At 69.1% G+C, this 55,871-nt stretch carries 55 protein-coding genes, 1 tRNA gene and 1 riboswitch (1 of these 57 running past the window's edge); of the genes, 20 read left to right on the top strand and 36 right to left on the bottom strand.

Annotated features, from left to right (window positions below):
* The 4 genes from G5S38_RS06160 to G5S38_RS06145 form a co-directional block, all read right to left on the bottom strand.
* Nucleotides 1–823, bottom strand: partial view of an FUSC family protein gene (locus G5S38_RS06160; protein WP_165065904.1) — the 5' portion only. Its footprint begins 260 nt before the window's first position; 823 of the gene's 1,083 nt are visible here — the first part of the coding sequence; it begins with the start codon at nucleotides 821–823; its stop codon lies off the left edge, out of view.
* Between the two features lie 5 nt (nucleotides 824–828).
* Nucleotides 829–1,920, bottom strand: coding sequence for a CAF17-like 4Fe-4S cluster assembly/insertion protein YgfZ (gene ygfZ, locus G5S38_RS06155; protein ID WP_165065900.1), 1,092 nt, complete (start codon nucleotides 1,918–1,920; stop codon nucleotides 829–831).
* Entirely contained in the window at nucleotides 1,910–2,512 is a 603-nt protein-coding gene (locus tag G5S38_RS06150; RefSeq protein WP_165065897.1) for an FABP family protein, read from the bottom strand. Before G5S38_RS06150 ends, ygfZ begins: the two co-directional genes overlap by 11 nt.
* Nucleotides 2,513–2,711: 199 nt before the next feature.
* On the bottom strand, nucleotides 2,712–2,975 hold the full coding sequence (locus tag G5S38_RS06145; RefSeq protein ID WP_165065894.1) for a hypothetical protein: 264 nt from the start codon (nucleotides 2,973–2,975) through the stop codon (nucleotides 2,712–2,714).
* Nucleotides 2,976–3,075: 100 nt separating this feature from the next.
* Here G5S38_RS06145 and G5S38_RS06140 point away from each other — a divergent pair, with 100 nt between their 5' ends.
* From G5S38_RS06140 to pstB, 8 genes are all read left to right on the top strand, one after another.
* Entirely contained in the window at nucleotides 3,076–3,768 is a 693-nt protein-coding gene (locus G5S38_RS06140) for a response regulator transcription factor (RefSeq protein ID WP_235928933.1), read from the top strand.
* Nucleotides 3,746–4,672, top strand: coding sequence for a mycothiol synthase (gene mshD, locus G5S38_RS06135; protein ID WP_201276604.1), 927 nt, complete (start codon nucleotides 3,746–3,748; stop codon nucleotides 4,670–4,672). Before G5S38_RS06140 ends, mshD begins: the two co-directional genes overlap by 23 nt.
* A 66-nt stretch (nucleotides 4,673–4,738) precedes the next feature.
* On the top strand, nucleotides 4,739–6,922 hold the full coding sequence (locus G5S38_RS06130; RefSeq protein WP_165065891.1) for an RNA degradosome polyphosphate kinase: 2,184 nt from the start codon (nucleotides 4,739–4,741) through the stop codon (nucleotides 6,920–6,922).
* Complete coding sequence (locus G5S38_RS06125; protein WP_165065888.1) at nucleotides 6,919–7,869, top strand: NUDIX hydrolase; 951 nt, start codon at nucleotides 6,919–6,921, stop codon at nucleotides 7,867–7,869. Before G5S38_RS06130 ends, G5S38_RS06125 begins: the two co-directional genes overlap by 4 nt.
* 159 nt (nucleotides 7,870–8,028) lie before the next feature.
* Nucleotides 8,029–9,123, top strand: coding sequence for a phosphate ABC transporter substrate-binding protein PstS (locus G5S38_RS06120; protein ID WP_165065885.1), 1,095 nt, complete (start codon nucleotides 8,029–8,031; stop codon nucleotides 9,121–9,123).
* 120 nt (nucleotides 9,124–9,243) lie between these two features.
* Nucleotides 9,244–10,200 (top strand): phosphate ABC transporter permease subunit PstC, encoded by a 957-nt coding sequence (gene pstC / locus G5S38_RS06115; protein ID WP_165065882.1) that lies wholly within the window; start codon nucleotides 9,244–9,246, stop codon nucleotides 10,198–10,200.
* Entirely contained in the window at nucleotides 10,200–11,303 is a 1,104-nt protein-coding gene (gene pstA / locus G5S38_RS06110; RefSeq protein WP_165065879.1) for a phosphate ABC transporter permease PstA, read from the top strand. The genes pstC and pstA overlap by 1 nt, the downstream gene beginning before the upstream one ends.
* A gap of 8 nt (nucleotides 11,304–11,311) precedes the next feature.
* Complete coding sequence (gene pstB / locus G5S38_RS06105) at nucleotides 11,312–12,091, top strand: phosphate ABC transporter ATP-binding protein PstB (RefSeq protein ID WP_165065876.1); 780 nt, start codon at nucleotides 11,312–11,314, stop codon at nucleotides 12,089–12,091.
* A gap of 110 nt (nucleotides 12,092–12,201) precedes the next feature.
* Here the strand turns inward: pstB and G5S38_RS06100 are convergent, their stop codons facing one another.
* From G5S38_RS06100 to G5S38_RS06090, 3 genes are all read right to left on the bottom strand, one after another.
* Nucleotides 12,202–13,080, bottom strand: a complete 879-nt coding sequence (locus G5S38_RS06100; protein ID WP_165065873.1) for an anti-sigma factor — start codon at nucleotides 13,078–13,080, stop codon at nucleotides 12,202–12,204.
* Entirely contained in the window at nucleotides 13,077–13,682 is a 606-nt protein-coding gene (locus G5S38_RS06095) for a sigma-70 family RNA polymerase sigma factor (RefSeq protein WP_165065870.1), read from the bottom strand. Before G5S38_RS06095 ends, G5S38_RS06100 begins: the two co-directional genes overlap by 4 nt.
* A 436-nt stretch (nucleotides 13,683–14,118) precedes the next feature.
* Complete coding sequence (locus tag G5S38_RS06090; protein ID WP_165065867.1) at nucleotides 14,119–14,748, bottom strand: DNA-directed RNA polymerase subunit beta; 630 nt, start codon at nucleotides 14,746–14,748, stop codon at nucleotides 14,119–14,121.
* 59 nt (nucleotides 14,749–14,807) lie between these two features.
* Here G5S38_RS06090 and G5S38_RS06085 point away from each other — a divergent pair.
* Nucleotides 14,808–14,880 (top strand) — tRNA-Lys (locus G5S38_RS06085).
* A gap of 11 nt (nucleotides 14,881–14,891) precedes the next feature.
* On the opposite strand, the gene G5S38_RS06080 is transcribed toward G5S38_RS06085, so the two are convergent.
* The 17 genes from G5S38_RS06080 to G5S38_RS06005 all read right to left on the bottom strand — a co-directional run bounded on the left by G5S38_RS06080 (nucleotide 14,892) and on the right by G5S38_RS06005 (nucleotide 30,742).
* The gene (locus tag G5S38_RS06080; protein WP_165065864.1) at nucleotides 14,892–16,322 is read right to left on the bottom strand and encodes an AMP-binding protein; all 1,431 of its coding nucleotides are present in this window, start codon (nucleotides 16,320–16,322) and stop codon (nucleotides 14,892–14,894) included.
* The gene (locus tag G5S38_RS06075; RefSeq protein ID WP_165065861.1) at nucleotides 16,319–17,398 is read right to left on the bottom strand and encodes an MSMEG_0565 family glycosyltransferase; all 1,080 of its coding nucleotides are present in this window, start codon (nucleotides 17,396–17,398) and stop codon (nucleotides 16,319–16,321) included. Before G5S38_RS06075 ends, G5S38_RS06080 begins: the two co-directional genes overlap by 4 nt.
* Nucleotides 17,398–18,237, bottom strand: a complete 840-nt coding sequence (locus tag G5S38_RS06070; RefSeq protein ID WP_165065858.1) for a carbon-nitrogen hydrolase family protein — start codon at nucleotides 18,235–18,237, stop codon at nucleotides 17,398–17,400. The genes G5S38_RS06075 and G5S38_RS06070 overlap by 1 nt, the downstream gene beginning before the upstream one ends.
* Before the next feature lie 27 nt (nucleotides 18,238–18,264).
* Nucleotides 18,265–19,527 carry an MSMEG_0569 family flavin-dependent oxidoreductase gene (locus G5S38_RS06065; RefSeq protein WP_201276603.1) on the bottom strand — a complete coding sequence of 421 codons (1,263 nt, stop codon included), beginning with the start codon at nucleotides 19,525–19,527 and terminating at the stop codon, nucleotides 18,265–18,267.
* Nucleotides 19,524–19,826, bottom strand: a complete 303-nt coding sequence (locus G5S38_RS15510) for an MSMEG_0570 family nitrogen starvation response protein (RefSeq protein ID WP_201276602.1) — start codon at nucleotides 19,824–19,826, stop codon at nucleotides 19,524–19,526. Before G5S38_RS15510 ends, G5S38_RS06065 begins: the two co-directional genes overlap by 4 nt.
* Nucleotides 19,819–20,685, bottom strand: a complete 867-nt coding sequence (locus G5S38_RS06060; protein WP_165065852.1) for a carbon-nitrogen hydrolase family protein — start codon at nucleotides 20,683–20,685, stop codon at nucleotides 19,819–19,821. Before G5S38_RS06060 ends, G5S38_RS15510 begins: the two co-directional genes overlap by 8 nt.
* Nucleotides 20,686–20,687: 2 nt before the next feature.
* A complete protein-coding gene (locus G5S38_RS06055; protein WP_165065849.1) occupies nucleotides 20,688–22,100 on the bottom strand; it encodes an MSMEG_0567/sll0787 family protein in 1,413 nt (470 codons plus the stop codon).
* On the bottom strand, nucleotides 22,100–23,161 hold the full coding sequence (locus tag G5S38_RS06050) for an MSMEG_0568 family radical SAM protein (RefSeq protein ID WP_165065846.1): 1,062 nt from the start codon (nucleotides 23,159–23,161) through the stop codon (nucleotides 22,100–22,102). The genes G5S38_RS06055 and G5S38_RS06050 overlap by 1 nt, the downstream gene beginning before the upstream one ends.
* Nucleotides 23,162–23,170: 9 nt before the next feature.
* The gene (locus G5S38_RS06045; protein ID WP_165065843.1) at nucleotides 23,171–23,695 is read right to left on the bottom strand and encodes an MSMEG_0572/Sll0783 family nitrogen starvation response protein; all 525 of its coding nucleotides are present in this window, start codon (nucleotides 23,693–23,695) and stop codon (nucleotides 23,171–23,173) included.
* Between the two features lie 48 nt (nucleotides 23,696–23,743).
* Entirely contained in the window at nucleotides 23,744–24,565 is an 822-nt protein-coding gene (locus G5S38_RS06040; RefSeq protein ID WP_165065840.1) for an amidohydrolase family protein, read from the bottom strand.
* Nucleotides 24,566–24,673: 108 nt separating this feature from the next.
* Complete coding sequence (locus G5S38_RS06035) at nucleotides 24,674–25,120, bottom strand: hypothetical protein (protein ID WP_165065837.1); 447 nt, start codon at nucleotides 25,118–25,120, stop codon at nucleotides 24,674–24,676.
* A 33-nt stretch (nucleotides 25,121–25,153) separates the two neighbouring features.
* Nucleotides 25,154–26,149, bottom strand: coding sequence for an ATP-grasp domain-containing protein (locus G5S38_RS06030; protein WP_165065834.1), 996 nt, complete (start codon nucleotides 26,147–26,149; stop codon nucleotides 25,154–25,156).
* 189 nt (nucleotides 26,150–26,338) lie between these two features.
* On the bottom strand, nucleotides 26,339–27,514 hold the full coding sequence (locus G5S38_RS06025; RefSeq protein ID WP_165065832.1) for an alcohol dehydrogenase catalytic domain-containing protein: 1,176 nt from the start codon (nucleotides 27,512–27,514) through the stop codon (nucleotides 26,339–26,341).
* A 138-nt stretch (nucleotides 27,515–27,652) separates the two neighbouring features.
* Complete coding sequence (locus tag G5S38_RS06020) at nucleotides 27,653–28,807, bottom strand: YihY/virulence factor BrkB family protein (protein ID WP_201276601.1); 1,155 nt, start codon at nucleotides 28,805–28,807, stop codon at nucleotides 27,653–27,655.
* Nucleotides 28,808–28,959: 152 nt separating this feature from the next.
* On the bottom strand, nucleotides 28,960–29,541 hold the full coding sequence (locus G5S38_RS06015; protein WP_165065829.1) for a DUF3618 domain-containing protein: 582 nt from the start codon (nucleotides 29,539–29,541) through the stop codon (nucleotides 28,960–28,962).
* The gene (locus tag G5S38_RS06010; RefSeq protein ID WP_165065826.1) at nucleotides 29,538–29,960 is read right to left on the bottom strand and encodes a phage holin family protein; all 423 of its coding nucleotides are present in this window, start codon (nucleotides 29,958–29,960) and stop codon (nucleotides 29,538–29,540) included. The genes G5S38_RS06015 and G5S38_RS06010 overlap by 4 nt, the downstream gene beginning before the upstream one ends.
* Nucleotides 29,957–30,742: a hypothetical protein gene (locus G5S38_RS06005; RefSeq protein ID WP_165065823.1), complete on the bottom strand. Its 786-nt coding sequence runs from the start codon at nucleotides 30,740–30,742 to the stop codon at nucleotides 29,957–29,959. The genes G5S38_RS06010 and G5S38_RS06005 overlap by 4 nt, the downstream gene beginning before the upstream one ends.
* Nucleotides 30,743–31,139: 397 nt before the next feature.
* On the opposite strand from G5S38_RS06005, the gene G5S38_RS06000 reads away from it, so the two are divergent.
* A complete protein-coding gene (locus tag G5S38_RS06000) occupies nucleotides 31,140–32,771 on the top strand; it encodes a cell wall-binding repeat-containing protein (protein WP_165065820.1) in 1,632 nt (543 codons plus the stop codon).
* An 89-nt stretch (nucleotides 32,772–32,860) separates the two neighbouring features.
* The gene (locus tag G5S38_RS05995) at nucleotides 32,861–33,031 is read left to right on the top strand and encodes a CsbD family protein (RefSeq protein ID WP_165065817.1); all 171 of its coding nucleotides are present in this window, start codon (nucleotides 32,861–32,863) and stop codon (nucleotides 33,029–33,031) included.
* A 73-nt stretch (nucleotides 33,032–33,104) separates the two neighbouring features.
* On the opposite strand, the gene G5S38_RS05990 is transcribed toward G5S38_RS05995, so the two are convergent.
* From G5S38_RS05990 to G5S38_RS05975, 4 genes are all read right to left on the bottom strand, one after another.
* Nucleotides 33,105–33,350, bottom strand: coding sequence for a hypothetical protein (locus G5S38_RS05990; RefSeq protein WP_165065814.1), 246 nt, complete (start codon nucleotides 33,348–33,350; stop codon nucleotides 33,105–33,107).
* 9 nt (nucleotides 33,351–33,359) lie between these two features.
* Nucleotides 33,360–33,794 (bottom strand): pilus assembly protein CpaE, encoded by a 435-nt coding sequence (locus G5S38_RS05985; protein ID WP_165065811.1) that lies wholly within the window; start codon nucleotides 33,792–33,794, stop codon nucleotides 33,360–33,362.
* A gap of 76 nt (nucleotides 33,795–33,870) precedes the next feature.
* Nucleotides 33,871–34,959 carry a VIT1/CCC1 transporter family protein gene (locus G5S38_RS05980; protein ID WP_165065808.1) on the bottom strand — a complete coding sequence of 363 codons (1,089 nt, stop codon included), beginning with the start codon at nucleotides 34,957–34,959 and terminating at the stop codon, nucleotides 33,871–33,873.
* Entirely contained in the window at nucleotides 34,959–35,888 is a 930-nt protein-coding gene (locus tag G5S38_RS05975; protein ID WP_165065805.1) for an aldose 1-epimerase family protein, read from the bottom strand. The genes G5S38_RS05980 and G5S38_RS05975 overlap by 1 nt, the downstream gene beginning before the upstream one ends.
* A 49-nt stretch (nucleotides 35,889–35,937) precedes the next feature.
* Between G5S38_RS05975 and galT the strand changes: the two genes are divergently transcribed.
* Both galT and galK read left to right on the top strand, forming a co-directional pair.
* Entirely contained in the window at nucleotides 35,938–37,023 is a 1,086-nt protein-coding gene (gene galT / locus G5S38_RS05970) for a galactose-1-phosphate uridylyltransferase (protein ID WP_165065802.1), read from the top strand.
* The gene (gene galK / locus G5S38_RS05965; protein ID WP_165065800.1) at nucleotides 37,020–38,180 is read left to right on the top strand and encodes a galactokinase; all 1,161 of its coding nucleotides are present in this window, start codon (nucleotides 37,020–37,022) and stop codon (nucleotides 38,178–38,180) included. Before galT ends, galK begins: the two co-directional genes overlap by 4 nt.
* Before the next feature lie 91 nt (nucleotides 38,181–38,271).
* Here the strand turns inward: galK and G5S38_RS05960 are convergent, their stop codons facing one another.
* Both G5S38_RS05960 and glyA read right to left on the bottom strand, forming a co-directional pair.
* Nucleotides 38,272–39,147, bottom strand: coding sequence for a bifunctional methylenetetrahydrofolate dehydrogenase/methenyltetrahydrofolate cyclohydrolase (locus G5S38_RS05960; RefSeq protein ID WP_165065797.1), 876 nt, complete (start codon nucleotides 39,145–39,147; stop codon nucleotides 38,272–38,274).
* Entirely contained in the window at nucleotides 39,141–40,445 is a 1,305-nt protein-coding gene (gene glyA, locus G5S38_RS05955) for a serine hydroxymethyltransferase (RefSeq protein ID WP_165065794.1), read from the bottom strand. Before glyA ends, G5S38_RS05960 begins: the two co-directional genes overlap by 7 nt.
* Before the next feature lie 32 nt (nucleotides 40,446–40,477).
* A riboswitch (ZMP/ZTP riboswitch) is annotated at nucleotides 40,478–40,561 on the bottom strand.
* Between the two features lie 36 nt (nucleotides 40,562–40,597).
* On the opposite strand from glyA, the gene G5S38_RS05950 reads away from it, so the two are divergent.
* On the top strand, nucleotides 40,598–41,821 hold the full coding sequence (locus G5S38_RS05950; protein WP_165065791.1) for a low temperature requirement protein A: 1,224 nt from the start codon (nucleotides 40,598–40,600) through the stop codon (nucleotides 41,819–41,821).
* Between the two features lie 31 nt (nucleotides 41,822–41,852).
* Here G5S38_RS05950 and G5S38_RS05945 read toward each other — a convergent pair whose 3' ends face one another.
* Nucleotides 41,853–43,094 (bottom strand): MFS transporter, encoded by a 1,242-nt coding sequence (locus tag G5S38_RS05945; RefSeq protein WP_165065788.1) that lies wholly within the window; start codon nucleotides 43,092–43,094, stop codon nucleotides 41,853–41,855.
* Between the two features lie 49 nt (nucleotides 43,095–43,143).
* On the opposite strand from G5S38_RS05945, the gene purU reads away from it, so the two are divergent.
* From purU to G5S38_RS05925, 4 genes are all read left to right on the top strand, one after another.
* Nucleotides 43,144–44,061, top strand: coding sequence for a formyltetrahydrofolate deformylase (gene purU, locus G5S38_RS05940; RefSeq protein ID WP_165065933.1), 918 nt, complete (start codon nucleotides 43,144–43,146; stop codon nucleotides 44,059–44,061).
* Nucleotides 44,062–44,306: 245 nt separating this feature from the next.
* Nucleotides 44,307–44,747: an FMN-binding protein gene (locus tag G5S38_RS05935; RefSeq protein ID WP_235928930.1), complete on the top strand. Its 441-nt coding sequence runs from the start codon at nucleotides 44,307–44,309 to the stop codon at nucleotides 44,745–44,747.
* Between the two features lie 16 nt (nucleotides 44,748–44,763).
* The gene (locus G5S38_RS05930) at nucleotides 44,764–45,597 is read left to right on the top strand and encodes an FAD:protein FMN transferase (RefSeq protein WP_165065927.1); all 834 of its coding nucleotides are present in this window, start codon (nucleotides 44,764–44,766) and stop codon (nucleotides 45,595–45,597) included.
* Entirely contained in the window at nucleotides 45,594–47,156 is a 1,563-nt protein-coding gene (locus tag G5S38_RS05925; RefSeq protein WP_165065786.1) for an FAD-dependent oxidoreductase, read from the top strand. The genes G5S38_RS05930 and G5S38_RS05925 overlap by 4 nt, the downstream gene beginning before the upstream one ends.
* Nucleotides 47,157–47,248: 92 nt before the next feature.
* Here the strand turns inward: G5S38_RS05925 and G5S38_RS05920 are convergent, their stop codons facing one another.
* Nucleotides 47,249–48,463, bottom strand: coding sequence for an NADP-dependent isocitrate dehydrogenase (locus G5S38_RS05920; protein WP_165065783.1), 1,215 nt, complete (start codon nucleotides 48,461–48,463; stop codon nucleotides 47,249–47,251).
* Between the two features lie 135 nt (nucleotides 48,464–48,598).
* Between G5S38_RS05920 and G5S38_RS05915 the strand changes: the two genes are divergently transcribed.
* Entirely contained in the window at nucleotides 48,599–49,054 is a 456-nt protein-coding gene (locus G5S38_RS05915; protein WP_165065780.1) for a GNAT family N-acetyltransferase, read from the top strand.
* A 23-nt stretch (nucleotides 49,055–49,077) separates the two neighbouring features.
* Nucleotides 49,078–49,389: an MGMT family protein gene (locus G5S38_RS05910; RefSeq protein WP_235928929.1), complete on the top strand. Its 312-nt coding sequence runs from the start codon at nucleotides 49,078–49,080 to the stop codon at nucleotides 49,387–49,389.
* A 240-nt stretch (nucleotides 49,390–49,629) separates the two neighbouring features.
* Here G5S38_RS05910 and G5S38_RS05905 read toward each other — a convergent pair whose 3' ends face one another.
* The 4 genes from G5S38_RS05905 to purN all read right to left on the bottom strand — a co-directional run bounded on the left by G5S38_RS05905 (nucleotide 49,630) and on the right by purN (nucleotide 55,692).
* Complete coding sequence (locus tag G5S38_RS05905; RefSeq protein WP_165065777.1) at nucleotides 49,630–51,435, bottom strand: ABC transporter ATP-binding protein; 1,806 nt, start codon at nucleotides 51,433–51,435, stop codon at nucleotides 49,630–49,632.
* A complete protein-coding gene (locus G5S38_RS05900; protein WP_165065922.1) occupies nucleotides 51,432–53,129 on the bottom strand; it encodes an ABC transporter ATP-binding protein in 1,698 nt (565 codons plus the stop codon). Before G5S38_RS05900 ends, G5S38_RS05905 begins: the two co-directional genes overlap by 4 nt.
* Nucleotides 53,130–53,449: 320 nt before the next feature.
* Nucleotides 53,450–55,102 (bottom strand): bifunctional phosphoribosylaminoimidazolecarboxamide formyltransferase/IMP cyclohydrolase, encoded by a 1,653-nt coding sequence (gene purH / locus G5S38_RS05895; protein ID WP_165065775.1) that lies wholly within the window; start codon nucleotides 55,100–55,102, stop codon nucleotides 53,450–53,452.
* Nucleotides 55,099–55,692 (bottom strand): phosphoribosylglycinamide formyltransferase, encoded by a 594-nt coding sequence (gene purN / locus G5S38_RS05890; protein ID WP_165065772.1) that lies wholly within the window; start codon nucleotides 55,690–55,692, stop codon nucleotides 55,099–55,101. The genes purH and purN overlap by 4 nt, the downstream gene beginning before the upstream one ends.
* Nucleotides 55,693–55,871 lie beyond the last annotated feature (179 nt).

The raw sequence follows: 55,871 nt of genomic DNA, 5'->3' as shown, positions 1-55,871 counted from the left end.
GGCGGTGCCGGCCATCGCGCACCAGGAAGTCGATGCGACGGCTGATGACCCGCAGGTTGCGCGTCGCGAGGTCCATTCCGCGAAGCACGCGGGCATGGCCTTCGAGCTCGGGAACGCGGCGGCGGTGGAACGGCGAGATGCGCGCGATCGCGGTCGCGGAGTCGAGCGCCGATTCCCACGCGTCGATCGTGGGCTGCGTCGCCCGCAGCTTCTCGAGCGCGCGGTCGGCCGCGGGTTCGTCTGCCGTGTCGAGGGCGACCTGCACCGAGTCGAGCGCGTTGATGAACGCCTCGAACAGGCGCTTCGCGTCGCGGCGCACGAGCCGGCGCGGGTCGCGCGGGATCACCGCGGTCACGATGAGCGCGAGGGTGCCGCCGATGAGGCCGTCGACGCTGCGCAGGAACGGGCCGCCATCGGGTGCGGGCAGCACCATCACGAGCATCGACTGAACGCCGGCGGCCACGGCGAACGCGTTGCTCGCCGAGAGGAACCGGGCGACGACCAGGGTGATGAACAGCACCACGCCGATCTGCCAGAGGCCCTGGCCGACGATCACCAGCAGCAGCTCGCTGAGGACGATGCCGATGACGATGCCGATCGCCGACTCGAGCACCCTGACCGGGCGCGCGTCGCGCACGAAGCCGAGGCTCGAGATGGTGACGGTCACCGCGATGAGGGGGATCTCGTGCCCGAGCAGGTATCGCGCGATGGCGTACGCCGCGGTGGCCGCGACCACAATCTGCAGGGCGGGGATGATCGACGTTCCCGCCCGGTCGACCGATCCGCGCACGTCGAAGTGGCGGAGCAGACCCCGCGGCGGCATGCCCGCTACCGCTGTACGGCGCCGAGCCGCGGCAGGCGCGGAACGGACGCGGACGCGCCGGCGTCGGTCGGCACGATGACTTCCTGTGCCGCCGCGATCAGCGACTCGCCCGCGGCGACGATGAGCGGGGCCGACGGGTCGACGCTGCGCTTGACCACGGCGAGCGCGATCGGGCCGAGTTCGTGGTGCCGGGCGACCGAGGTGATGCGACCGACGACCGTGTCGCCGAGCAGCACCTCGCTGCCGTGGTCGGGAAGCACGTCGTCGGATCCGTCGAGGTGCAGCATGACGAGGCGACGCGGCGGGTGGCCGAGGTTGTGCACCTTGGCCACGGTCTCCTGGCCGCGGTAGCAGCCCTTGTTGAGGTGCACGGCGGAGCGCAGCCAGTCGAGTTCGTGCGGGATGGTGCGTTCGTCGGCATCGAGGGCGAGGCGCGGACGCCATGCCTCGACCCGCAGCGCCTCGGCGGCGAGGATGCCCGCGACGGGGTGCGCGGCGGCGACCTCCGCGAGTGCGGTGCGCGGCACCAGCGACTCGCTCCAGGTCCACCCCGCGGCGGGGTGCCCGGCCTGCGCGGCGTACTGGTGCCCACCCGCGGTGACGGCCACCCACGGGTCGCGCCAGGCCAGGGGAACCCCGGCCGGTGCGACCACCGGCAGATCGGGTGCGCCGAGCGACCCGATGGTCGCGAATTCGGCGGTGCGGTCGGCGATCTCGACGCGGAGCATGAACCGCATGCGGGTGAGCCAGGCGAGCAGGGGTTCGGCCTCTGCCGCTTCGAGCAGCAGCCAGACCGTCTCGCCGTCGTCGATGAGCTTGACCGCGTACTCGAGGCGGCCCTGCGGGTCGAGCAGCAGCGTCTCGCTGGACTCACCCGGCGCGAGGTTCTTGACCGACTGGCTGGTGAGCGAGTCGAGCCAGCTGAGGCGGTCGGGCCCGCTGATGCTGAGTACGGCGTGGTGCGACAGGTCGACCACGGCCTCCCCCGCCGCGAGCGAGCGCTGTTCGACGAACGGGTTGCCGTAGTGGGCGGCGACGCCGGCATCGATGTCGGTGCCTTCGACGGCGCCGGGCAGCGCGAGGAACTCACTCGACACGGGCGAGCCTTCCGGATGCGTGGGTGCGGAGTTCGTTGCCGAGCGCGGCGATGTCCCACGCCCACAGGAGGTGCTTCTCGACGAGCCCGTATAGCCGGGTCGATGCCGCGTGCTGCTTGGAGTTGACGGAGCGCAGCACGGCGTCGGTGGCGAGGTCGATGCGCGGCCCCTTCACCTGTCCGACGTAGAGCTCGCTGACCCCGCCGGGGTGCACGATCGAGGCCTCGATGTCGAAGCCGCCTGCAGCATTGCGCAGCGCCTCCACCGAATCGGTCGTCGTGAACGGCTGGGCGCCGATGCCCGGGAGCAGACCCGGCCCCGGGTCGCCATCGGTCGCCGGGCGGCTGAGTCGCCAGTACCCGGTCTCGGTGGCGAGGGGCGTGAGCGCGTCGTCGAGCAGCCACGTATAAGAGGTGTAGTTGAGGTGCGGGAGGCCGTCGTGGCTGAAGCTCATGCGATGGCCGAACTCGTGGTTGCGCACGTCATCGTCGCCGACGTCGTAGTTGACGACGCCCGTGCCCTCCCAGACACCGAGCAACCACGACAGTGGAACGAGTTCGGACGGCAGATCGGCCGAGTCGAGCTCAATCATCCACACACCCCCATCACCGAAAGGGAAACAGCATCACGCGAACCAGCGCCGATGCGACCAACGATGGTCGAGATCAGCTCTGGCCCCGGAAGAGGTTGTAGACGACAACGACGGAGATGTACCCGATGGCGAGAGTGGCCAGAACGAGGAGTCCGACGAAGAAGAGTTCGAGGGCGAGCAGCATTGTGTAATTCTAGCCTCACGCCAGCGCGGCCAGCCCCAACACCACGGTGGCGATCATGAGAATTGCTACCGCACCGCTGAGCGACAGCATGACGCGCACGACAAAGCCGTCTTTCTGCACGAAGGCCAGCTGCGCGCAGAACGTGACGATGACGATCGCGGCCATCGAGATGGCGAGCCAGCCGAAGTGGTCGGGGGCCTCGGCGAAGACTCCCACCAGCACTGCGGCGACGGCGGCGCAGATCCATACCGGAACGACGGTGGTGAGTTGCGACGACATGGTGTCAATTGTGCCCCACGCACCGCGGCCCGCGATGTCGTCGCTGCGGGGCTTATAGACTGCACACTTCGGCGTCTCTGTCGGCGCACCAGGAGGACTAGTGGCCCAGCTGTTGATACTGACCCCGACGGTCAACAGTGACGTGCTTCCTGCGCTCGGACTGCTCAACCATCAGATGCGGCAGATCCCGGCGGAACCCGCCCAGCTGATCAACGCCCCGAGCTGCGACCTCCTCATCGTCGACGCCCGCCAGGACCTCGCCAATGCGCGGTCACTGTGCAAGATCCTCAAGACCACCGGCATCAACGTCCCCCTCCTGCTCGTGCTCGCCGAGGGTGGGCTCGCCGCGGTCAACGCCGACTGGGGAATCGACGACGTCATCCTCGAGAATGCAGGACCGGGAGAGGTGGATGCCCGCATCCGCCTCGTGATCGGGCGCCAGTCGCAGGATCACCTCAGCAACAAGATCCACGCCTCGGGTGTCGTCATCGACGAGGCCAGCTACTCGGCCAAGGTGCACGGTCGCCCGCTCGACCTCACCTTCAAGGAATTCGAGCTGCTGAGGTTCCTCGCCACGCACCCGTCACGGGTGTTCACCCGCGAGCAGCTGCTGAGCGAGGTGTGGGGCTACGACTACTTCGGCGGCACCCGCACCGTCGACGTGCACGTGCGGCGCCTGCGCGCGAAGCTCGGCGACCTCGAGTCGCTCATCGGCACGGTGCGCAACGTCGGCTACCGGTTCAACCTGCACGACGACGAAAACGAGAACCGTGCCCAGTCCGTCCGGTCCTGATGGCGAGTCGGGCGGGCACCCCGCTCCCCTCGATGTCCACCCGCTCGACCTGACCATCGGAGACGACGAGCGCGAGCTCACCCGGGTGCGGCGCGAGGCGACGGCAGCCGACGGCGCTCCCCCGTTCTCCGACCAGACCATCGTCGACCTGCGCAGCGGCGCGCGAACGGCGATCGCCACCCGCGATGGCGACGGGGCCGTCACCGGCATCGCGGCCCTGACCGCGACCGGCACGCCGCGCGAAGCGGAGTTCGTCGTCGCGCCCGGAGCCCGCCACCGCGGCATCGGTTCCGCGATCCTCTCTCAGTTGCTCGAGCTGGGCGACGGCGACCTGCTCGTCTGGGCGCACGGCGACCACCCCGACGCGCGCGCACTCGCCGCGCGCTTCGGGCTCGATCCGATCCGCGAGCTGCTGCAGCTGCACCTGACGCTCGACGACGGCGACCTGCCCTATGCCTCCTCTTCGACAGTCGACGTTCGCCCCTTCCGACCCGGGGTCGACGACGCCGCCTGGCTCGCCGTCAACGCGGTCGCGTTCGCCGACCACCCCGAGCAGGGCGCGATGACGCAGGCCGACCTCGACGCGCGCATGGCGGAGGAGTGGTTCGACGCCGACGACTTTCTGCTCAGCCACGACGCCGGTGGGGCGCTGACCGGGTTCTGCTGGCTGAAGATCGAGGGTGACGTCGGCGAGTTCTACGCGGTCGGGGTCGCCCCCGGCGCGCAGGGGTCGGGACTGGGCCGGATGCTGGTGAACGCGGGTCTCGCGAGGTTCGCGAGCCGCGGCATCCATGACCTCGCCCTGTATGTCGAAGGCGACAATACGGCGGCGCTGCGGTTGTACCGGTCGGTGGGCTTCACCGACTTCGCGGTGGATATCCAGTACCGCTCGACGCGGCGCTGACGCCATTCACGCGGGGTTCACCCACGACGTGGACGGGCGGGGGCGGCGTGGTGCGATGATGGTCGGATGGACAGCGACACCTATCTCGGAGATGCCGCCGTCGGCGCCGATTTTCTCGATGACGACTACGACGACGACTCGAGCTGGGTCGATGACGAGACCCTCCCCGCGGACCGGTACCTCGACCGGGAACTGAGCTGGCTCGCGTTCAACACCCGGGTGCTCGAGCTCGCCGAAGACCCCGACGTGCCCCTGCTGGAGCGCGCGAACTTCCTCGCGATCTTCGCCAGCAACCTCGACGAATTCTTCATGGTGCGCATCGCGGGACTCAAGCGCCGCATCATGACCGGCCTCGCCGTGCCGACCAACGTCGGCCGGTCGGCCACCTCGGTGCTCGCCGACATCGAGGGTCGCGCGCACGAGCTGCAGTCGCGCCACGCCGCCGCGTTCACCGAGTTGGTCAAGCCCGCGCTCGACGACGCGGGCATCCACATCGAGACCTGGTCGGACCTCGGGCCGCAGGACCGCATCGGCCTCGAGGAGATCTTCTCGAAGCAGATCTTTCCGGTGCTCATGCCGCTCGCCGTCGATCCCGCGCACCCGTTCCCCTATATCTCCGGGCTGTCGCTGAACCTCGCGGTGCGCATCCGCCACCCCAAGTCGGGCAAGGAGGAGTTCGCGCGCCTCAAGGTGCCGTCGGTGCTCCCCCGGTTCGTGCAGCTTCCCGACGACAGCAGCGGCCGGCTGCGGTTCATCCCGCTCGAGGACCTCATCTCGAACCACCTCGGCCACCTGTTCCCCGGCATGGAGGTGCTCGACCACCACGAGTTCCGGGTGACCCGCAACGAAGACGTCGTGCTCGACGAGGACGAGTCGGAGAACCTCATCCAGACCCTCGAGCGCGAACTGCTGCGCCGCCGGTTCGGCCCGCCGATCCGGCTCGAGATCACCGACGACATGGATCCGGTCACGCTTGACCTGCTGGTGCGCGAACTCGGCATCACCGACCAGGAGGTGTACCGCCTCCCCGCACCGCTCGACCTCGGCGGTCTGTTCGACGTCACCCGCATCGACCGGCCCCTGCTCAAGTACCGCAAGCACGTGCCGACCACCGCACCGCAGCTGGTGCCGACCGAGCCCAACGGCACGCCGGACATCTTCCGGTCGATCCGCAAGCAGGACATCCTGCTGCACCACCCGTACCAGTCGTTCGCGACCAGCGTGCAGGCGTTCGTCGAGCAGGCCGCGGTCGACCCGAACGTGCTCGCGATCAAGCAGACGCTGTACCGCACCTCCGGTGACAGCCCGATCGTCGAGGCGCTCATCCGGGCCGCCGAAGCGGGCAAGGCCGTGCTGGCGCTCGTCGAGATCAAGGCCAGGTTCGACGAGTCGGCGAACATCAACTGGGCACGCAAGCTGGAGAAGGCCGGCGTGCACGTGGTCTACGGCATGGTCGGGCTCAAGACGCACTGCAAGCTCGCGCTCGTCGTGCGGCAGGAAGACGACGGTTCGCTCCGGTCGTACAGCCACATCGGAACCGGCAACTACAACCCCAAGACATCGCGCATCTACGAAGACCTCGGGCTGCTGACCGCGGACGACGTAGTCGGCAAAGACCTGACGCGCCTCTTCAACGAGCTCTCCGGCTACGCGATCGAGAAGAAGTTCAAGCGGCTGCTGGTCGCACCGCTGCACCTGCGCAAGGGACTGATCAAGCGCATCGCCACGGAGACCGCGAATGCCCGCGCTGGCAAGCCGTCCGGCATCCGTATCAAGCTCAATTCGATCGTCGACGAAGCGATCATCGACGCGCTCTACCGGGCGAGCCAGGCCGGCGTGCCGATCGAGCTCGTGATCCGCGGAATCTGCGCCATCAAGCCGGGCGTCGAGGGACTGAGCGAGACCATCACGGTGCGCTCGATCCTCGGCCGGTACCTCGAGCACTCGCGCATCTTCTCGTTCGTCAACGACGGCGACCCCCAGGTGTTCATCGGCAGCGCCGACATGATGCACCGCAACCTCGACCGTCGCATCGAGGCCCTCGTGCGCCTCACCAGCCTCGAGCACATCCGCGAGATCGACAGCCTGTTCACGCTCGCGATGTCGGACGACACGGCAGCGTGGATCCTCGACGGCGAGGGCACGTGGACACGGCACTACCGCAGCGCCGATGACACCCCGCTTCGCGACATGCAGAACGTCATGATGCGGCGCATCTCGCAGCGCCGACGCGGCGGCGTACTTCGGTGACCGTACCCACCCAGGCCCAGCCCACGGTCACCGCGGCGGGGGTCGTCTGCTGGCGGGAGCAGCACGGCAAGATCCGCGTGCTGCTCGTGCGCCGGGATTCGCGCTCCGACATCTCGCTGCCCAAGGGCAAGACCGAGCCAGATGAGAGCCTGCAGCAGGCCGCGGTGCGGGAGACGCTCGAAGAGACCGGGTTCAGGGTCGTGCTCGGCGCGCCCCTCGGAGTCTCGTCGTATCCCCTCCCCGGGGGTCGCGACAAGGTGGTGCACTACTGGACCGCCGAAGTGGACGAACGGATGCTGGCTGCCCGCTCGTTCACCCCCACGGCCGAGATCAGCGGCACAGAATGGGTGTCCATCGACACCGCGCGGTCGAAACTGACCTACGAACGCGACCGCGAGGTTCTCGACCGGTTCGCCGAGCGCGCCAGGGCCAAGCATCTCCGCACGTTCGCGATCATCGCGCTTCGGCACGCTCGGGCCGTGCCCGCGGGCAACTGGAGCGGGTCGGATTCGAGCAGGCCGCTGCAGCCGATCGGGCTCGACCAGGCGCGCACCGCCGCGCGTGCCATCGCCACCTATCGGCCCCGCAAGCTGATCAGCAGCTCGGCCGCGCGGTGCGTGTCGACGATCGAGGCGGTGGCGACCGTCACCGGCCTCGACATCAAGGCGACGTCGGGCATCAGCCAGGACGCCCACGAGGAGGGCACCGCCCGCGTGGGGAAGATCGTGAAGAAGCGCATGGAGAAAGGCCTCACCACCGTTCTGTGCAGCCATGGGCCGGTGCTGCCAGACATCCTCGACGAGGTCGCCCGGCTCAGCGGGTCGACCGGGGAGTACACCGTGCACCGCGCGGGCATGCTGGCCATCGGCGCCTTCTCGGTCGTGCACATCGCCAGCGATGACCGGTCGTTCGTCGCCGTCGAAACACACGCGTCACCCGTGGGCTAGTCCTCCATTTGGGGGACTGTTGGTTGCTCGTTAACCTCCCGTTCACCGGAGCGGTCGAACGTGGTCTCTCGGCATGACTAACGTCTGCTGAGGGTCAGCACCGGCCCGCATTGCATTCGTCATTCCGAAGACTGCACACATCATTCCGAAGGGAAAAACGTGAATTCCACACGTCTCAGCCGAGCGGCCGTCATCGCCGTTGCCGGCGCACTGTTCTTGTCGTCCTGCGCCGCAAACGAGGCAGACACCGCCGGTGGCGGTTCAGAGAGCGACTCGACCCTGTCCGGCACCCTGGTCGGCGCTGGCGCGTCGTCGCAGGCGGCCGGCCAGCAGGCATGGACTGCCGGCTTCCAGGAACTGAACCCCGACACCACGGTGGAGTACGACCCCTCCGGTTCCGGTGCGGGCCGCGACACCTTTATTGCGGGCGGCAGCTCGTTCGCGGGCTCCGATGCTGCGTTCGACCTCGAAGAGATCGAGGCAGGCGAGTTCGGCTCCTGCGTGCCCGACACCGGCATCATCGAGATCCCCGCCTACATCTCCCCTATCGCGGTCATCTTCAACCTCGAGGGCGTCGACTCGCTCAACATGGACCCGGCCACCATCGCCGGCATCTTCACGGGCGACATCACCACCTGGAACGACCCGGCCATCGCCGCGACCAACGAGGGCGTCGAGCTTCCCGACACCCCGATCACCGCCGTGCACCGTGCAGACGAGTCGGGCACCACCGAGAACTTCGCCGAGTACCTCAGCGCCACCGCACCCGACGTGTGGGACGCCGAAGTCAGCGGAGACTGGCCGTACGGCGGAGAAGCCGCCAACCAGACCACGGGCGTCGTCGACACCGTGACCAACGGAACCGGAACCATCGGCTACGCCGACGCTTCGCAGGCCGGAGACCTCGGCACCGTCGCAGTCGGAGTGGGCGACGAGTTCGTCGAGTACTCGGCCGAAGCAGCTGCCGCCATCGTGGACGCATCGCCGTTCTCCGAGGGCCGCGGAGAGAACGACCTCGCGATCGAACTCGACCGCACGTCGACCGAGTCGGGCGTCTACCCGATCGTGCTCATCAGCTACCTCATCGCCTGCGAGGAGTACAACGAGGCCGAGGCCGCTGAGCTGACCAAGGCATACCTGGGCTACATCATCAGTGACGAGGGCCAGGCAGTGGCAGAAGAAGCCGCTGGTATCGCGCCGATCTCTGAGACCCTCTTCGAGCGGGCATCCGCTGCAGTAGAGAGCATCCAGTAACACCCCCGGGCCTGCCCGGCGGATCGTGGACATCCCTCCACCTCCGCCGGGTAGGCCCAGCCCCATAGGGGCACCACGCTCGACCTCCGTGACACCATTACCCGAGGGACCCCAGCCGACATGAGCACTTCCGGGAGCACGAAAGCTCCGGCCAGAATCAAAGCCAAGCAGCGGCCGGGCGACCGCATCTTCGCCGGAAGTGCCGTCACCGCAGGGTCGCTCATCCTCGCGATCCTCGCCGCAGTCGCCGCCTTCCTCATCATCCAGAGCGCCGGAGTCTTCACGACACCCAACGAGGACATCCAGATCCTCCAGGGCCAGTCATTCTGGTCATACGTCGGCCCCCTGGTCTTCGGCACCCTCTGGGCATCGTTCCTCGCGCTCCTGTTCGCCGTGCCCCTCGCTATCGGCATCGCGCTCTTCATCTCGCACTACGCGCCGCGTCGACTCGCCCAGGGACTGGGCTACATCATCGACCTGCTCGCCGCCGTGCCGTCGATCGTCTTCGGCCTCTGGGGCGCCACAGTGCTCGCTCCTGCTGTTCAGCCGTTCTACGCATGGCTCGTCGATAACTTCGGCTGGTTCCCCCTGTTCTCGGGCCCGGTTTCCGGAACTGGCCGCACCATCCTCACCGCCGCCGTCGTGCTGGCCGTCATGGTGCTGCCCATCATCACCGCCCTCTCCCGCGAGGTGTTCCTCCAGACGCCCGTGCTGCACGAAGAAGCCGCTTTGGCCCTCGGCGCCACCCGCTGGGAGATGATCCGCATCGCGGTGCTGCCCTTCGGTCGCCCCGGCATCATCTCCGCGGCCATGCTCGGCCTCGGTCGCGCGCTCGGTGAGACGATCGCCGTCGCGGTCGTACTCTCCGCGGCGGGCACCGTCACCTTCGACCTGCTCACCTCGCAGAACCCGGGCACCATCGCCGCGAACATCGCCCTGAGCTTCGCCGAAGCCTACGGGGTCAACGTCGACGTACTCATCGCGACCGGCCTGATCCTCTTCGCCATCACCCTCATCGTCAACTCCCTGGCTCGCTACATCGTGAGCCGTCGGAGCGCTTTCTCAGGAGCAAACTAATGACACAGATCCCGACGGTGACCAAGGCCGGCTCCCTCGACCGTCCCATTGCGAACTCCTACTCGTCAGGGCGACTCGGCGATGGGATGCCGTGGCTCATCCTCGGCGGTTCCGCCGTGGTGTCAGCAGTCGTATTCGTCCTCCTCCAGGTTGGGGGCGTGACGGAGGAATTCAACATCTCCGGTGCAGTCCTGCTCACCCTGGTGATCTACGGCGTGTCCCTCTACATCGCATCGAGGCTCGTAGAGGGGTCGCGCCGCGCGGTGGACCGCCTGGTGACCACGCTCGTGGTCACGGCGTTCGTCATTGCACTGCTCCCGCTCATCTCGGTCGCGTTCACCGTCGTCACCAACGGGTCGGCGCGCTTCGACATCCAATTCCTCACCTACTCGATGCGCAACGTCGTCGGCGAAGGTGGAGGCGCCCTGCACGCCGTCATCGGCACGGTGCTGATGACCGGCGCGGCCACCCTGATCTCGGTGCCCATCGGGCTGCTCGCCTCGATCTACCTCGTCGAGTACGGCCGAGGCAGGCTCGCCCAGGCCATCACCTTCTTCGTCGACGTCATGACCGGAATCCCCTCGATCGTCGCTGGCCTGTTCGCCTACGCGGTCTTCGCGTTGATCTTCGGACCTGGTGTCAAGCTCGGCATCGCCGGTGCCGTCGCACTCTCCGTGCTCATGATCCCCGTCGTCGTCCGTTCCTCCGAAGAGATGCTGCGCCTCGTGCCCAACGAGCTGCGGGAGGCCGCATTCGCCCTGGGCGTGCCGCGCTGGCTGACCATCCTCAAGGTGGTCATCCCTACCTCGATCGCCGGCATCACGACCGGGGTCATGCTCGCCATCGCCCGCGTTATCGGCGAGACCGCCCCGCTTCTGGTGGCGGCGGGCTTCACCAACAACATGAACTACGACCTGTTCGACGGCCGCATGCAGAGCCTGCCGGTCTTCGTCTATTCGTCGTACGTGAGCCAAGGAATCGAAGCCCAGGCCTCGCTCGACCGGGCGTGGGCCGGTGCCCTCACCCTGATCATCATCGTGATGCTCCTCAACCTCATCGCCCGACTCATTGCCCGAATCTTCGCGCCCAAGCTGGGCCGGTAAGGAATCAGATGTCAAAACGCATTGAAATCAACAACCTCGACGTCTACTACGGCAAGTTCAAGGCTGTCGAGGGTGTCACCCTCAACATCGAACCCCGAACCGTCACCGCCTTGATCGGGCCCAGCGGCTGCGGCAAGTCGACCTTCATCCGCACGCTGAACCGCATGCACGAGGTCATCCCCGGCGCCTACGTCGATGGTGAAGTACTCATCGACGGCAACAACCTCTACGGCGCCGGTGTGGACCCCGTGCTCGTGCGCCGCCAGGTCGGCATGGTCTTCCAGCGCCCCAACCCGTTCCCCACGATGTCGATCCGCGACAACGTGCTCGCCGGTGTCAAGCTCAACAACCGCCGCATCAGCAAGTCCGACGCAGACGACCTGGTCGAGAGCTCGCTCCGCGGCGCCAATCTGTGGAACGAGGTCAAGGACCGCCTCGAGCTCCCCGGTTCCGGCATCTCCGGTGGGCAGCAGCAGCGCCTCTGCATCGCCCGCGCGATCGCCGTCTCGCCCGAGGTCATCCTGATGGACGAGCCGTGTTCTGCGCTCGACCCGATCTCGACCCTCGCCATCGAGGACCTGATCGAGGAACTGAAGAAGGACTACACGATCGTGATCGTGACCCACAACATGCAGCAGGCCAGCCGCGTCTCCGACCGCACCGCGTTCTTCAACATCGCGGGCACCGGCAAGCCGGGCAAGCTCATCGAGTACGACGACACCAACACGATCTTCTCGCGTCCCAGCATCCAGGCGACTGAAGACTACGTCTCCGGCAAGTTTGGTTGATCCGGCTTACCGCCGACCGGCAGTAACAATGAACGCCGGGTGCCTTCGGGCACCCGGCGTTCTTTGCGTATCCGGAATCGCGCTGTACCCGGGGTCGCGCAGGCGGAGGGTCAGGCGTCGCCGAGCACGACGATGGGGTCGGTGGTCGGGGCTTCAGAGCCGCCTGCCGGTTCGACGGTGATGCCGATGACGTCGTCCTCGGCCATGTCGCCGTCGAGTACCCGCCAGGTCTGGCCGGATTCCGCGGCGTTGAACGTGCCGGCGGGGCGGGCCCCGTCGTCGTCGATGTACCAGAGTTCGTAGATCTGATCGGAGCCGAGGGCCGGCAGGCCGTCGATGAGCACGGCGGAGCGATCGAGCTCGGGAGAGAAGACCAGGGTGGCGGTTCCGCCCCCCGCGACCTCGGCGACCTGCCGCTGCACGTCGTCGGCCGCGGTGATCTCGGCGAGGCTGGCTGCCTGGTTCTCCACCTCAGACGTATCCGAAATCGAGATGCCGAGCAGGCTGCCACCGAAGAACAGTCCGGCAGCGGCGGCGGCCCCGGCGAGCACCATGACGGGCTTGCTGAACCAGCGGGAGCGCGCGGTCGCGGCCGCGGTTCCTGTGCCGTTGGTGGTATTGCCGTTGGCGACGTCGTCTATGGCGCGGCGCTGGGTAGCGGTGGGCTCCGCATCGTGCGGGACCGCGCGCAGCACAGGTGGTGTGCTGGGGGTGGATGCTGCGCCAACGGCGACATCGGGCGACGCGGGGGCGGCGAGCTGCGGGGTCGTCGCGATCGCGGCCATGAGGCGGGCGCGCATGTCGGCGGGCGGTTCGACAGGGGTGGCGGAGAAGGCCAGCAGTGCTGCAGTTTCTGTCATCTCGTCCACCTCCCTTGCGGCGTCATCGGATTGCTCGAGGTATTCCTCGAATGCTGCCCTCTCGGACGGCGTCAGAGCATTGAGCGCGTATGCGCCGGTGAGTTGGTGGAGCTCGTCGCGATCGGTCATGAGCTGACGCCCAGTTCGTCGCGGAGGCGGATCATTCCGTCACGGAGGCGCGTCTTGACCGTGCCGATGGGCACGCTGAGCAATGCGGCAACCTCGCTGTGACTGTACCCCCCGTAGTACGCGAGGGAGACGGCCTGACGTTGCAGCTCTGTGAGTTGCGTCATGGCCTTTTTCACCCTCTCATGTTCGATCGTTACTTCTGCGGATTCTGCGACGTGGTCGTACTCGGGAGCGAAGTCCCGGATTCCCACCTTCGTGTCGCGATCCCTGGAGGACTGCGATGCGCGGATCCGGTCGACGGCACGTCGGTGCGCCATCGTGAGGATCCAGGTGGTGGCAGCGCCCTTGGCCGGGTCGAACCGGGAGGCGGTCTGCCAGATTTCCAGGAATACTTCCTGGGCCACTTCTTCGGATTGGGCATGATCCACCAGTAGGCGGCGGATCAGGCCGAGGACGCGCGGGGCGATGTCGTCGTAGAGGAGGCCGAATGCTGCCTGGTCCGCCTGGGCGATCCTGGCCAGCAGGTCTTCCTTCGAGACAGCGCCGCCCTCGGATTGATCATCCTTGGTCGGTCTCGTCACGCTGGGCACGAGCATAAGCATGTCAAACAATTCCGACAACGCCGCACAGGCTGCCCCGACGGCTCCCGTGTCCCCCGATTGGTGGGGTCGCTATTCAGTTGTGGTTGCCCGGTCGAACCAGTGTGGGTTCGGTAGGTCCGACCTGGAGGGAAGGCACTACCGGGTATAGATAGTCTTCGGGACCGATGCTCGATCGGATTGGTCGATAGGGCCATGCAGTCGCACTTTGCGGGTAACCGCAACACCCCCGATACCGGCGCACGGGCGAGCGTGCCCTCCCGCGGTGGCAACGCGTGCGTCACGGAGCGACGAGCCACGGAGCGACAGGAAGAAGAGTGGGGCCGAACCGCAGAACGCCTCTCGGCGTGCGGCCGCTCTTGGCGGCGAATATTGGAGCCCGGGGTTACTGCGGTCCGACCATGGCCCGAGGGCCGATCATGAGTCTAACCGCGGGTGCTCAGTCGAGGGAGCCGTTACGCCACAAGCGAGCACACGCCGTCAGCTCTTCTGCCGTGGTTGACAGGCGCAGCCCCTTGCGTGTCAGATCGGTGGCCCGCTGGTCGTCGGTGAACTCCACGTCGTCGGCGATGTACGCCGCTCCCGCCGCCGTGATCCTGCAGAACGCGGATGCCCTCTCGAGCGCGATGGCGAAGTCCCCCGTGAACAGGCCCCGGAGGATCTGGTCGGCGAGCTGGGTGATCTCCTCCGGGCCGGTGGGGCTCGTCGCCCCCGCGACCACCGGGTCGATGGTCGGGGCGATCTCGGTGCCCCGCACGTAGAGGAAGCTCGTGCCCGTGGCATCCTGTCGCACCAGGGCGCGCAACAGGTAGATGCGCCACAGGGCGCCCGGGAGGCTGTGCGGGCTGGCCGGCGACCACAGTTCGGCGATCGCATCGATGCCGTGCTCGTCGGTGAAGGCGACCAGGCGGTCGACGACGCCCGGGTCGGCGCTCGTCTTGACCCTCGCCATCAGGGCCTGGGCTGTCTCGTGGGCGATGCGGCTGATCTGTGCCGGGTCTTCGCCGCCCATCATTCCCTCGAACTTGGCGCCCGAGAACTTGGTGGGTTTGTGGAACTCGTCTGTCACGGCGTCCACACTATGTCAGGCGTCCTGGGCGGCGAAAAGCCCTGTAGATTTGTCTGCGCGGGCCTCTAGCTCAGTTGGTAGAGCATCGGACTTTTAATCCGCGGGTCGCGGGTTCGAGCCCCGCGGGGCCCACCGCATTACAGTCACTGCACCTCCCAAACGCGCGACCGTCGAACCTTGCCCGCGTCGTCCCGCAGCGGCTCGGTCGTCGTCCTGATCTCGTCGACGATCACCCCGGGCGCCCGCTCCCGCAGCCAGTCGCCGATCTCGGGGGCCGTGACGGTCGCGTCGTCGACATCCGCGATCGCGACGATGCGCTGTCCGAGGTCACCGTCTACCTCCCCGAACGCGACAGCCGACCGCACCACGGGGTGTGCCTCGAGCGCCTGCTCGACGGTGGTCGGCGCGACCTTCTCTCCGCCGCGCACGATGAGGTCGTCTGCGCGCTCGATGATGTACAGGTAGCCGTCGGGGTCGATGCGCCCGAGGTCGCCGAGCGAGTGCCAGCCGTCCCTCGCATTCGTCTCGGCACCGAGGTAGCGGTAGGTCTGCGCACCGCCGCGACGCATCTGCACGAGTCCCACCTCGGAGGCCTCCACTTCTTCGCCCGATCCGGGCTCGACGACGCGCATGCGGGAGCCGCCGATCGGGCGGCCGACCGACCCGGGGTGCTCGAGCCACTCGTCGCCGCGGATCATCGTGAGTCCGGCCGACTCGCTTCCCGCGTAGACCTCCACCACTCTCTCCGGCCCGATCCAGTCGATCCAGCCGCGCTTGGTGGGCTCTGCGCACGGCGCTCCGATGTGCAGCATCGACTCGAGCGACGAGAGGTCGACGGCGGCGCGCTCGGCCGCGGGCAGCCTCAGCATGCGGTGCATCATGGTCGGCACGAGCATCGCCCAGGTGATGCGTTCGCGCTCGATGACCCGGAGCGTCTCCGACGGGTCGAACCGCGGCTCGATCACGAGCGCGTGGCCGGTCATCAGGCCCCGCATGGCGTAGGTGAATGGCGCGGAGTGCGTCAGGGGCGCGACGACGAGCTGCACCGCGTGCCGGGGGATGAACTCGGCGACCCGGGAGGTGGGGTCGAACCTCGCGGGGGCGGTGGCTACAACGATCTTCGGCGTCCCGGTGCTGCCGCTCGACGTGGGCGCCTTCCAGCTCGCGGCGACCAGGGCCGGGCCGGTGTAGCGCGTGTGACCCGTGCGCCCCGATGCGATGACCCGCCTGCCGGGGAACTCGTGGGGCGCCCCACCGACCACCACCCGGGAGTCGGCGCGCTCGACCACGGCGCGCTGCTCCTCGATCGGCAGTCGCGGGTTGAGCGGCTGCGGTGTCGCACCGACCAGCCAGATGGCCGAGCAGGCGACGACGAACTCGACGGTGTTGGCGAGCCGGACGGTGACCAGGTCGTCGGGCACGACCCCTTCGTCGAGCAGCAGTGTCGCGTAGTGCTCGGTGGCAGAGACGAGCTCTTGCCTGGTGAGCGCCGCCGTCCGGTCGCGCACCGACGGGGCGTCAGGCGCCTCGGCAGCGAGCCAACGCAACGCCTCGCCGATGGGCAGCGCAGTCATGACGACAGCGTCCGGTACAGCGCGAGGTGCGCGGCCGCCGCCGCCGCCCAGGTGTACGAGCGCGCGAGCTGCCGACCGCGCTCCGGTGCCCTGCCCGCGAGGCCAGACTCGATGCGGTCGGCGATCGACGCCGGATCGGTCGCATAGCCGACGGCGTCACCGAACACCTCCCGCAGCACCGGCAGGTCACGCGCGACCACGGGAGTGCCCGCAGCCAGCGCCTCCATGGCCGCGAGCCCGAATCCCTCCTTCGTCGAGACGAAGGCCATGATGGATGCCGCGGCGACGAGCGACGGCATGCGCTCCTGGTCGACGGTACCGAGAACCCGTACCGCGATGCCGAGCTCGGCCGCCCGGGTATCGAACGCGTTCCGGTAGTCGCTGTAGTCGAACAGCGTTTCGCCGCCCGCGATCACGAGCGACAGCGCGGGATGCCGTGAACGCACCCGACCGAACGCCTCGAGCAGCTCGATCGTGCCCTTGCGCGGTTCGATGCCGCCGACGGCGAGCACGTACTCCCCCAGTTCATCGCGCCAGCGCGCGCGGTCTCCGCTGCCGGCGGGCCCCGCTGCCCGCTCGAAGGCCGCGCTGTCCACACCGTTCGGAATGACGGTCGCGTCGCGCCCCCATCCGCTGGCCACCTCTGCGGCAACCGACGCTGAGACCGTCACCAGCGCGCGGGGTTCGACGATGGCCCTCTCATGGCATTCCACCAGCTCGGGCGTCGTGAACTGGTCGAGGTGGTGCACGGTGCGGATCGCGCCGTCGACGGCGTTCGCCGAGATGCAGTCCTCGGCGTGCACGATGTCGTAGCCAGCCGGATCGAATCCGGCACGCAGCGTGCGGATCGACCGGCGGATCCGCTCCCCCACGCCCTCCCCGTCGCGGTGCGCGAACGGCACGACCAGAACCCGCACCGACGGGTCGACGGGGCGGAAGAACGCGGTGTCACCGCCGCGTCCGAGCGTGACGACGGTGACGTCGGCACCGGCGGCCGCGAGGGCCTCGGCGAGCGCGAGCGTGTGCACGACGCCGCCGCGGGGTTTCGTCGAGTAGGTGAGAAGGGCAATGCGCATCAGGCTGGTGCGGGCTGGCGGTAGGTCTCGGGCACGCGTTCGTCGAGGTGGTGCAGGACCCGGCGGGCGCGCCCCACCTCGTGCTCGGTATCGAGTGTCGCGAGCGCCAGTGCACCCTTAGCGCCGGTGCGGGCGAGCACGTCACCGCCGGGCCCGACGACCTTCGCCTGCCCGAGGAAGCGGAGCCCGCCGAAGACGCCGGTCTGGTTCGACGATACGAGAACCACCTGGTTCTCTGCCGCCCTGGCGCCGTCGTAGAGGTCGAACAGGCGCGACTGCCGGTCGAGCGAGAGGTTCTCGACACGATCGGTGGTGCTCGCGGGCCACGCCGACAGGCACACGAGCACGTGGGCGCCGTCGTCAGCGAGGGCCCGCGCCGCCTCGGGAAAGGTCTTGTCGTAGTCGATGAGCATGCCGATCCGGCCGACCGGCGTATCGAAGGCGGCGAAGGAGTCGCCGCGCGCGTACACCCGGGATTCGTTCAGGGGCCGGTGCACCTTGCGGTGCACTCCCCATACTGCGGAGCCCGACAGGCAGGCGGCCGTGTTGTACAGCACGCCACCCCGCGCCTCGGTGAACCCGATGCAGACGACCATCTCGCCGGCCAGCTCCCGTACCGCGGCCAGCTCCGGCCCGTCGAGGGCGATCGCGGGAGGGAGCTCCGCGAGGTCGGGCTCGCGCAGGTCGGTGAGGTACCCCCCGAGCGTCGCATCGGGAAACACCAGCAGTGACGCCCCCGCCGCCCGCGCGTCGCCGATGATCCCCTCGACCTTCGACAGCGCACGTGCGATGTCGCGACCGAAGTGCGCCGCGACCGCCGCCACCGTGATCTCACCCATGCGGTTCAGTGTAAAAGCGCGCGCCACTCATGCGGGGGCGCTCGCGCGGGCCGCCGCGATCAGGGCGGTCTGCTCGATCGCGTCGGCGAGGTACTCGGCGTCGCGCGCGATGCCGGCGAAGCGACCGGAACCCCAGGTGTGCAGCCACGGCAGGCCGAGGAAGTAGAGCCCCACTGCGGCGGTGACACCGCGGCGATGGGTCGCGTGCCCCTGTCCGTCGAACACCCCCACCTTGACCCAGCGGTAGTCGGCGCGGTAGCCGATCGACCAGATGATCGACGTGATGCCGGCGGCCTCGAGGTCGAGCGAATCCGGCTCGACGGTCGGACGCCAGACCGGCTTGGTGCGAGATTCGACCGGGGCATCGATTCCGGAGCGATCGATGAACGCGTCGATGTCGTTCTTGATCGACTCGCTCACCGCATCGGCCGCGTCGAGCGACGCCTCGAGCGTCGGCGCGAACGCCAGGCGGGAGCCGTGGAGGGAGGTCAGCCTGCCGTAGAGGTGCATGCCGTCGAGCGCGAAGCGGCGGAGGTCGATGTCGCGACCGCCATCCCGGCCCGTGACGTAGTGGTTCGTGGATTCCCGCTTGGCCAGCCCTCCGGCGTGGGTGTCGACGGGAACGTCGTAGACGCCCATGTCGTGCAGCCAGGCCACGCAATCCCTGCCGCGGTAGAACCGGGCGACGCGAGGTGCGCCGCCCAGCGCGAGGTGCACGTCGCGGCCGTCGAGAAAGAGGTCTTCGGCGACCTGGGCACCCGACTGGCCTGAACCGACGACGAGCACGCCGCCCGCGGGCAACGACGCGGCGTCCCGGTACTCCGAAGAGTGCAGTTGGCGGATCCCCTCGGGCACGCGTGCGGCGAGCGCGGGAACGATCGGGTGATGGTATCCGCCGGTGGCGATCACCACGCTGCCCGCGATGTACTCGCCTCCCGTGGTCTGCACGAGGTAACCGCCCCCGTCGCGCTGGGTGAGGGAGGTGACCTCGACGCCTTCCCGCACGGGTGGGCCGAAGGAGTCGGCATAGCGCTGGAGGAACGCCACCACGTCGTCGCGCTTCATGAACCCGTCCGGGTCGTCTCCGTCGTAGTCGAACCCGGGCAGCCGGCACTGCCAGTTCGGCGTGACGAGGGTGAAGTGGTTCCAGCGACCGTCGCGCCATTCGTGGGCGACCGAATGCCGTTCGATGAGCACGTGGTCGATGCCGCGCCTCGTCAGGTGCCAGCTGAGCGACAGGCCGGCCTGGCCTGCACCGACGATCAGCACGGGCACCGCCTCCCCGGTCACGGGGTGACTTCGGGCAGTGACGGGTGCATGCCGAGGACCGTCACGGTGCCCGCATTCCGGTACCGCAGGCTCGTGGCCTCGATCTCGGTCTTCTGCGCCACCGCCGAGGTGCACTCGAAGCCGTATTTCGCGCGCACGCGGGCGCTCGCCTCGTCGAGGGCCGCACCGGTGCGGGTGACGAACTCCTCGATCGCGTACTGCGCTCCCACGGCGAGGTGGTCGTGCATGACCAGCGATGGCGAATACAGGTTGGCCTCGGTTCCGTCCGGCCATCTCACGGTCACCGTCATCTCAGGCATGGAGCACCTCCCCGGTGCGATAGAGCTCGGGGCGGCGGTCGCCCAGGTAGAACATGGCGCGCCGGGCCGTCTCGAGGGCGCCGGGTATGTCGACGGTCGCGACCGCGAGGCCCGCTCCGACCCCCGTGGTGTCGAGGATCTCCCCGCCGGGCGAGACGATCTTGGCCATGCCGACGTAGCGCAGCGACCCGAAGGTTCCCGACTGGTTCGAGGCCACCCACACGAGCTGGTTCTCGAGGGCGCGTGCCGTGTCGAAGATGGTGAACCTCTTCGTCCAGCGATCCTCGGCGAGGTCGTCGGTCGAGCCGGTGCGTGATCCCGGCCATGCCGAGATGCAGACGATGACCTCTGCCCCGTCGAGCGCGAGCGACCTGGCCGCCTCGGGAAACGCCTTGTCCTGGCAGATGAGCAGGCCCATGCGCCCGATCGGCGTCTCGAACGCGGCGAACTCGGTGCCGGGGTCGTAGGACATGTTCTCGCCAAGGGGCTGGTGCACCTTGCGATGCACGCCGAGGATGCCTGTCCCGTCGAGCGCGACCGCGGTGTTGTAGCGCACCGGATGGTCGTCGGGGCCGGATGCCTCGCAGATTCCCAGCACGATGATGGTGTCACCCGCCATCGCGATCACGCGCGCGAGTTCCGGTCCGTCGAGGCGGAGCGCCGGCGGCAGGGACTTCGGCGTGCGCGGGTCGCCCGCACCACCGAGGCTCGAGAGGTAGCCGCCCAGGGTCGCTTCCGGGAGGGCCAGCAGGTCGGCACCCCGGGCGCGGCTGTCGGCGAGCAATCGCTCGATCGTGGCGTAGTTCTCGTCGAGGTTCCGCCCGAAGTTGGCGGAGGCCGCGGCCAGCGTGGCAGTCATGGTCAGGCCCTTCCCAGTCCGGTGACGGTGTCGGGGACGGCGTCGGTGACGACGCCGTCCGGCCAGCGCAGGCTCACGCCGCGCTGCATGGTGAGCTCCCCGACCTCGGCGGTCGTGGTGAGTGGAGAGTGCATCCGCCCGCGGCCCGCGACGTCGGCCGTGACCATGGCGAACCCGGGAAAGCAGGTGAGCCAGTCGCCCATGGTGGCGCCGTGCGGGGTGGGGATGTGGTCGACGTCGAGCGTTGCGCCGTACCCGCTGGCCTCGGCCATCATGCCGACCGTGCCGACCGCACCGGCCATGCTGATGTCCTTGGCGGCTGCGGGCTGCGCGTCGCGCACCATGCGGGTCAGCGCCTGCAGTTCCGCTCCCGAGCGGCCCGACGACGAGTCCCACTGTGCGCCCTCGAAACCGCGGCGCCACTGGCCCGCGAGGTCGGCGGTGATGCTGATCGCGTGGCCGAGGCGGCCACCGCCGCCGGGTACCGGCCGGTCGGTTCGCCCCAGCGCGGTCACCGACAGCGCCGACGACACCCCCACCTGGGTGTGCCCGCCGAGGATGGGGACGCCCCATGCCCTGGCGCCGCTGTGCAGGCCGTTGAAGATGCGGCGGGCGAAGGAGACATCGCGCGCGCCGATCGCGTTCATGATGCCGACCGGCGCCGCGCCCATCGCCGCGAGGTCGTTGACGTTCACCAGCACCGCGCACCAGCCTGCCCACTCGGGGTCGCGGTCGATGAGCAGCGGGAGGATCGCGTCGGTGGCGGCGATGACGTCGGTACCGGGTACCGGGGCGCCGTCGTCGCCGACGAAGCCGTTGCCCCCCAGCGACTCCGCGCTGCTGTCTCCCCAGGCCCCATACGGTTCGAGCAGGGTGGCGAGGAACGATTTGGTGGATGCGACGAGCGACGCGATGCGGCTGATCGGCCAGCGCATGCGTTCGTGGTCGACGCCGTTGATGTCGACGGCGCCCCAACCGGTCCAGCCGAGTTTCTCGAACATCAGGGTGTTGTCGCGCTGAACGGTGGCCTCGAAGCGCAGTACGCCCTCGGCGAGCGCCCTGGCGCAGGCCGAACGCACGAGTGCCGGGCCGACGCCACCATTTCGGCGGGCGGTCCGCGCGACGACGAGGCGTCCGCCGGTCCACCATCCGAGGTCCCGCCCGGGGGTGGCAGGGGCGAGACGTACCCCGCCGACGACCGTGCCGTCACCCGCGACTGCCACCAGCACGATGGTGCGGGGGTCGTCGTCCGTGTCATCGCGGTCGGAGCCGGCAAAGAGTCCTTGCTCGGCGACGAAGACGTCCCGCCGCAGCGTGAAGTAGGCCTCCCGCTGTGCGCGGTCGGCGTCGACGATTACCCACGAAGTGACATCGGGCGCCGCGGGGGGCGCGCCCATCAGCATGGGCACGTCCATCAGGCACCCGCCGTCTTCAGCATGCTGCAGGCGCCGCAGGCCGCGCAGCCAGCCTTCTGGTCGGCTCCGTGCATGCCCGCCGCGCGCAGCGACCTCGCGACCCGGGAGGTGATGTCGTGCAGTACGTCACGGTGCGGGGCCGGCACGCGGTCCACGTCGGTGGCGAGGGTGCCCTTCAGCGGGCGGAACGGCACGATGAACGGGTAGACGCCCATTTCGATCAGCTCGTCTGCGCCCGCCACCATCTCGTCCGGGTCTTCCCCCATTCCGACCAGCAGGTAGGTCGACACCTGGTTGTGGCCGAACACCCGCACCGCCTCGCGCCAGGCGGCGCGGTACTCGTCGAGGGAGACCCTCGACTTTCCCGGCATCCATTTTCTGCGCACGTCGTCGTCCATCGATTCCACGTGGATGCCGATCGAGCGGGCGCCCGCCTCGTACAGGTCGGTGATGGTCGACAGTTCGGCAGGAGGTTCGCACTGCACCTGGATCTCCAGGCCGGGAACCGCGGCCCTGACCGCCCTGACGCACCTCGCGAGGTGGGTGGCGCCACGGTCGCGGCCGTTCGATGTTCCCGTGGTCATGATCATCTGGGTCACGCCATCGAGGCGGTACGCCGCCTCGGCGACCTCCGCGAGCATCGCGGGAGTCTTGACCGCGATGGTCAGGCCGGCGTCGAGCGACGCTTCGATGGAGCAGAACCGGCAGCGCTCGCTCTCGTCGTAGCGCACGCAGGTCTGCACGACGGTCGTGGCGAGCACGTTGGCCCCGTGCAGCTTGGCGATCTTCTCGTAGTTCACCCCGTCTGCGGTCTCGAGATCGTAGAACCGCGGCCGCCTGACGGGCTGCACGTCGAGCCCGAGGTCGGCGCCGTCGAGCAGGAGTCGCCCGTTCGTCACGACATACGGGCTGTCGGGGTTCAGCGGGATCGCGGCTCCCTCGCCTTCGAAGAGCACGTGGCCGTCGTCGCTGGGGCCAGCGCCCCCGACGCGCCTGACCTCGGCATCGACCCGGATTCCGAGGAGGGCGATGTCGACGCGGGTGGACAGCACGTTGCTCATGGGCGCCGCCTAGAGGTTGTAGGTCGAGTTGATGATGGCGCCCTTGCGGGCGTAGTGGATGATGGCGTCCTGCACGTCGAGGGGGTGGCAGGGAATGACGCCCTCGATGAGGTCCTCCTCGCGCAGGCCGTGCAGCGCGAGCCCGAACCGGCACGCGAACACGGTGCCTCCCTCGGCGATGAAGGTCTCGATGGAGCCGTTCATGTTCAGCTCACCGGGGAACCCGGCGTCGCCGGTGGTCGGGAATCCGCGGGTGGCCATCGCCGCGAGGGTGCCTGGCCCGTAGAAGTAGATGGCGGAATCGAATCCCTTGCGCAATGCGCGGGTGGCCTGCAGCACGGCGACGAAGCTCACCGACGACTCGTGCGGGATGCCGTGGATCAGGGTGAAGTAGGTCTCGCCGTCTTCTGCCTGGTAGTCGGGGAACACCTTCGTCGAGCCGTAGATGCTGCTGCCCTTGGGCAGCGACGGGTGCGGGATCTCTGCGAGGGTCTTCTCGATGTTGGCGAGGATCTCGTCGTCGAACATTGCCATGGGGTTCTCCTTGTATCGGTGGTGGGGCGAAACGATCGGAAGGGATGTTCAGGATCGGTAGAGGGCGTCGAAGTTGTCGCGCAGAAAGAGCCGGCCGAGTTCGGTGTCCTTGACGGCCGCGCACATGCGGGCGAGTTCGCCCTCGTGGTCGCCCCACGGGGCGTCGCTGGCAAACAGGATGCGGTCCTCACCGAAGCCGCGCCGCTCGATCTCCTGCACGAGCCAGCGCGGGGCGAAGCCGATGGTCCAGCTGGTGTCGGTGTAGACCTTCTTGCCGGCGGCGATCCAGTCGAAGAGCCGACCGCCGATGAGCTTCATGTGACCGCTCATGCCGCCGCCGAGGTGAACCAGGTGGATCTTCACGTCGTCGCCGTACCTCTCGACGAGGTGCCCGACGTTGTCGATGTCGGATGAGCCCCCGGGGCTGGTGTGCACGTGCACGACGAGGTCGTGGGCCTGCGCCGCCGCGAAGATGGCATCGAGCTGCGGCGCGCAGTCGTCGTCGGTGGGGCTGCCGCCGAGGAGGAAGCTCGTCTTGAGGGCGCGCACGCCCGCCTCACCGGCGAGGGTCAGAGCCTCGGCGGTGAGCGCGGCGTCGGAGGCCTTCGGCGACACCCAGAGCCCGGCGGAGATGCGCTCGTGGGCCTGGCCGGCTTCGACGGCCAGCTTGTTCAGCTCGAATGCCGCGGTCGCGATCGGCACGCCGTAGTTCGGGAGGACGAGCGCGCGCTCCGTGCCCTCGCTATCGAGGTCGGCGATCAGCTCCGCTATGGTTGCCCGTGCCGTCGTGTCCGCCCGGATCGGTGGCCCACCGTAGAACGGCCATTCGGGCAGCACGCCGATGTGGCGATGCGCGTCCGACGTGACCATGGCCTCCATGTACCCAGTACAGGGGCCCGCCATTGCCGAATGGTTTCGACAGGACTACGACCGTGTTTCCCCCGGTAACGTTCTCGGGTCGCGCAGCTATGAGCGGCGTTACGCGGCGTCCTCGGCCATGCTGATGAACCCCACGGCGGCGAAGTAGCTCTTCGAGAAGACGACTTCCGCGTCACGCATCTGGGTGTTGTCGATGATGTAGGCGATATTCACCGGCAGGTTCTGCATCGACAGGTGGATCGTCTCTCCCGCGATGCGCGCGCACAGCACGAGCCCGAACACGATCAGGTCGGCGCTTCCGTCGTCGTTCACCCGGATCATCTGCGGGTCGGCCGTCGACAGGTCGACGCCGCTCTGCTCGAGGTGGGCCACCGTGGTGTGGAACCGGATGGGCTCCTTCGCCACGGCGAGGCTGTAGTCGGGGCGATCGGATCCGGGGAGGATGCGCACGAGTTCCGCGCGCAGGGGCAGCTGGGCCGCGAGGTCCGGCGGTGCCGTGTCGACTCCGGTGATGACGATCTGGGGACGCTCGTTCGCCTGGGTCATGCCGCCAGTGTAGGCAGCAGACGGTAGCTTTCCTCAGGAAGCCGCGCCGCGTGCCTCCGGGTACCGCTCGTCGAGCAGGCGCCCGAGCAGTCGGGCGATCTGGCGGGGACCGGATGCCGGCGCGACCGCTTCGACGTCGGCGTTGTAGTTCGTGTTGGTGTTCACGTCGTAGGTCACCACGCGGCCGTCGACGGTCTCGATGAATTCGATGCCGGCGACCTCGATGCCCAGTGCTCGGGTGAACGCGCGGTACTGGTCGACGATCGGGTGGTCGAACCCGGCACGGAGCGAGAACAGCTTCTGCCCGTCGACGGGGGCGATGGTCGCGCCGGGGGGCATGATGAGCTTGCCCGTCGTGAGGTCGACCTCGCACGCGTCGGCCGGGCACAGCTGATAGCCGCCGCGGGCGGTGTCAGCGGCGATGGCGTAGACCAGCTCCCCGTCGACGATCTCGACGCGCGTGATGCGGGGCTCCGCGGGCTGGAGGTATTCCTGCACGAGGGTGACGCCGTCCTGCGGCTCTTCGTAGTCGCCGGATTCGACCCAGGCGGCGAGCTCGGCGACGGAGTCGAACCGGCGCACGCTGAGGCCCTTGCCTCCCTGGTTGTGCTTGACCATGAAGGGCGTGGCGAATCCGCTGGCCGCGTCGACGATGTTGCCCCGGCCGATGGCGGCCCTGGTGCGGGGAACGTCGATGCCGAATGCCTTGAGGGCGGTGAGCTGGTCGACCTTGCTGACCTCGAGCTCGAGCACCCGGCGCCCGTTCACCGTGCGGCGGCCATGAGCCTCGAGCCAGTTCAGCACCGACCGGGTGTACTCCTTGGTGAGGTCGTGGCCGCGCGTGTGCGATGACGCGCTGATGCGTGACCAGAAGATGCCCTCGGGCGGCACCTCGTCGAGGTCGAGCACACCGTCGACGAGCAGCCACTCGGTGAACGGCACGCCCTCGGCTTCGAAGGCGGCGCGGAACGGTCCGAACCATTCGGGGTTCTCGTGGATGGCGTAGACCATGGGCGTGCTGGGGGCCATTGCGGTGCACCTTTCGGGGGCGGTCGAGTCGGGGCGGTCGAGTCGGGAGCTGCGAAGTCTGGGCGGCGGAGTCGGGGCTGCGGAGTCGGGGCTGCGCACCCTGGCTGGCGACGGCGGCGTGGCCGTCACGCGCAGAAGGAGACCCGGCCAGCGTGCACCGGGTCTCCTTCTGATCTTGCCTGATGCCGGTTAGGGCTTCAGGACCACCTTGATGCAGCCGTCTTCCTTCTTCTGGAAGATGTCGTACATGTGCGGCGCATCGTCGAGCGGCACGCTGTGCGTGACGAGGTCGTTGATGCCGAGCGGGTCGGCCGGGTCCTCGACGATGGGCATGAGCTCGTCGATCCAGCTCTTGACGTTGCACTGTCCCATGCGCAGGGCGATCTGCTTGTCGAACATCGACATGAGGGGCATGGGGGATGCCTCGCCGCCATACACACCGCTGAGCGAGACCGTGCCACCTCGGCGTACGAGGTCGAGTGCCGGGTGCAGCGCGGTCAGGCGGTCGATCCCGCTGGTCTCCATCGCCTTCTGGGCGAGCTTGTCCGGCAGCATGCCGACGGCAGCCTGCATGAAGGCGGGGAAGCCCGAACCGTGCGCCTCCATGCCGACGGCGTCGACGATGCCCTCGGGCCCGCGGCCGTCGGTGAGGTCGCGCAGCTGCTCGATGGTGTCGTCGCCCATGTCGAACGCCTTGACGCCGTGGCGCTCGGCCATGGCGCGGCGCTCGGCAACGGGGTCGATGGCGGTGACGTCGTAGCCGAGGTGCACGCCGATGCGGGCGGCGAACTGGCCGACCGGGCCGAGTCCGAACACGGTCAGCGATCCACCGTCGGAGACATTGGCGTATTTCACGCCCTGCCACGCGGTGGGGATGATGTCGCTGAGGAAGAGGTAACGCTCGTCGGGCAGGTCGCTGCCGACGGGGATGGTGTTGTAGTCGGCGAGCGGGACCCTGAGGAGCTCGGCCTGGCCGCCCGGCACCTGGCCGTACAGCTTCGAGAAGCCGAACAGCGAAGCCCCGGAGCCCTGCGAGTGCACCTGGGTGGTCTCGCACTGCGACTGCAGTCCGCGCACGCACATGAAGCAGTGGCCGCAGGCGATGTTGAAGGGGATGACGACGCGGTCGCCGGGACGCAGCGACGTGATGGCCGATCCGACCTCTTCGACGATGCCCATGGGCTCGTGGCCGAGGATGTCGCCCTTGTCGAGGTAGGCGCCGAGGGTCTCGTAGAGGTGGAGGTCGGAACCGCAGATCGCCGTCGAGGTGATGCGGATGATGGCGTCGGTCGGTTCCTGGATCGTGGGATCGGGAACTTCGTCGACGGAGACGGAGCGCTTGGCTTGCCAGGTGAGGGCCTTCATGGGGAATCCTTTCGCCGCCCCGTGGGCGTACGCGCATCGGGATGCGACGCGACGACCCGGGGGTGTTCTCCAGTGTGGCGACTCCCGTCGGGGTGGGGCAGGGGCTTGCGCCCGGCTGCCCCTGCCCCTATGACCGGCTTACTTGCGGCCGCGGAACCAGCGTCGGCCGGATGGCGCGTTGCGCTTCGCTTGCTTCTTGGCCGCGCGCGCTTCGGCCGCCTCCTGGCGGGCCTGTTGCTCCTGCTCGAATGCCGCCTCCTGGCGGATGCGGCGGCCCTCGGCGACGTCCTTCGCCTCTGCGGCCGCGGCCTTGTCGCTCTTCTTGGTGCCGCGGGGAGGGAGCTGGATGTCTTCTTCGGCGGCGATGCCCGCCTGCAGCTGGCGTCCGCGCTCGAGCTCGGCGTCGAATTCCGCTCCGAACAGCAACGCGAGGTTGGCAATCCAGAGCCACAGCAGGAAGACGATGACGCCGGCGAGCGGACCGTAGTTGCTGTCGTAGCTCGTCGAAATCGAGACGTAGAACCCGAAGGCCACCGAAGCGACGGCGAGCACGACGATGGCGAGCAGGGCGCCGATGCTCATCCAGCGGAATTTCGGCTGCTTCGCGTTCGGAGTCGCGTAGTACAGGATTGCGACCATCACCACGAGGATCGCGGCGAGCACCGGCCATTTGGCGATGCTCCACACGATCTGCACGGTCTCGCCGAGGCCGAGCACGCCCGCGATGGCGTCGGTGACCGGGCCGGAGATGACCAGGATGATGATCATGGCGAGGATCAGCAGGATGCCGGTGAGGGTGACCAGCAGCTGGAGCGGCTTGAGCTTGAGGAAGGTGCGGCCTTCGTCGATCTCGTAGACACGGTTCATGGCGCGGGTGAATGCGCCGACGTAGCCGGAGGCCGACCAGATGGCGAGCACGATTCCGGAGACCAGGGCGAAGCCGGCGGCGGGTGAGCCGGCGAACGACTCGATCGGTCCCCGCAGAACATCGGCGGCGCCACCGGGGGCGATGTCGGAGATGACCTGCAGGAGTGTGTTCGTGGTGGTCTGGGGGTCACCCACGACGCCGAGCAGGGAGATGATCGCGATCAGGGCCGGGAAGATCGCGAGCACCGCGTAGTAGGTGAGCGCTGCGGCCAGGTCGGTGCACTGGTCGGCGCTGAACTCGCGCATGGTCTTGCGCAGGATGTACTTCCACGATCGCCCCTCCATCTCGGTGGGCGAGTCCGGCTTGCGTGAGTCGTCGGGGCTGGGTGCGTCGGCGAGCTTCTGGCTCGCGCCGGTGTCAGACATCGGTTTTCCTTCGTGGTCATGTGCTGCGGAGTCGTCTAACTGGTGAAGCGTTGGAGCGGTGATTCGTCGGTGCACCGGGGCGGTGAGGCAGAGCCGCACAACGCACGAGTCGGGGGGCCGCCTCAGCGACCCCCCGACAGTGTGGCATCAGATCAGGACTGCTGGCCCTGAACGGCACCCTTCGCCTGTGCGGCGTCGTCCTTCACGGTGTCCGCGGCCGAGGTGGCCTCCGACGAGACGGTGTCGGCAGCGGAGGTCGCGGTGTCCTTGACGGCGGCGGCGGCTTCCTGCGCGGGCTCGCGCAGGTGGTCGGCGGCTTCCTGCGCGGCGTCGGTGACCTCCTGCACGAGGGGCTGTGCCTTCTCCTTCAGCTGCGATGCGGCCTCGGTCTCCCGCGAGCTCGCCGGGATGAGCGACGAGACGAGGTAGCCGATACCGAAGGCGATGATGCCCACGGCGATCGGGTTGCCCTTGGCCTTGTCGACTGCGGCGCCCGGGGCGTCGGAGACCGACCCCGAGGCCGACGAGGCTGCTCCGGATGCTGCATCCTTCGCATCGCTCGCAGCACCCATCACGCGGTCGCGAACACCGCCGAGGGCGCCCTTGACCTTGTCGGTCTGGCGGCCGACGACCTTCGACGGCGTGACCTTGTCGGCCAGTGCGTCGACGTCGAGGCCGAGTTCTGCCCTGGTGCGCTCGATGTCGGCGCGGATCTTGTCTGGGTCGTTCGTCATCGGTTTTCCTCGTTCTTCTTGAGCGTCTCGGGAATCTTCTTGAGTGAATCGACGGTCTGGGGTGCTCCCTTGACCGTCTTCATTTCCTTGCGGCCGAGGATGAAGAGCACGCCGGCGGCGATGCCCCAGATCATGGCAACGATGACCGCTGCCCAGCCGATGCTGTCGATGAGCTCGGCGAGACCCCACCACAGCGCGAGGGAGAGGAACAGCACGGCCATCAGGCCGGCGTATCCCGCTCCGCCGTAGAGGCCGGCCCCGGTTCCGGCCTTCTTGGCGGAATCGGAGACCTCGGCCTTGGCGAGGGCGATCTCCTGGCGCATCAGCGTGGAGACATCCTTCGTAACCTCACCGAACAGCTGGCCGAGCGACTCGGTGCGCGCCTTCTGCTCAGCGGGCGTCTCGTACGCGTCACTCACCTGCGGTAGTCCTCGGTGTCGGTCGTTCCGGTGCGGATGACCTCGGTGTCGAGGTCGCGGGCGAGCGGGTCGCCGGAGCCATAGGTGTCCTCGACCACGATGTCCTCGACGACCACGGCATCGGTGTACAGCGGAGCGACGGGCTCGACCAGCGCGGGCGCCGGTGCCGCCTGCGAGGAGGCGCCGGTGCCGGTGACGGCGGGGGTGTCGTTCTTCTTGTCGTCGGCGTTCGATGCGACGACCGAGCGCGTGAGGCGCCCGGCGACGATGCCCGCGACGGCGGCGATGGCGATGAAGGTTCCGGGGCGGCGGCGGGCGAAGTCCTTGACATCGCTGAGCAGGTCGGCGGGCTCGCGGCCGTCGAGCCAGCTGGCGACTCCGCTGGCCCTCGAGGCCGCTTCGCTGACCAGGTTCGCGCCCAGTCCACCCTGCTCGGAGCTTTCGGCCATGGTCTTCAGCTCGTCACCGATGGAACGGAGGCCGGTTGCGGCTCGCTGCGTCTGCACGCCGGCCTGGTCGCCGAACTCGCTCTTGGCCTGACCGAACAGCTGCTTGGCCTGTGCGGTCGCTTCGGACGCGACCTTGCCGGCCTCGCCCTTCGCGGTGCCGGCGACCGACTTGGCCTGGTCGACGGCGGAGGATCCGACCTGGGCCGCCTGCTCCTTGGCGACGCCAGCGGTGGCGGCGGTGCCAGACGACGAGCCGGTCGACGACGAGTCGTAGGAGGGCGTGGGTGGCGTAGGGGACGTGAGCGGTGTTTCCGGGGGGAAGCTCGAAGACATTGTTTTACCTTTCCGTGCATGACAGTCGGACCAGGGGGACTGGTGCGAGACCGGTGCTTGTGATGGCAACGGTAGGTTTCACCGGGAGTTCGAACCAGCCCCTATCCGCACCGGAGGGGGGTGGGATATAGTCCCGCGCTGCCGCGCGGCGAGCGCGCGTAAAACCACAGGAACGCAGCCGATACCGGTAATGACACGCCGCTCAGGAGCACTTTCCCCGAAGTGGGGGGCAAAGCGCGTCGCGCCACTCACCTAGGCTCGGGGGATATCGACATGGTCCGGGGGGACACCAATGCGTTTTAAGTTGATCTATGTGGCAATTTCGTCACTCGTTGTTTCAACTATGGCGCTGGGGGCGCCGGCTGTTGCAGCGCCGACTTCTGGTGACGGTTCCACCGTGGGTCTTCAGAGCAGCGTCGCCGAGGCGACGCCAGGGGTGACACCCGAACCGACCGCGATTCCCGAGCCTTCCGCGGCACCCGATGCGCGAGTGGATGCCACGGCGCCCGCACCGGCACCCGAAGCGGTCACCGCACCCGAAGGCCCCGCCCCGGTCGAACCCGCGGCACCCGCGCCCGCCACCGCGCCCGACCCCGCGGCACCGGATGCCGTCGACCCCGAGCCCACCGCGACCGCACCGGCTGCTGACGACTCGTCGGCGAGCACGGGCCTCGCGCTGTCGTCGGCCGCGGCATCCACCCAACGATTCGGCGGAGCGGATCGCTTTGCCGTCGCGGTGGGCGTCTCCGCCACCTACTCCCCCGGCGTTCCGGTGCTCTACATCGTCAAGGGAACCGACTATCCCGATGCGCTGAGCGCGGCCCCGGCGGCGATCGCCGGCGGCGGACCCCTGCTGCTGACCCTGCCGACCTCGATCCCGGACGGCATCCGCAACGAGATCCGCCGCCTCAGGCCCGCGAAGATCGTCGTCGTCGGCGGATCGTCGTCGGTGTCGGACTCGGTCTACAACGAACTCGCCGGCATGACTCCGAGCATCGTGCGCCTGGGCGGCGCCGACCGCTACGAGGCATCGCGTGCCGTCGTCGACTACGCGTTCGGTCGCACCGGCGCGAACCGCATCTACCTGGCGACCGGGGCGAACTTTCCCGACGCGCTGTCGGCGAGTTCGGCGGCGGGCAACATGTCGGGCGGCGTGCTGCTGGTGCCCGGCGCCAACGGGTCGCTCGACCAGCCCACCCTCGGCCTGATCGACAAGGTCTCGCCGTCGGACGTCGTCATCGCCGGCGGACCGGCGTCGGTCTCGACCGGCATCGAGTCGCAGCTCAAGGGAATGAGCTTTCCCCGAGGGTCGATGCGCCTGGGTGGCGCCGACCGGTTCGAGGCCTCGCGCAACATCAACAAGGAGGCCTTCCGCAGCGCATCCTCGGTGTTCATCGCCACCGGCCACAACTTTCCCGACGCGCTGACCGGCGCGGTACTCGCCGGCAAGACCCGCGCGCCGCTCTACGTCTCGCGCGACAGCTGCGTTCCGCGGGACATCGCCTCCGATATCTCGGCATTCGCCCCGGCGAGGGTGAACATCCTCGGCGGCCTGTCGTCGATGTCGTCGGCGATCGACTCGCTGACCCCGTGCGCCGTGGTCTCGTCGTGGTACCAGCCGTTCGACAAGTACTTTCCCATCACGTCGAACTACGGCTGGCGCATCCACCCGATCACCGGGGTGCGCACCATGCACAACGGCACCGACTGGTCGGGCAGCGGCATCACGGGCTACCCGATCCGGAGCATCTCCGACGGAACCGTGACCCGCGTCAACAACTCGTACTCCACGAGCGGCGAGGGCAACTCGATCACGATCATGCACTCCGGCAACACCGACAGCCGGTCGATGCACATGCGCGCTCCGACCACCCTCCGGGTGGGCGACCGGGTGAGCGCCGGCCAGGTCATCGGGTACGTGGGCACGACCGGCGGTTCGACGGGCGCGCACCTCCACCTCGAGGTCAGGGTGAACGGTGGCTACGTCGACCCGCTGGCGTTCCTCAAGGGCTATCCGTATGCACCCTAGGGATCCAGCGCAACCCCGTGCGGCATCCAGCACGCACCCGTACGCTGTGACCGTGGTGTTCCATGCCACCAGAGAGAAAGTAGGTTGCCATGGGTAACGACGACAAGCTCCAGAACACCGGACAGGACCTCGCAGGCAAGGCCAAGGAAGCATTCGGCAAGGTCACCGGAAACGAGTCGACCGAGGCCGAAGGCAAGAACGACCAGGCCGGCGCGAAGCTCAAGCAGGCTGGCGAGAACGTCAAGGACGCGTTCAAGTAAGCCGCACCAACGACAACGCCCCGTCCGCACACTGCATTGTGTGCGGGCGGGGCGTTGTGGTTAGCGGATCGGGTCAGTGCTCGCCGTGGTCGGCGGCGACGTAGCCGTCGCCGTGACCTTCCCTGCCTTGCTCCCCCGCCGGCCCCAGGCCGTCATGGGATGGGGTGGATGCCGGCACGGCATCCTCCCCGTCGGTGTCGGTTCCATGGTCGACGGGATGCACGATCCCGTCGTCGCCCGGCTGCGCTGCGGCGGTCGCCGCGTCGCTGTCGTCGTGGTGGTGGACTTCGTTGTCTGGTGTGTTGTCGTGATGGGTCATGAACGCACGCTACGCCTTCGGCGCCGCTACCGACAGGTCGATCAGGTGCAAAAGCGCCCGCCCGTAGGCGTCGGCCGCATCGGCACCGGCGAAGGTCAGCGTCTCGCCGTCGATCACGGCGACGACGCGGTGCACGCGGGGGTCCTCGTCGTCGTCCACGCGGGCGAGCGACCGGAAGGTTCCGCGCAGCAGTTCCCGCAGCTGGTCCTCCCTCGGGAGCCACAGCGACTCATCCAGTTCGATGGAGTCCAGCGCCCATTCGGTGGTGCCGTTGAAGCCGAGCACGGTGCCCGTCGGGTACTCGTGCGCCTCGACGGTCATGTCGCTCACGTGGAAGACGTCGCCGTCGGCCTCCGGACGGTCGATGCGGAAGGCGTCGCCGGCACGCGGCTTCCAGTCGAGGCCGGAATCCCGCAGGGCACGCGCTAATTCGGTGGAAATCATGCGCCATTATCCCCACACCCGGCTGGGCGGCGGCGGCCCGGCCTCCCGCGCGGTCATCGGCCGGCCCGTCGCCGCGTCAGGCGACGGTGCCGAACAGCAACCCGAGGAGGTAGGTCGCGCCGGCCGCGCCGAAGCCGATCGCGAGCTGGCGGAGGGCACGCAGCAGGGGCGGCCCGCCCGACAGCAGGCCGACGACCGCGCCGGTGCACAGCAGCGCGATGCCCACCAGCACCGCGGAGACGGCGAGCGCCGTGAGCCCCCCGGCGCCGAACAGGTACGGAAGGATCGGGATGGCGGCACCGGTGGCGAAGAAGCAGAAGCTCGACGCGGCGGCCCCGATGCCGGTGCCGACGGCTTCGTGGGTGAGGCCGCCCGGGGCGGTGTCGCGCAGGCTGTGGTCGGCCAGCATCTCGGCGGCACGGGCGGCCGCGACATCCGGAGCCATGCCCCTCGCCCGGTAGACGAGGGTGAGCTCGTTCGCGTCGACGTCGAGGTCGGGCACCGCGTTGCCGCTGTGCGGGTTGGGATCTGCCGCCTCGAGCAGCTCGCGCTGCGACCGCACCGACACGTATTCGCCCGCGCCCATCGACAGCGCACCGGCGAGCAGGCCTGCCACCCCGGTCACCAGCACGGCGGCGGCGGGCATTCCGGTTGCACTGACCCCGGCCACCAGGGCGAGGTTGCTGACGAGCCCGTCGTTGGCGCCGAACACGGCGGCGCGGAAGGTACCGGAGAGCCGCTGCCTACCCCGGGCGGCAAGGCCGCGCACGACCTCCTCGTGGATGCGCTCGTCGGCGGCCATCGCGGCGGTGGCGTCGCGGTCGTTCTCGTATGGCGACCTGGCCTCGGCCCGCTGGGCGAGGGCGAGCACGAACACCGAACCGAAGCGCCGGGCGAAGAAGCCGAGTGCGCGGGTGCGGAAGTCCCCGGCGAGCGGCTTGCCGACGTTGTCGCCGAGCAGGTCGATCCAGTGCTGTTCGTGCCGGCCCTCCGCCTCGGCGAGCGCGAGCAGGATGTCGCGCTCCTCGCCCGTGCGGCGGGAGGCGAGGTCGCGATAGGTCGCGGCCTCGGCCCGCTCGTCGGCGAGGTAGCGCCGCCAGCGTCGCAGGTCGGCGGGCGACGCCGGGTTGCGCGAGTCGTGCGTCGGCACGGTGTCACCCACCATCAGTCGCCGTTCGGCTCGCCCGAGTACCGGATGCCCCACTGCAGGCTCCACGATTCCCCTGGGGTGAGCCAGCGCAGGCCCTTGCCCGAGTTGAAGGCGTCGGCGGGAGCGGTCATCGGCTCGACGGCGATCGCGAGTCCGACTCCGTCGCCCCGGGGGAATTCGCGGTTGGTGTAAGCCTGCACATACGCGAACTCTGCGTCGCGCCACACCTCGACCCAGCGCCCGTCGGGTGCGGTGAGGCGGTGCGAGGCATCCGGATCGACGTCGCCGAACGCGGCATTGACGTCGAGGTCGCCCACCACCGCTCCCCCGCGCAGGTCGAAGCGGGTGCCGGTGACGTCGGTCTCGGCGACGGGGTTGAACCGGTCGTCGACCTCGAAGCGCGTGCCGGCGGCCAGCTGCAGGGTGAGCTGCTCCACCGGCACGTCGCCGAGGCGCGGGTAGGGGTGCGCGCCGACGGCCACCGGTGCCGCGGTGTCGCCGATGTTGTGGATCACGTGGGTGACGGTGATGCCGTCGTCGACGAGCTCGTACCGCACCGACGTGTCGAGCTGGAAGGGGTAACCGTGCTGGGGAAACACCGTCGCGGTGAGCGTGATGGCGTCGTCCGAGCGTTCGGCCACCCGATAGGCGGTGTTGCGCAGCAAGCCGTGGGTGGCGTTGCCGTGCTTCGGCTCGGTGAGGTCGAGGCGCTGCTGTTCGCCGTCGAGCACCCAGATGCCATCGCGGATGCGGTTGGGCCACGGCACGAGTACCAGGCCGGATCCGCCGGGCGGCAGCGAGGTCTCCGGGTAGGTCTCGACCAGGTCGATTCCGTCGACGGTCAGGCCACGGAGCCCGGCCGCGACCTCCGTTATGATTGCCCGTGCCTGTCGGGTGCCCCGCGTGCGCGACAGCGTGAACTGTTCTCCCGTTGGTGTGCTCATGCGCCCACACTAGGCGAGAAGAAACGCCCATTTCGCGACTGGAGACACCGTGGCCGCCATCAGAAAACACGAGCACTCGCTTGCCGACGGTCGCCAGTTGATCTACTTCGACGACGCCGACACCACGCTCAGCCCCGACCGTAAGCCCGACGCCCGCGTGCTCGACGCACGGCCGGCCACCGCGGTGATGCGGCAGGACGTGCTGACCGGCGAATGGGTGTCGATCGCCGCCGCGCGGCAGAACCGGGCGTTCCTGCCCCCCGCGCATCTCGATCCCCTCGCCCCGGCGTCGGAGACGAACCCGTCGGAGATCCCCGACCTGTACGACGTGGCCGTCTTCGAGAACCGTTCGCCGTCGTTCGGACCGGACCTCGGGCACGGGTTCGACTTCTCGTCGGTGGGGCTCGAGCGCACGCATCCATCGATCGGGCGCTGCGAAGTGGTGTGCTTCAGCCCGGAGCACGAGGGATCGTTCGGCACCCTCTCGGTGTCGAGGGCCCGCACCGTGATCGAGGCGTGGGCCGACCGCACCGCCGCCCTGTCTGCCCTGCCCGGCGTGCAGCAGGTGTTCCCGTTCGAGAACCGCGGCGAGGCCATCGGGGTCACCCTGCTGCACCCGCACGGCCAGATCTACGCCTACCCCTACGTGACACCCCGCACCGCGCGCCTCGTCGACTCGATCGACCGCCTGGGCGACGACCTGTTCGAGCGCATCCTCGACAGCGAGCGCGCGTCGGAACGGGTCGTGCTGCAGGGCGAGCACTGGACCGCCTTCGTGCCATTCGCCGCGCGCTGGCCGATCGAGGTGCACATGCTGCCGCACCGGCACATCCCCGACTTCGCCGCCACCAGCGACGCCGAGCGCGACGAGCTCGCGGTGCTCTACCGGCGGCTGCTGCGCGGACTCGACGCGCTCTACGACACCCCGACGCCCTACATCGCCGCCTGGCACCAGGCCCCGGTCGAGGTGCGGCGCGACGAGATCAGGCTCATGCTGCAGGTCACCTCGCCCCGCCGGGCGGAGAACAAGCTCAAGTACCTCGCGGGATCGGAAGCGGCAATGGGGGCGTGGATCGGCGACGTGACCCCCGAGTCGGCAGCAGCATTCATTCGGGAAGGAATCGCGAGAGCGTGACAGACATCAGGAACGACGTGACGGCGAGCTTCGCCGCCACCTTCGGGCAGGAGCCCACCGGGCTCTGGTCGGCACCGGGGCGCGTGAACCTCATCGGCGAGCACACCGACTACAACGAGGGCTTCGTGCTTCCCCTCGCGATCGACCGGCGCACCATCGTCGCCCTCGCCCTGCGCGACGACCGCGTGATGCGGGTGGCGAGCGCCTTCGCCGACGAGCTGGTCGAGCTCGACCTCGCCGAACTGACCACCGACGTGCTGCACGGCTGGTCGGCGTACCCGCTCGGCGTCGTCTGGGCCCTGGGCGAGTTCGGCGCCGACCTGTCGGCCGTGCCGGGGTTCGACATCTATATCGACTCCGACGTGCCGGTCGGCGCCGGACTCTCGTCGTCTGCCGCGCTCGAGAGCGCGGTGGCGGTCGCCCTCAACGACGTCTGGCAGCTCGGCCTCGACAAGCAGGCCCTCGCCAGGGTCGGGCAGCGCGCCGAGAACGAGGCGGTCGGGGCCCCGACGGGCATCATGGACCAGTCGGCGTCGATGCTGGGCCGCGAGGATTCCGCGGTGTTCCTCGACTGCCGCTCGCTCGACGCCGAGGTCATCGACCTCGGCTTCGACCGCGCCGGCCTCGACCTCGTCATCATCGACACCGGGGTCAGCCACTCGCACTCCACCGGTGGCTACGCCGACCGGCGCGCGTCCTGCGAGCTGGGTGCCCGCACCATGGAGGTTCCGTCGCTGCGCTACCTCGGCGTCGACGACCTCGACCGCGCGCGCGAACTGCTCGACGACGTGACCTTCCGCCGGGTTCGCCACATCGTGACCGAGAACCAGCGCGTGCTCGACACCGTGCGCACGCTGCGGGAACAGGGTGCCGCCGCGATCGGGGACCTGCTGGATGCCTCGCACGTCTCCATGCGCAACGATTTCGAGATCTCCATTCCGGAACTCGACCTCGCCGTCGAGACCGCGCAGATGAACGGTGCCGTCGGCGCCCGAATGACCGGCGGCGGATTCGGCGGCGCGGCGATCGCCCTGGTGCCCCGCGACGCGGTGTCGCGCATCCAGGTCGCCATCGACGGCGCGTTCGCCGAGCACGGCTACAGCCAGCCCGACGTGTTCTCGGTGCGCGCGTCGGACGGCGCGCGCCGCGACCGCTAGCCCCAGGCACTGCCCGGCAGCACGTGAACGCCCCCATTCAGGAGCCCTGAACGGGGGCGTTTCGCGTGACTGCCTACGTGGTGCCGGCGCCTCAGAGCCGCTCGGCCGCCTGCACCACGTTGACGAGCAGCATCGCCCTGGTCATCGGGCCGATCCCGCCCGGCACCGGCGACAGATAGCCCGCGGTGTCTGCGGCTTCCGGGTCGACGTCGCCGCGCAGGCGCGCCTTGCCGGTCTGCTCGTCGATGACGCGCGTGATGCCGACGTCGAGCACCGCAGCGCCCGGCTTGATCCATTCCGGACGCACGATGCCGACGATACCGACCGCGGCCACCACGATGTCGGCTCGCCGCACCTCGGCTTCGAGGTCGACGGTGCGCGAGTGCGTCAGGGTGACCGTGGCATCCACTCCCTTGCGGGTGAGCAGCAGCCCGAGCGGACGGCCCACGGTGAGCCCGCGGCCGATCACGACGACGTGCTTGCCCGCGATGGGGATGTCGTGGCGGCGAAGCACCTCGACGATGCCGGCGGGCGTGCACGGCAGCGGGCTGTCGAGCTCACCCGAGACGCCGAGCACGAGGCGCCCGAGGTTGGTGGGGTGCAGGCCGTCGGCGTCTTTCGCCGGGTCCATCAGCTCGAGCATCGCGTTCTCGTCGATGCCCGCGGGCAGCGGCAGCTGGATGATGTAGCCGGTCACGGCGGGGTCGGCGTTGAGGGCGGCGATGGCCTCCCTGATCTCGTCCTCCGTCGCGGTCTCCGGCAGGTCGACGCGAATGGACGTGATGCCGACCTCGGCGCAGTCGCGGTGCTTGCCCGCGACATACGACAGGGAGCCCGGGTCGGAACCGACCAGCAGGGTACCGAGCCCCGGCGTGATTCCCCGCTGCTTCAGTGCGGTGATGCGCTCGGCCAGTTCGGACTTGATGGCAGTCGCGGTCGCGACACCGTCGAGCCGAACGGCTACCACTGCTCGAGGCCCGGGTAGAGCGGAAAGCGGTCGGTGAGGTCGGTCACGCGCGACTGCAGGGCCGTGACGTCGGGGTTCGCGAGCAGGCTCTCGCCGATGATGTCGGCGACCTCGGTGAACTCGGCGTCGTCGAACCCGCGGGTGGCGAGGGCGGGCGTTCCGATGCGCAGGCCGGAGGTGACCATGGGCGGGCGCGGGTCGAACGGCACGGCGTTGCGGTTCACGGTGATGCCCACCGAGTGCAGCACGTCTTCTGCCTGCTTGCCGTCGAGCTCGGAGTTGCGAAGGTCGGCGAGCACGAGGTGCACGTCGGTTCCGCCGGTGAGCACGTCGATACCGGCGGCGCGGGCGTCGTCGGCCACGAGGCGGTCGGCGAGCAGTCGGGCACCGCGCACGGTGCGCTCCTGGCGGTCGCGGAACTCGGGCTCGGCGGCGAGCTTGAACGCGGTGGCCTTGGCGGCGATCACGTGCATGAGCGGTCCGCCCTGCTGGCCGGGGAACACGTTCGAGTTCAGCTTCTTCGCCAGCGCGGTGTCGCGGCTGAGGATGAAGCCGGAGCGCGGTCCGCCGATGGTCTTGTGCACCGTCGACGACACGACGTCGGCGTATGGCACGGGAGAGGGGTGGATGCCGGCAGCGACGAGACCCGCGAAGTGGGCCATGTCGACCCACAACATCGCGCCGACCTCATCGGCGATCGCGCGGAAGGCCGCGAAGTCGAGGTGCCTCGGGTAGGCGGACCAGCCGGCGATGATCACCTTCGGCTTGTGCTCGCGGGCGGTGTCGCGCACCACGTCCATGTCGATGAGGAAGGTCTCAGGGTCCACGCCGTACGACACGGCGTTGTAGAGCTTGCCGGAGAAGTTGAGCTTCATGCCGTGCGTGAGGTGGCCACCGTGGGCGAGTTCGAGGCCGAGGATGGTGTCGCCGGGGGTCGCGATGGCGCCGAGCACGGCGGCGTTGGCTGTGGCCCCGGAGTGCGGCTGCACGTTGGCGAACTCGGCGCCGAACAGGCTCTTGGCGCGCTCGATGGCGAGGGACTCCGCGATGTCGACGAACTCGCATCCGCCGTAGTAGCGACGGCCGGGGTATCCCTCGGCGTACTTGTTGGTCAGTACGGAACCCTGTGCCTCGAGGATGGCGCGGGGAACGAAGTTCTCGCTCGCGATCATCTCGAGCGTGCCGCGCTGGCGACCGAGCTCCTGGTTCAGCACCGCGGCGATCTCGGGATCGACCTCGGACAGCGGGGCGTTAAAAGTGGTGGGCAGCGCCGTGGTCACGGCAGAATCGTTCGGCATTCGGGGCTCCTCGTACAGGCTCTAGCGGTGTCTGTGGCGGCCCAGGCGTACGGCCACTCACCACGTCAGTCGCTCCCCGATGGTTGCCCATCTCAACGCCAGTTGCGACCGCACCAGCGTACCAGCACGCCGCTTCGGGGCAGACTGGGCGAGTGACATCGTCGACACGTTCCCAGACAGCAGCCCGACCCGGTTTTCGCCGCAACCTGATGCGCCCGGACGACACCGAGCACAGCGACCGCGTGACCTATATCGAGCTGTTCTTCGACCTCATCTTCGTCTTCGCGCTCACCCAGCTCTCGCGCTACCTCTACGAGAACCAGTCGCCGACCGGCGCCGTCGAGGGCGCGATCCTGGTGCTCGCGCTCTGGTGGGTGTGGATCTACACGACCTGGGTCAGCAACTGGCTGGATCCGGCACGACTGCCGGTGCGCGGCGCGATGATCGCCCTCGCGCTGGTGGGCCTCGTGATGAGCACGTCGATCTACGAGTCATTCGGCGACCGCGGCATCGTGTTCGCGATCGCCTACGTGACCCTGCAACTCGGCCGCACCGTGTTCATGCTGCTCGCCGTCGCCCGGCACGACCAGAAGCTGCACGCCAACTTCACCCGCGTGCTCATCTGGCTGGCCGCGGCCGGGGTGTTCTGGATCGCCGGCGCCCTCCTCCCCCTGCAGTTCCGCCTCCCGCTCTGGCTCGCCGCCCTTGGCATCGAGTACCTGTCGGCGAACATCGGCTTTCGGGTGCCCCGGATGGCGAGAATCGAGCTCGACGACTGGGGACTGTCGGGCACCCACCTGGCGGAACGCAGCGCGCTGTTCGTGATCATCGCGATCGGCGAGACGTTCCTCGTGACCGGCACGACCTTCGTGGGCCAGGAGTCCTCGGTCGCCGGGGTGCTCGGCGTGCTGTCCGCGTTCCTCGCGGCCGTCGCCATGTGGTGGCTGTACTTCGACCACGGGGAGCGCGCGGGGGCGAAGGCCATCGAGGCGTTGTCAGACCCCGGCCGCATCGCCCGTCTCGCCTACACGTACGTGCACGCCGTCATCGTCGCCGGGATCGTGCTCACGTCGGTGGCCGACAAGGAGGTGCTGAAGCATCCGGACGAGGCCATGTCGCTGTCGACCGCCGTCACCGTGACCGGCGGGCCACTGCTGTTCGTCGTGGGAATGCTGCTGTTCCGCTGGGTGGTGGCGAGGGAGCTGCTGCGGTCGCACGCGGCCAGCATCGGCTTGTTGGTCGTCGCCTTCGCGTGCTCTCCCATGCTCTCGCCGCTCGCGCTCGGCGGGCTGACCACCGCGATCCTGATGGGCACCGCGGCATGGGAGACCGTCGTTCGCGTGCGCGCGGGGGCGACCGACGACGAGGCCGGCTGATCGAGCTAGTGGATGCTGCGGGCCGCCGTCATCAGTGCGCGCGGGCTGCCGCGGCGAGGTGCCTGCGGTGCATCACGCGATCGGTGACGACGATGAGGATGACGCCCGCCGCGACCACCGCGGCCTCCACGAACGGCAGTACCCCGAGCCCGTAGCCGCTGAAGATCAGGCCGCCGATGAACGCGCCGCCACCGATGCCGACGTTGAACGCGACGGTGAACCACGCCGAGGCGATGTCACGGATGCGCACGGATGCGGTGTGCAGCATGCGGGTCTGCAGCAGGGCCGGCCCGCCGCCGAACGCGATACCCCACACGATGAGGGCCCCGATGACGACCCAGGTCTGCTGGGGGAAGAAGCCCATCACCGCGACGGCGATCGCGACCATCGAGAAGCTGCCGATGAGGCTCGCCTTGGGGTAGCGGGCACCGACCACACCGACCAGCACGAGGCCGATCGCGCCGGCGCCGCCGTACACGAACAGCAGGATGGCGACGCTGTCGTCACCGAACCCGCTGACGTCGGTGTAGTACGGAACGATGTAGGTATAGAACAGGTTCTGGCCGACCATGATGACGGCGACGATCGCGCACAGCACCGCGACGCCGAACACCGAGGGGTCCTTGCGGCCAGGCAGGGCGATCTCTCCGGTGCGCAGGTCGGTGACGTGGCGGACCGGCGGTAGAAAGAGGAGTACCAGCACGATGAGGATGATGATGGCCACCGCCATCACCACGAAGGCGAGCTGCCAGCCGAGCGCGTGGCCGAGGGCGGTGCCGAGCGGCACGCCGAGCACGAACGCCGTGGTCGCCCCCGCGCTGGTCACGGCGACCGCCCGGGCGAGTTGCGCCTTGGGCACCAGATAACTGGCGTACGCCCCGACGACGGCCCAGAACAGCCCGTGGGCGAGACCGCCGAGCACGCGCGCCAGCACGACGACGGCGAAGGTCGGCGCGACGGCGACGATGATGTTGCTCACCGCGAAGACGCTGAGCACCACGACGACGAGGCCCTTGCGCGGAAAACGCCGGGTGAGGGCCGTGAGCAGCGGCGCGCTGAGCACCACGGTGCCCGCATACACGGTGACCAGCAGGCCGACCTGGGCCTGGGTGACCCCGAGCCCCTCCGCGAGGTCGGGCAGCAGGCCGGTCGGCAGGAACTCGCTCGTCACGCAGACGAAGATCGCGCCGGAGAGGATCAGCAGGCCGACCCACGGAAAGGGTGGCGCCTCCCCCGGCTGTGCTCGGGACGACGAGGCAGAGGGCACGGTCATAGGAATGAGATCTTCCACATGGAGAGTGGGTCGTGACGCCGCCCGCGGGATGACACGGTTGCTGTGGCATCCATCACAGGCTACCGCAGGCCATACTCTTGACACCGTGCCAGCCGACAACGCCACCCACTGGGTGTTGACCATCGTGTGCGACGACCGGCCGGGGATCGTGCACGCGACCAGTGGCGCGATCGTCAGCGCGGGTGGCAACATCACCGAATCGCAGCAGTTCTCGAGCGACGACACCGGGCGGTTCTTCATGCGCCTGCAGGTCGAGTCGTCGGCCTCGCGCGCCGGGTTCGAGGCCGCGATCGCCCCCGTCGCCGACACCTACGACATGACCTGGCGGCTCGACGTCGTCGGGCGCCCGCTGCGCACCCTCGTGCTCGTGAGCACCGCGGCGCACTGCCTCAACGACATGCTCTTCCGGCAGCGCGCCGGGCAGCTGCCCGTGGTCATTCCGCAGGTGCTGAGCAACCACGACACCCTGGCGCCGCTCGCGGAGTTCTACTCCGTGCCGTTCGAGGCGCACGCGATCACCTCGCCAGACGAGAAGGCGGCGTTCGAGCGCCGCATCGTCGACGCCGTCAGGGAGCACGACATCGAGCTGGTGGTGCTGGCCCGCTACATGCAGATCCTCTCCCCCGAGCTGTGCGCCGAACTCGGCGGGCGCATCATCAACATCCACCACTCGTTCCTGCCCGGATTCAAGGGCGCCAATCCGTATCGCCAGGCGCACGCCCGCGGCGTCAAGCTGATCGGCGCCACCGCACACTTCGTGACCGCCGACCTCGACGAGGGGCCCATCATCGAGCAGAACGTGGTGCGGGTCGACCATTCGCGCACGCCGGCCGAGCTCGTGGCGATCGGGCAGGACGAGGAGTCGCGCACCCTCACCCAGGCCGTGAAGTGGTTCGCCGAGAACCGGGTGCTGCTCGACGGGGCACGCACGATCATCTTCCGCTGAGGTGCGCACCGGCCTCCAGTGGGGCACGCACGATCATCTTCCGCTGAGGTGCGCACCGGCCTCCAGTGGGGCACGCACGATCGTCTTCCGCTGAGGCCGCCCCAGCGCCGGTGGGGCACGCACAGGCCGTGGCAGGGGAACGCATGGGCGACGCATCGGGCCCATGCAGGCAATTCCTAATCGCACCCCGGCAGGATGGTCGAAGCGCTGCGCCACGCGCGTGCCCACCGAACCCCGGAGACATCGTGACCCACCGCAGAACTGCCGCCATCGCCCTCGGCGGGCTGTCGCTCGCCGCCACCCTGGCCGGGTGCGCCCCGACGCCCGCCGAGTCTGCGGGCGGGTCGACGGGGGCGGATGCCGCAACCGGCGGGTCGACCGCGTCCGAGCCGTACGCCGACGGCGACTACACGGCCACCGGCGAGTACCAGACGCCGGGTGGCACCGAATCCATCGAGGTCGAGGTGACCCTCGCCGGTGACGCCATCGACACGGTCACCGTGACCGGCAACGCCACCGACAGCACCGCACAGCGCTACCAGGGCGAGTTCATCGACGGCATCGCCGCCGAGGTGGAGGGCGTCGACATCGACGAACTCGCGGTCGACAAGGTCGCCGGCTCCTCCCTCACCAGCGACGGCTTCAACGCCGCGATCGAGCAGATCAAGGCAGACGCCCTCGCCTAGCCACGTCTTCGACGCGATCGGCACGCGCTGGCAGATCGACACCGTCGACCCCCTCGGCGACGGCGTCACCGGTGCCGTCGCGCGGCGGGTCGACGCGTTCGACCGCACCTGGTCGCGGTTTCGCGACGATTCGCTGGTGCACCGCATCGCTACGGGTGCGGGTGGCCGGTTCGAGTTCCCGGATGACGCGCCGGCGCTGTTCGCGCTGTACCGCGACCTCTACGACTGCACCGCCGGCGCGGTGAGCCCACTGGTCGGTCGCGCCCTCGAGCAGTGGGGCTACGACAGCGCGTACTCGCTGCGCGCGGCATCGGTGATCGACCCCGTTCCGCGCTGGGACGACGCGATCGCCTGGGACGGCAGCGCGCTCGAGACCGTCGGGCCCGTCGTGGTCGACGTCGGCGCGGCGGGCAAGGGGTACCTGGTCGACCTCGTCGGCGGGGTGCTCGCGGACGCCGGCATCCACTCGTTCACCATCGACGCGAGCGGCGACATCGTGCACCGCGGTGGGCGGGCGCTGCGGGTCGCCCTCGAGGACCCGCGAGACGCGCGCAAGGCGATCGGGGTCGCCACCCTCGGAGACGGTGCGCTGTGCGCCTCGGCGACGACCCGGCGCGCGTGGCCGGGAGCGCACCACATGATCGACGCGATCACCGGCCTGCCCACCGATGCGGTCATCGCCACCTGGGCGGCGGCCCCCACCGGCCTGGTGGCCGACGGCCTGGCGACCGCGCTGTTCTTCGCCGACCCGGCAGGGTTGGCCGACCGCTTCGACTTCGAATGGGTACGGATGCTTCGCTCCGGCGAGGTGCAATCGTCGGCGGGTTTCGACGGGGAGGTGTTCGCATGAGCACGACTACGGGGCTGGGCACGAGAACGACCGTGACGGGGTGGATCGACACCGTGATCGGGCGGGTGACCTCGTACCGGCTGGTCACCATCGTGCTCGCGGTGATCGCGGTGTGGGCGCTGGGGGCGTCGCTGCTCGGCCAGCTGCCGTACGAGCCGCTGGAGTTGCTGGGCAGCGTCGTCGTCGCGGTGGCGAGCACCGCGCTGGCGAGCGTGCTGGTGGCCAGGATCATGCGCGCGAACGCGCACCTGGAGTCATCCATCATCACCGGCCTGCTGCTGTTCTTTCTGTTCTGGCCATCGCTCGCGGTGGTCGACCTGGGCACGCTCGCCCTCGCCGGCGTCGTCGCCGGCGCGTCGAAGTACCTGCTCGCCTGGCGCGGCCGACACATCATGAACCCCGCGGCGGTCGGGGCGATGGTCGTCACCCTGCTGCCGGTGGTCGGGCTGACCCAGCTGGTCGGCGCGGTGTGGTGGGTGGCGTCGGCGGCGATGCTGCCGGTCGTGCTCGCCGGCGCGGTGCTCGTGCTGTACCGCGTGCGCAGGCTCGCGATGGGAGCGACGTTCGTGCTGGTCGCCGCGGGGTTGCTGCTCGTGCGACTCACGGTGACCGGGCAGCCGCTGGCCGACGCGGTGGGCACGGTGTTCACGTCGTACCCGGTGCTGTTCCTCGCCGGGTTCATGCTGACCGAACCCCTGACGATGGCGCCGCGCCGCTGGCAGCAGATCGCGGTGGCGGCCATCGTCGGTGCGCTGTTCGCTGCGGTGGGCCTGGTCGCGGTCGGCGCGGTGTACCTGTCGTTCGAGATGGCGCTGGTGATCGGCAATCTCGTGGCGTTCGCGATGGGGCAGCGCCGCGGCATCCGCCTCGACTTCGTCGCCAGGCGCGAGCTGACCCCGACCGCGTCGGAATTCAGCTTCCGCCCGCGATCGCCCGTGCGGTTCAGGGCCGGCCAATACGTCGAGCTGGAGGTGCCGCACCGGCGGCGCGACGCCAGGGGCAGCCGCCGGGTGTTCACGATCGCCTCTGCCCCGGCCGACGCCGACCAGCTCGCCGTCGCGCTGCGCATGCCGGAGCGGTCGAGCTCGTTCAAGGCCGCTCTGGCACAGCTCGAGCCGGGCTCCGCGCTCACGGCGACCGCGGTGGGAGGCGACTTTCTCCTGCCGCGCGACCTGTCGCGGCCCGTGCTGCTCGTGGCGGGCGGCATCGGCATCACGCCATTCGTCAGCCAGCTCGTCGACGACCGGCTCGCCGGGCGCGACCGCAACGCGGTGCTGGTCTATGCCGTGTCGTCGGTGGCCGAGCTGCCGTACCGCGACGTGCTCGCGCGGGATCGCGTGCTGGTGATCTGCCCGACCGAACCCGACGGGCTGCCTGCGGCGTGGCAGTGGGTCGGCGATGGGCCGCTGTCTGCCGAGCTCCTGCGCATGTGGGTGCCGGATGCCGCGGCTCGCGTCGCCTACACGTCGGGGTCGCCCGCCTTCGTGGCCGACAGCGTCGCGTCACTGCGCCAGGTCGGAGTTCGCCGGGTGCGGCGCGACTACTTCGCCGGGTACTGAGCCCCGCTGCCGAAGATCCCGCGACAACGGGAACGGCCCCGATACGCGATGTATCGGGGCCGTTCTCGTGCGTGGTGCGTGTCGTGCGGTCCTCAGGCGAGGCGCGCGGCGAGGTTCTTGTCGAGCGTGTCGAGGAACTCCTCGGTGGTCTGCCACTTCTGGTCGGGGCCGACCAGCAGGGCGAGGTCCTTGGTCATCGCGCCGGACTCGACGGTCGTGATGACGACGTCTTCGAGGGTCGCGGCGAAGTCGATGAGGGCCTGGTTGCCGTCCAGCTTTCCGCGGTGCGCGAGCCCGCGGGTCCAGGCGTAGATCGACGCGATCGGGTTGGTCGACGTGGGCTTTCCGGCCTGGTGCTGGCGAAAGTGCCGGGTGACCGTGCCGTGGGCTGCCTCGGCCTCGACGACCTTGCCGTCGGGCGTCGACAGCACGGAGGTCATCAGGCCGAGCGAGCCGAAGCCCTGGGCAACGGTGTCGCTCTGCACGTCGCCGTCGTAGTTCTTGCAGGCCCAGACGTAGCCGCCCTCCCACTTCATCGCCGATGCGACCATGTCGTCGATCAGGCGGTGCTCGTAGGTGAGGCCGGCGGCGTCGAAGCGCTCCTTGAACTCGGCGACGAAGATCTCCTCGAAGATGTCCTTGAAGCGGCCGTCGTATGCCTTGAGGATGGTGTTCTTCGTCGACAGGTAGACCGGGTAGTTGCGCTCGAGACCGTAGTTCAGGCTCGCGCGGGCGAAGTCACGGATCGACTCGTCGAGGTTGTACTGCACCTGCGCGACGCCGTCGCCCGGCGACTGGTACACCTCGAACTTGAGCGGCTCGGAACCGTCGTCCGGGGTGAACTCGACGGTGAGCTTGCCCTTGCCCTCGAAGCGGAAGTCGGTGGCCTTGTACTGGTCGCCGAACGCGTGGCGGCCGATGATGATCGGCTTGTTCCAGCCGGGCACGAGGCGCGGGATGTTCGAGATGATGATGGGCTCGCGAAAGATGACGCCGCCGAGGATGTTGCGGATGGTGCCGTTGGGCGACTTCCACATCTTCTTGAGGCCGAACTCTTCGACGCGGGCCTCGTCGGGGGTGATGGTCGCGCACTTGACGCCGACGCCATGCTTCTGGATGGCGTGGGCCGCGTCGATGGTCACCTGGTCGTCGGTGGCGTCGCGGTGCTCCATGCCCAGGTCGTAGTACTCGAGGTCGATGTCGAGGTACGGGTGGATGAGGGTGTCCTTGATCGCCTGCCAGATGATGCGCGTCATCTCGTCGCCATCGAGCTCGACGACGGTTCCTTCTACCTTGATTTTCGACATTGAGTCTCCTTGGTTCAGTAACTGCCGGGCCGCGGATCAGCTTACCGGTTCGCAGAAGTATCTCGACATCGAGATACATTTGTCCCCCGACCGGCGGACTATCCGGGGCACGCGATTCGCCGATAGCCTGTGTTCATGCCTGAGTTGAGACTGGAAGAGCTGTCGGCCAAGAACATCGTCGCCGCGAACACCCTCACGCTCAAACCCGGCCAGGAGCAGTTCATCGCCCCGGTGTCGTACTCGATGGCGAGCCCGTTCATCGACCCGAGCACGAACTGGTCGCGCGTCGTCGTCGATGAAGACGACGAGGTGGTCGCTTTTCTGATGGCGAACTTCGACTACGACGCGCAGGAGCCGGAGTTTCGCAGCTGCATCTGGCGCATGAACGTGGCCGCAGACGCGCAGGGGCGTGGGGTCGGTCGGTTCGCCGTCGAGTCCACCGCAGACGAGGCCCGCAAGCGCCAGTTCACGCAGCTCACCGTGATCTGGGAACCCGGAGACGACGGGCCGGAGGCGTTCTTCCTCCGGGTGGGATTCACCGTGGTCGGGCAGACCCAGTACGGCGAGCACATCGGATCGATGGACCTGTAGGGCACCGGCCACCCGGCACTCCCGTGTCAGAACCCGCAGCCGACGACTTCGCGTCACGGGTGCTCGATGTGGTCGAGAGCATCCCCGCCGGCATGGTGATGACCTACGGCGACGTGGCCGCCGCCATCGGGTCGCGCGCACCCCGGGCCGTCGGGCAGGTGATGGCCCGCTTCGGGTCGGAGGTGGCGTGGTGGCGCGTCATCCGTTCATCCGGACTTCCGGCGGCCGGCCACGAGGCCAGGGCCATCGAGCTGCTCACGGCCGATGGCACGCCGCTCACGACGGGTGCCGATGGTGCCGTGCGAGTGGACCTCGCCGCCGCCAGGGTGCGGTGACCGGCCGGGTGCGGTGACCGCCAGACGCCGTGACCCGCGTGCGTGACCCGCGTGCGGGACGCCCATCGCGGACGCATCGCGGTGCTCGATGCGTCCGCGCCAGCGCGGCTCCCGGCTAGGCGGGTTAGGGACCCGGGCTGGGGTAGGCGTCTTTCCCGACCTCTGTTTCCCGCAATACCGTAAAGGGCACCGCGATACGCCGCAATCGTTCGTTGTAGCGAATGTCGCGCGCCGCGGCGGTCAGACCAGCGACTCGCGCCACGCCGCGTGCAGCTGGGCGAAGCGTCCGGTGCCGGCGATGAGGTCGCGCGGGGTGCCGTCTTCGACGATGCGCCCGTGCTCCATCACGAGCACCCGGTCGGCGATGGCCACCGTCGACAGCCGGTGCGCGATGATCACGGCGGTGCGGCGCGCGAGCAGGGTGGTCAGGCCCTCCTGCACGAGGCGCTCGCTCGGGATGTCGAGCGACGCGGTCGCCTCGTCGAGGATGAGCACGGCGGGGTCGGCGAGGAACGCCCTGGCGAACGAGATGAGCTGCCGCTGGCCGGCCGACACCCGCCCGCCGCGCTTGTTGACGTCGGTGTCGTACCCGTCGGGCAGCGCCTGGATGAACTCGTGCGCCCCGACCGCCATGGCCGCCTGCACGATCTCGTCGTGGCTGGCATCCGGCTTGCCGAGGGCGATGTTCTCGCTGACAGTGCCGGAGAACAGGTACGCCTCCTGCGTGACCATCACGATGGCGCGGCGCAGGTCCTTCGGGTGCAGGTCGCGCAGGTCGACGCCGTCGAGCTCGACCGCCCCAGAGCTCGGGTCGTAGAACCGCGAGATCAGCTTGGCGAGGGTGGACTTGCCCGCGCCGGTCGACCCGACCAGGGCGATCACCTGCCCGGCCGCGATCTCGAGGTCGAAGCGCGGCAGGATGACGCGATCCTCGGTGTAGGCGAATTCGACGCCGTCGAACCTGACGTCGCCCTTCGCCTCCCACAGGTCGACCGGGGCGACCGGGTCGGCGACGCCGGGGCGCTCCTCGAGCACCCCGGACACCTTCTCGAGCGCCGCGGCGGCGGACTGGTAGGAGTTGTAGAACATCGCGATCTCCTGCGCGGGAAAGAAGAACTGCCGCGTGTAGAGCAGCACGCCGAGCAGTACCCCGATCTCGAGGGAACCGCCGGCCACCCGCAGGCCGCCGAGCAGCAGCATCGCGGCGAGCGCGACGTTACCGATGAGGATGAGCCCGGGGTCGAAGATGCCGAACAGGCGGATGACGCGTCCGTTCGACGCCCGGTACGACTCGACGAGCTCGGCGTACTCCTCCTCGTTGCGCGCCTCCTTGCGGAACGCCTTGACCGCGCGGATGCCGGTCATGGTCTCGACGAACTGCACGATGAGGCGGGCGGAGGCGACGCGGGTCAGGCGGAACCCGCGCTGCGAGTTGACCTGGAACCACCGGGTCAGCACTCCGAGCGGGATGAGGAACGCGAACAGGATGAGGCCGCTGCGCCAGTCGAGCGCGAACATGGCTATCGCGATGAACGCCATGTACAGCGCGCCCTGCACGAGTTGGTTGACCCCGGAGTCGAGCAGTTCGCGGATGGCGTCGAGGTCGCTGGTCTGCCTTGCGATGATGCGCCCGGAGGTGTAGCTCTCGTGGAACTCGAGGCTGAGCTTCTGGGTGTGCAGGAAGACCCGCTTGCGCAGGTCGATGAGCACGGCCTGGCTGATGCGCGCGGAGAGCACGGTATACCAGGCGATGAGCACCGCGCCGATGATGCCGGTGAAGAGGTAGGCGGCGACGACGAGCGCGATCGGCAGCGCGTCGCCGTCGATGAGGGCGGGCAGCCCGCGGTCGATGCCGATCGCGATGAGGGCGGGGCCGGCGACCTGCGCGGCAGTGCTGATCACCACGACGACGCCGGTGAGGACGACCCGCCTGACCAGCGGGCTCAGTAGCGATCCGAGCAGGCGCAGCGAACGCTGCCGGATCTGCCGGCTCTCGGCCTTCGTGTAGTCGCCGCGCTCTTCGCCCTGTACTCCGTGCACGCTCATGAGATCGCCTCCTTTCGTTCGCGCTCTTCTTCGTCTTCGAGGCTCGAGATGACGAACCGGTAGTGGTCGTTGGTCGCCAGCAGCTCGGAGTGCCGCCCGACGGCGGTCACCCTGCCCTGCTTGAGCAGTGCGACCCGGTCGGCGAGCATCACGGTCGATGGCCGGTGCGCGACGATGAGGGCGGTGGTGGATGCCAGTACCCGGCGCAGCGCGGCTTCGACCAGCGCTTCGGTGTCCACGTCGAGCGCGGAGAGCGGGTCGTCGAGCACGAGCACGTTCGGCCGCGCGGCGACGGCCCGCGCGAGGGCGAGCCGCTGGCGCTGCCCGCCGGAGAGGCTCAGCCCCTCCTCCCCCACGGTGGTGTCGACGCCGTCCGGCAGGTCGTGCACGAAGCCGGCCTGCGCGATCTCGAGGGCTTCGGCGAGCTCGGCGTCGGTCGCCGACGGCCGGCCGAGGAGTACGTTCTCGCGCACGGAGGCCGAGAACAGCGTCGCATCCTCGAATGCCATCGCGATGTGGCTGCGCAGGTCGTCGCGGCGCAGGTCGCGCACGTCGACGCCGTCGAGGGTGATCGACCCCCCGGTCACGTCGTACAGGCGGGTGGGCAGCGCGGTGAGGGTCGACTTGCCGGAGCCGGTGAGGCCGACGAGCGCCATGGTCTCGCCCGGTTCGAGCTCGAGGTCGATGCCGTCGAGCAGGTCGGCGAACTGTGCGGGCGAGTCGGGGTAGCGAAAGTGCACGTCGTGAAAGGCGAGTCGCCCCTCGGGGCGCACGATGGACTCCGGCTCCGCGGGGTCGGTGATGGTGTTGACCTCGTCCATGACCTCGAAGTGCCGGTCGACCGCGGTGCGGGCGTCGAACGTCATCGACAGCAGGAACCCGATCGATTCGACGGGCCAGCGCAGCACGGTCGCCGTGGCGAAGAACGCGACGAGCTCTCCGACCGACAGCTGTCCGTCGGCGGTCAGCCACACCCCGCCGAGCAGGCACAGCGCGAGCGTCACGTCGGGAACGAGCAGCAGCCACAGCCAGATGCTGGCGATCGCGCGGGCCTTCTCGATCTCGGTTCCGCGCAGGCTCTCGGCCTGGCTGGCGAAGTTCTTCAGGGCGTACTTGCCGCGCCCGAATGCCTTGAGCACCCGGATGCCGTGCACCGATTCTTCGACGGTGGTGGCGAGGTCGCCCGACTGGTCCTGGCTGCGGCGAGACACGAGCGAGTACTTCTGCTCGAAGACGTAGCCGTACACCCACAGGGGGATCGAGCACACCACGAACAGGAGCCCCAGCATCCAATTGATGCTGACGAGGAAGAAGAACCCGATCACGATGGTGGCGACGTTGACGAGGAGCAGCACGAGGCCGAACGACATCCACCGGCGGATCTGGTTGAGGTCGCTCATGGCGCGCGACAGCAGCTGCCCGCTCGGCCAGCGGTCGTGGAAGCTCACCGGCAGGTCCTGCAGCTGCCGGTACAGCGAATTGCGCATGGCGGCCTCGATGTGGGTGCCCGGCTGCAGCACGAACCAGCGGCGCAGCCAGACCATCACGGCCTCGAGGATGCCGAGGGCGAGCACGAGGGCGACCGGCCACCAGATCTCGCTGGCGTCGCCGTCCTGCAGCGGACCGTCGACGAGGGTGCGCAGCACCTGCGGGATGACCAGTGCGACCACCGCCGCGGTGAGGGCCGCCCCCATGCCGAGCGCGATGCGCGGCAACGCGGGCTTCACGTAGGGGTACAGCCGCGCGAGCGACGCGATGGTTCCTGGCTTCTTCTTTGCGGCGGGGCGGCGGGGCACGATGGGTCCTTGCGAGTGCGGGCTCGGCGGGGCCGGGTTATCCCGTGTGGCGGTTGGGGTTGTCGCTGCGCCTATCGGGATGAGGCACCGTGGGCAGCCTTACAGGCTATGTCGATCGAGCCCGCGTGGCAACACCGCGCCGCGCCGGGCGGTTCCGCCCGCCCGGCGGTTCCGGACCGCGCCGGGCGGTTCCGCCCGCCCGGCAGTGCCGCTCTCGCTCAGTGGTAGAAGTGGCGCTCACCAGTAAAGTACATGCTGACCCCGGCCGCGGCGGCAGCCTCGATCACTTCGGCGTCGCGCAGCGACCCGCCCGGCTGGGCGACTGCCGTGACGCCCGCGTCGAGCAGGATCCCGAGCCCGTCGGCGAAGGGGAAGAATGCGTCGGATGCCGCGACCGACCCCGCGGCGCGATCCCCCGCGCGGCTCACGGCGAGGCGGCACGAGTCCACCCGGTTGACCTGCCCCATGCCGACGCCGACCGACGCCCCGAAACTTGCGAGCAGGATGGCGTTCGACTTGACGGCGCGCACCGCACGCCAGGCGAATTCGAGGTCGGCGCGCGTGGCGGCATCCACCTCAGGGCCGGCGACCAGGCGCCAGTCGGCCGAGGAGAAGTCGTCGAAGGTGTCCGGCTGCTGCACGAGCAGCCCGCCGGAGACCTGGCGGAACTCGCGGGCATCGCGACGGTAGCCGTCGGGCAGCTGCAGCAGGCGCAGGTTCTTCTTGGTGCGCAGCAGCTCGAGGGCGGCCGGTTCGAACCCGGGGGCGACGACGACCTCGGTGAAGATGTCCTTGACCTGCTCGGCCATCGCGAGGGTGACAGTGCGGTTGGCAGCGACCACGCCACCGAAGGCGGAGATCGGGTCGCACAGGTGCGCGCGGTGGTGCGCCGAGGCGATGCTGTCGGCTGCGCCGTTCTCCGGGGCGATGGCGATGCCGCACGGCTGGGCGTGCTTGATGATGGCGACGGCCGGTTCGGTGAAGTCGTAGGCGGCGCGCACTGCGCCGTCGGCGTCGACGTAGTTGTTGTACGACATCTCCTTGCCGTGCAGCTGCACGGCCTGCGCGATGCCGTGGGCTGCGGTCGTGTAGAGGGCGGCGGCCTGGTGCGAGTTCTCCCCGTAGCGCAGTACCTGGGCGAGGTCGAAGTCGAGGGAGACCGCGGCGGGGAACGCCGGGGCCGCGTCGTCGGTACCGGTGGCGGCGGCCCGGGTGCTGTCGGGGGCTGTGGCATCCGGTCGTCCGACGCTGATGGCGAAGAAGCCGGCGACGGCCCTGTCGTAGGCGGCGGTGTGCGCGAACGCCTTACCGGCGAGGCGCTGGCGTTGCGCGAGGGTGGTGCCGCCCGCGGCGAGTGCGCCGACGAGTGCGGGGTAGTTCGACGGCGAGACGACGATCGCGACGTTGGCGTGGTTCTTGGCCGATGCGCGCACCATGGCCGGTCCGCCGATGTCGATCTGCTCGACGGCCTCGTCTGCGGTGGCACCGCTGGCCACGGTCTCGACGAACGGGTACAGGTTCACGACGACGAGTTCGAACGGGGCGATGCCGAGGTCGGCAAGCTGGGCCTCGTGGTCGGCGAGGCGCAGGTCGGCGAGGATGCCCGCGTGGATGGACGGGTGCAGGGTCTTGACCCGCCCATCGAGGGCCTCGGCGAACCCGGTGACGTCGCTCACCTGGGTGACGGGGTGCCCGGCATCCGCGATCGTCTTGGCGGTCGAGCCGGTCGACACGATCTCGACCCCCGCGCCGGCGAGGGCGGAGGCGAGCTCGAGCAGCCCGGTCTTGTCGCTGACCGACACGAGCGCGCGACGGATGGGAACGACGTCGCGCTCTCGGTAATCGGACGGGTCGTGCTGTGGGCCGCTCATGTGTGCGATAGCTCCTCGAGATTGACGGTTCCGTTGGCGATGTCGAGCACGGCCTGCACGAGCAGTTCGCGTTCGACGAGTTTGATGCGGTCGTGGAGTCGGTGCTCGGTGTCGCCCGGCAGCACCGGAACGCGCCGCTGCGAGATGATCGGGCCGCTGTCGACGCCGTTGTCGACGACGATGACGCTCGCGCCGGTCTGGGTGACCCCGGCCGCCATCGCGTCGCGCACGCCGTGTGCCCCAGGGAACTCGGGCAGGTAGGCCGGGTGCGTGTTGATGAGGCGAGGCGCCAGGGCGTCGACGACGCCGGGGGGCAGCAGGCGCATGAAGCCGCTGAGGATCACCAGGTCGGGGGTCCAGGTCGCGATCTCGCGCAGCAGCTCTGCACCCCATGCGTCGCGGTCGGCGAAGCTCGAGAACGGCACGACGAAGCTGGGGATGCCGAACGCCTCGGCGTTGGCGAGGCCCTCGGCGTCGCGGTCGGAGCCGATGGCGACGATGCGGGCCGGGTATTCGGCGTCTTCTGCGGCGTCGAGCAGGGAGCGGAGATTGGTTCCCCCGCCGGAGATCAACACCACCAGTGACAGCACCGGGCAAGCCTACCGTCGTGCCCGCGGGCCCGGTGCCGGGGGGGGGGGGGGGGGGGGGGGGGGGGCCGGGGGGCGGCCCGGGGCGGTGGCCGGGGGGGGAAGGGGCGGGGGCGCCCCGGGCCGGGGGGGGGGGACTACCTCGGGGGGGGGGGGTGGGTCGGGGTGGGGGCCGCGGGCGG

This window comes from Marisediminicola senii (assembly GCF_011057645.1).
Lineage (GTDB): Bacteria > Actinomycetota > Actinomycetes > Actinomycetales > Microbacteriaceae > Marisediminicola > Marisediminicola senii.
This window is presented reverse-complemented; position numbering and strand designations above follow the sequence as displayed.

What these genes read in the sequence shown, in the direction of transcription:
- G5S38_RS05975 (WP_165065805.1), bottom strand. Translation starts at nt 35,888, where the DNA reads ATGAGCACACCAACGGGAGAACAGTTCACGCTGTCGCGCACGCGGGGC.
- G5S38_RS05900 (WP_165065922.1), bottom strand. Translation starts at nt 53,129, where the DNA reads ATGGGGGCGGCCCTCACCGCGGCGGTGGTCGCACTGGTCATCCCGCAG.
- G5S38_RS06030 (WP_165065834.1), bottom strand. Translation starts at nt 26,149, where the DNA reads ATGGCCCCCAGCACGCCCATGGTCTACGCCATCCACGAGAACCCCGAA.
- glyA (WP_165065794.1), bottom strand. Translation starts at nt 40,445, where the DNA reads ATGCCGAACGATTCTGCCGTGACCACGGCGCTGCCCACCACTTTTAAC.
- G5S38_RS06050 (WP_165065846.1), bottom strand. Translation starts at nt 23,161, where the DNA reads ATGAGCAACGTGCTGTCCACCCGCGTCGACATCGCCCTCCTCGGAATC.
- G5S38_RS05915 (WP_165065780.1), top strand. Translation starts at nt 48,599, where the DNA reads ATGCCTGAGTTGAGACTGGAAGAGCTGTCGGCCAAGAACATCGTCGCC.
- G5S38_RS06095 (WP_165065870.1), bottom strand. Translation starts at nt 13,682, where the DNA reads ATGCTTATGCTCGTGCCCAGCGTGACGAGACCGACCAAGGATGATCAA.
- purH (WP_165065775.1), bottom strand. Translation starts at nt 55,102, where the DNA reads ATGAGCGGCCCACAGCACGACCCGTCCGATTACCGAGAGCGCGACGTC.
- G5S38_RS06020 (WP_201276601.1), bottom strand. Translation starts at nt 28,807, where the DNA reads ATGTCTGACACCGGCGCGAGCCAGAAGCTCGCCGACGCACCCAGCCCC.
- G5S38_RS05945 (WP_165065788.1), bottom strand. Translation starts at nt 43,094, where the DNA reads ATGACCGTGCCCTCTGCCTCGTCGTCCCGAGCACAGCCGGGGGAGGCG.
- G5S38_RS05905 (WP_165065777.1), bottom strand. Translation starts at nt 51,435, where the DNA reads ATGAGCGTGCACGGAGTACAGGGCGAAGAGCGCGGCGACTACACGAAG.
- G5S38_RS06070 (WP_165065858.1), bottom strand. Translation starts at nt 18,237, where the DNA reads ATGGGTGAGATCACGGTGGCGGCGGTCGCGGCGCACTTCGGTCGCGAC.
- G5S38_RS06075 (WP_165065861.1), bottom strand. Translation starts at nt 17,398, where the DNA reads ATGCGCATTGCCCTTCTCACCTACTCGACGAAACCCCGCGGCGGCGTC.
- G5S38_RS05990 (WP_165065814.1), bottom strand. Translation starts at nt 33,350, where the DNA reads ATGACCCATCACGACAACACACCAGACAACGAAGTCCACCACCACGAC.
- pstB (WP_165065876.1), top strand. Translation starts at nt 11,312, where the DNA reads ATGTCAAAACGCATTGAAATCAACAACCTCGACGTCTACTACGGCAAG.
- G5S38_RS06025 (WP_165065832.1), bottom strand. Translation starts at nt 27,514, where the DNA reads ATGAAGGCCCTCACCTGGCAAGCCAAGCGCTCCGTCTCCGTCGACGAA.
- G5S38_RS06040 (WP_165065840.1), bottom strand. Translation starts at nt 24,565, where the DNA reads ATGGTCACGTCGGACGCGCATCGCCACATCGGCGTGCTGCCCGAATGG.
- G5S38_RS06060 (WP_165065852.1), bottom strand. Translation starts at nt 20,685, where the DNA reads ATGACTGCCACGCTGGCCGCGGCCTCCGCCAACTTCGGGCGGAACCTC.
- G5S38_RS06005 (WP_165065823.1), bottom strand. Translation starts at nt 30,742, where the DNA reads ATGTCTTCGAGCTTCCCCCCGGAAACACCGCTCACGTCCCCTACGCCA.
- G5S38_RS06150 (WP_165065897.1), bottom strand. Translation starts at nt 2,512, where the DNA reads ATGATTGAGCTCGACTCGGCCGATCTGCCGTCCGAACTCGTTCCACTG.
- G5S38_RS06035 (WP_165065837.1), bottom strand. Translation starts at nt 25,120, where the DNA reads ATGACCCAGGCGAACGAGCGTCCCCAGATCGTCATCACCGGAGTCGAC.
- G5S38_RS05920 (WP_165065783.1), bottom strand. Translation starts at nt 48,463, where the DNA reads ATGTCGAAAATCAAGGTAGAAGGAACCGTCGTCGAGCTCGATGGCGAC.
- G5S38_RS06080 (WP_165065864.1), bottom strand. Translation starts at nt 16,322, where the DNA reads ATGACTGCGCTGCCCATCGGCGAGGCGTTGCGTTGGCTCGCTGCCGAG.
- G5S38_RS15510 (WP_201276602.1), bottom strand. Translation starts at nt 19,826, where the DNA reads ATGCCTGAGATGACGGTGACCGTGAGATGGCCGGACGGAACCGAGGCC.
- G5S38_RS06015 (WP_165065829.1), bottom strand. Translation starts at nt 29,541, where the DNA reads ATGACGAACGACCCAGACAAGATCCGCGCCGACATCGAGCGCACCAGG.
- G5S38_RS06045 (WP_165065843.1), bottom strand. Translation starts at nt 23,695, where the DNA reads ATGGCAATGTTCGACGACGAGATCCTCGCCAACATCGAGAAGACCCTC.
- purU (WP_165065933.1), top strand. Translation starts at nt 43,144, where the DNA reads ATGACACGGTTGCTGTGGCATCCATCACAGGCTACCGCAGGCCATACT.
- G5S38_RS06130 (WP_165065891.1), top strand. Translation starts at nt 4,739, where the DNA reads ATGGACAGCGACACCTATCTCGGAGATGCCGCCGTCGGCGCCGATTTT.
- pstC (WP_165065882.1), top strand. Translation starts at nt 9,244, where the DNA reads ATGAGCACTTCCGGGAGCACGAAAGCTCCGGCCAGAATCAAAGCCAAG.
- G5S38_RS06145 (WP_165065894.1), bottom strand. Translation starts at nt 2,975, where the DNA reads ATGTCGTCGCAACTCACCACCGTCGTTCCGGTATGGATCTGCGCCGCC.
- pstA (WP_165065879.1), top strand. Translation starts at nt 10,200, where the DNA reads ATGACACAGATCCCGACGGTGACCAAGGCCGGCTCCCTCGACCGTCCC.
- G5S38_RS06100 (WP_165065873.1), bottom strand. Translation starts at nt 13,080, where the DNA reads ATGACCGATCGCGACGAGCTCCACCAACTCACCGGCGCATACGCGCTC.
- G5S38_RS05980 (WP_165065808.1), bottom strand. Translation starts at nt 34,959, where the DNA reads ATGGTGGGTGACACCGTGCCGACGCACGACTCGCGCAACCCGGCGTCG.
- G5S38_RS06055 (WP_165065849.1), bottom strand. Translation starts at nt 22,100, where the DNA reads ATGGACGTGCCCATGCTGATGGGCGCGCCCCCCGCGGCGCCCGATGTC.
- G5S38_RS05925 (WP_165065786.1), top strand. Translation starts at nt 45,594, where the DNA reads ATGAGCACGACTACGGGGCTGGGCACGAGAACGACCGTGACGGGGTGG.
- G5S38_RS05995 (WP_165065817.1), top strand. Translation starts at nt 32,861, where the DNA reads ATGGGTAACGACGACAAGCTCCAGAACACCGGACAGGACCTCGCAGGC.
- G5S38_RS05985 (WP_165065811.1), bottom strand. Translation starts at nt 33,794, where the DNA reads ATGATTTCCACCGAATTAGCGCGTGCCCTGCGGGATTCCGGCCTCGAC.